The organism is Nonomuraea purpurea (genome assembly GCF_042650645.1).
GTDB lineage: Bacteria > Actinomycetota > Actinomycetes > Streptosporangiales > Streptosporangiaceae > Nonomuraea > Nonomuraea purpurea.
Genome location: NZ_JBHSBI010000018.1, coordinates 1 through 55,603, shown reverse-complemented (window position 1 = coordinate 55,603; position 55,603 = coordinate 1). Strand labels below are relative to the sequence as shown.

The window sequence follows — 55,603 nt, the reverse complement described above, 5'->3', positions numbered from 1 at the left end:
TTGACATGCTCCGTTATATATGACGTACTCGCGATATGCCGGACGCTCCCCGCGCGCTTCGAGCGATCGCTTCGATCCATCGGACACTCCGGAATCACCGGTAATGAGCCCGGCCGGCGTTCTGGGTTTTGATCCATCAAAGCCGGATTTTCTGCGTGATCAATACGTCCGGGATCGCGACACGGACGCGCGGCCCAAGCTTCCTTACGCGCGCGGACCCGCTCGTGGCGACCGTCTACGACGCCACTGCGCGACCCGCGCTCCGGCCGCTCTTCAGGGCAACGCCCCAGGCAGCGGCCCTGCGACCAGGTCCGGCAGGACGTAGGGCCTGCCTCTGCCCCGCACGCCTCCGCCCTGGATCGCGGCGATCGCCTTCGCGTTGATCGCGCCGCCCCGGAGGGATGCTGACCTGATTTCCGGTTCGCCCGCCCTCGGCTGTCATGGTGATGGCGACGGCGCCACCAGAGGATCGCGAACGCCTCCGCGAATTGAGCAGACGCTTGCTCGCGGCCTTGACCCGAGGCTTACAGATGACCTCGCATCGGAAACCGGGCGGGCCAGAAGCGAATTTCGCGACCGCCGCCGCGGGCTCGTGGCGATCAGGCGGACGCGGCGCACACCCGTCCGCGGCGGCTCCCGGAGCTCGAACCGGCCGAGCGGAAGCCGCCGCACAGGCGAACACGGACAGAAATGACGAAACCATCAGTGAGTGGGCTTGACCAGCGGGAACAGGATCGTCTCCCGGATGTTCTTGCCGGTGAAGGCCATGACCATCCGGTCGATCCCGGCCCCCATGCCCCCGGTCGGCGGCATGGCGTACTCAAGCGACTGCAGGAAGTCCTCGTCGAGCTGCATGGCCTCAAGGTCGCCCCCGGCGGCCAGCAACGACTGCTCCACCAGCCGCCGCCGCTGCTCGATCGGGTCGTTCAGCTCGGAGTAGGCCGTGCCGAGCTCCGTGCCGAACCCGATCAGGTCCCACTTCTCCGTCACCAGCGGATCGTCGCGGTGATTGCGGGCCAGCGGCGAGGTCTCCAGCGGGTAGTCCATCACGAACGTCGGCTGCACCAGCGTGTGCTCCACGAGCTCCTCGAAGAGCTCCTGGACGAGCTTGCCCTGACCCCACTTCGGGTCCCAGTGGATCTCGCGCCGCTCGGCGATCTTGCGGACCTCCTCCAGCGACGTCGCCGTGGTGATCTCCTCCCCGACGGCCTGCGACACGGCCCCGTACAGCGTGATGCGCGGCCACTCGGCGAGGCCGAGATCGACCTCGACCCCGTCGTGCACGACCACGGTGGTGTCCAGGGCGGCCACGACGGCCTTCTGGTACATCCGCTGCGTCAGATCGGCCATGTCGTTGTAGTCGAGGTAGGTGCCGTAGGCCTCGACCATCGTGAACTCGGGGTTGTGGGTGGAGTCGGCGCCCTCGTTGCGGAAGTTGCGGTTGACCTCGAAGACCTTCTCGATGCCCCCGACCACGAGCCGCTTGAGATAGAGCTCGATCGCGATGCGGAGGTAAAGGTCCATGTCGTAGGCGTTGATGTGGGTCTTGAACGGCCTGGCCGCGGCACCGCCGTGGATGGGCTGCAGCATCGGCGTCTCGACCTCGAGGTAGCCCTCCTCGTGCCAGAAGTCGCGCACCGCGCGCACCGTGGCGCTGCGGACGCGGGCCATCGTCCTGGCCTCGTCGTTGACGATGAGGTCGACGTAGCGCTGGCGCACCCGCGCCTCGGGGTCGGTGAGGCCGACGTGCTTCTCCGGCAGCGGGCGCAGGCACTTGGCCGTGATCTGCCAACTGTCGGCCAGGATGGACAGCTCGCCGCGCCTGGAGGTGATGACCTCGCCGGTCACCCCGACGTGGTCACCCAGGTCGACGTCGCGCTTCCACGCGGCCAGCGACTCTTCTCCCACCTTGTCGAGGGAGATCATGACCTGCAGGTCGGCGCCGCCGTCGCGGAGCGTGGCGAAGCAGAGCTTGCCGCCCACGCGGTTGAGCATGACGCGCCCCGCCACGCCCACCGTGTCGCCGGTGGCGGTGTCGGGCTCCAGCCCCTGGTATTTCTCCCTGACCTCGACGTTGGTGGTCGTACGGGGGAAATTCACCGGGTAAGGATCGACGCCCTCGCTGCGAAGGCGGTCGAGCTTCTCCCTCCGGATGCGCATCTGCTCGGGAAGTTCGTCGCTCACACCAACAAAGAGTAGGGGATATGGCGAACTGCAAGGACTCGTCGGTCCGCCGAAGGGGCGATGCGAGAGCGCCAAACACCGCCTCGCCAGGGCGCAGGGCTGGGTGGACGTCAACTGGGACGGCGACGGCGAGTCCAACGAGATCACGGTCAAGGGCCGGCCGGACCTACCTCTACACCGCCGAGAACGAGTGAACCTCAAAACCACCCGAGCGGGGGCCGCTGCGTTTTATGGCCTCACTTCGTGAAGCGGGCTCGGTCGCCCGATGCCGGCTGCGCTCCCGCCGCTCCTCCAGACGACGGCGCTCCCTCGTCAGTTCATGAGGTGTTCCGTTTGTAGATCAGGCGGAGGCCGAGGAGGGTCAGCCACGGCTCGTGGACGTCGATCGAGCGCGACTCCCCCACCACCAGCCCCGCGTGACCGCCGGTGGCCACCACGGTCACCTCGTCGGGGTCGTCGGCCAGTTCGGCCGCCATGCGTTCGACGATCCCGTCCACCTGGCCGGCGAAGCCGTAGATGATGCCGGCCTGCAGGGCCTCGACGGTGTTCTTGGCGATCACCGAACGCGGCCTGACCAGCTCGACCTTGTGCAGCTGGGCACCGGCGGCGGCCAAGGCGTCCACGGAGATCTCGATGCCGGGGGCGGTGACCGCCCCGACGTACTCGCCCTTGGCCGACACCGCGTCGAACGAGGTCGCGGTGCCGAAGTCGACGATGACGCAGGGGCCGCCGTACTGGTCGATGGCCGCCAGCGCGTTCACGATGCGGTCGGCGCCGACCTCTTTGGGGTTGTCCATGCGCACGGGCACGCCGGTACGGATGCCCGGCTCCACGATCACCGCCGTCACGTCGCCGTAGTAGCGGCGGCACATCTCACGCATCTCGTTGAGCACGCTCGGGACGGTGGAGCAGATGGCGATGCCGTCGATGTCGGCCCCTTTGAGCAGCGGTGACTGAGCCAGCAGCCCTTGGAGCACGACCGCGATCTCGTCGGCGGTGCGGCGGGCGTCGGTCGCCAGCCGCCAATGCTCGATGACGTCCTCGCCCTCGAACAACCCCAGCACCGTGTGCGTGTTGCCGACGTCGATCGTGAGCAGCATTCATTACCCCCGCAGATCCAGTGCGATGTCCAGGGCCGGCGCCGAGTGCGTTAGCGCGCCCACCGCAAGGTAGTCAACGCCAGTTTCGGCCACATCACGGGCCGATTCCAAGGTCAATCCCCCGCTGGCTTCGAGCGCAACCCCCTTTTTGGCCCGATTTTTCATGATTTGTACGGCGCGGGCGGTGTCCTCAATCGTGAAGTTGTCCAACAGGATCTCGGACGCCCCCTCGTCCAGCACCGCCTCCAACTGGTCAAGCCGGTCGATCTCCACCTCGATCGGCAGATCGGGATAACGCTCCCTGACCGCCCTGAACGCCTCGGCCACGCCCCCGGCCGCCACCACGTGATTGTCCTTGATCAGGGCGGCGTCCGACAGCGACATGCGGTGGTTGACGCCACCGCCGCAGCGCACCGCGTACTTCTCCAGCGCCCGCAGCCCCGGCAGCGTCTTGCGGCTGTCGCGCACCCGCGCCGCCGTCCCTCTGACCGCCTCGACCCACCTGCCGGTCAGCGTGGCCACCCCCGACAGGTGCGTGAGCAGGTTGAGCGCCGTGCGCTCGGCGGTCAGCAGGTCCCGGGTGGGCCCCTCGACGGACATCAGCACCTCGCCCGCCCTGACGCGCTCACCGTCCTTGACCCTTCTCTCGGTACGCGCGGCGCCCAGCCGGACGAACACCGCCTCCGCCACCGCCAGCCCGGCCACGACGCCGTCCTTGCGCGCCACCACGTCGGCGACGGAACGCTGCCCGGCCGGGATGGTGGCCAGGCTCGTCACGTCGCCCGCCTCCCGCAGGTCCTCGGCCAGCGCCCGGTCGATCACCGCGTCCACCTCGGCCGGGTCGAGCCCGGCGGCCGTCAGCTCCTGCGCCAGGCGCGGCGGCATGGCGTCCCCGTGCGGCGTGTACGTCATTTGCGGGCCCTCCTCGGTCAGGGTCACGTCCAGGTGGCCCAGCCATTCGTTGTCGTCGCGGGTGTCGTAGTCCTCGCGCCAGTGCGAGCCGCGGGTCTCCAGCCTGGCCTGCGCCGCGCCGGTGAGGACGGTGGCGACGGTGAGCAGGTTCGCCGCCTCCCAGGACTCGGTGCGGGGCGGCACCGCCACCGGCGTCCAGCGGGCCTCGCGCAGCGCCTTGGCGGTGGCCCGCAGCGACTCGCGGCTGCGCAGCACGCTCGCCCCCATGCTCATGTGGGCCTGGATCCTGGGCCTGACCCGTGGGTCCACCAGGCCCGAGCCGTCGGGGCCCGCGACGGGGTCGCCGGGAGAGGGGCGCAGTTCGTGGATGTCCTCGGCGATGCGCTCGGCGAACACGAGCCCTTCGAGCAGAGAGTTGGAGGCCAGCCGGTTCGCGCCGTGCACGCCGGTGCAGGCGACCTCGCCGCAGGCGTACAGGCCCTCGATCGTGGTGCGCCCGCGCAGGTCCGTACGGACGCCGCCGCTGGCATAGTGGGCCGCGGGCGAGACCGGGATCGGCTCGGTCGCCGGGTCGATGCCGTGCTCGCGGCAGACGGCGTAGATCGTGGGGAAGCGGGTCTGCCATTTCTCGCGGCCGAAGTGGCGGCCGTCGAGGTAGACGTGGTCGCGCCCGGTCTCGCGCATCGTCCGCATGATCGCCTTGGCCACGACGTCGCGCGGCGCCAGGTCGGCCAGTTCGTGCACGTCCGCCATGAACCGGTTGCGGTCGTGGTCGATGAGGAAGGCGCCCTCGCCCCTGACGGCCTCGGAGATCAGCGGCTGCTGGCCGGTCGAGCCCTCGCCGAGCCAGAGCACGGTGGGGTGGAACTGCACGAACTCGATGTCGCGCACCACGGCCCCCGCGCGCAGCGCCAGTGCGACCCCGTCGCCGGTGGAGACGACCGGGTTGGTGGTGGCGGCGTAGACCTGGCCCATGCCGCCGGTGGCCAGCACGACCGCCCTGGCGTGCACGGCGCCGACCCCGTCGCGCGCGCCCTCGCCCATGACGTGCAGCGTCACGCCCCTGGCCCGGCCCTTGGCGTCCTTGAGCAGGTCGAGCACCAGCGCGTGCTCGATCACCTGCACAGAGCCCGCGCGTACCGCCTCGATGAGGGCGCGCTGGACCTCGGCGCCCGTGGCGTCGCCGCCCGCGTGCACGATCCTGCGCCGCCGGTGCCCGCCTTCCCTGGTGAGCTGGAGCTCCCCTTCGGGCGTGCGGTCGAAGCGGGCGCCGCGCCGCATGAGCCGCCGCAGCGCCCCCGGGCCCTCGGTGACCATCGTGCGCACGGCCCGGACGTCGCACAGCCCGACGCCGGCCACCACCGTGTCGTTCAGGTGCTCCTCGGGCGTGTCGCGGGGGTCGAGCACGGCCGCGATGCCGCCCTGGGCCCACCGGGTGGAGCCCGACGACAGCACGTCCTTGGTGACGACCAGGACCTTGGCCGCAGGCTCCAGCTCGGCGTAGCGCAGCGCCACGGTCAGGCCCGCGATGCCCGAGCCCACGACCACCACGTCCGCCTCGACGGTCCAGCCGGGCGCGGGCGCGGTCAGCTGCAGGGGAAGGGCCGGTGCGCTCATGGGGGTCTCCTCACTGAGACTATTTCGTCAATATGACGATAACGCTTGGCGAGGCGTTCATATGCCCCGGGGCCTCAGTGGGGATTCAAGGTCAGGGTGACGTTGTCGATCAATCTGGTGTCGCCCACCCTGGCGGCCACCGCGAGCACGGCCGTGCCCTCGTGCGACTCGCCGACTTCCCTGAATGTGGCGGGATCGACCAGGGCCAGATAGTCCAGGTCGAGCTCGGGGCCCGCCGCGTCGAGCACGTCCTGCGCGGTGGCGCGGATCTGGGACGGGTCGAACTGGGCCGCGCCGGCCCGCAGCGCCCGCGACAGGGTCAGGGCCACCCGGCGATCACTCTCGGACAGGTAGCGGTTGCGGCTCGACAGGGCCAGGCCGTCGGGCTCGCGCACGGTGGGGCCGCCCAGGATCTCGATCGGCAGGTCGAGGTCGGCGACCATGCGGCGGATCAGGGCGAGCTGCTGGGCGTCCTTCTGGCCGAAGACCGCCAGGTCGGGCCTGACCAGGTTGAACAGCTTGAGCACGACCGTGAGCACCCCGTCGAAGTGCCCCGGCCTGAAGGCGCCCTCGACGATCGTGCCCATCTCGCCCGCCGAGACGCTCACCTGGCGGCCGGGCGGGTACATGTCCTCGACGGCGGGGTTGAAGACGACGTCGACGCCCTCGGCCCGGCACGCGTCCAGGTCGGCATCAAATGTACGGGGATAGCGGGAAAAATCCTCGTTTGGGGAAAATTGCAGAGGGTTGACGAAAACACTGACCACGACCTGATCGGCCCGGACGCGGGCCTGCCTGATCAGCGACCTGTGGCCCTCGTGCAGCGCACCCATGGTCGGCACCAGCGCCACATCGCCACCACGACGCGCCTTGACCAGGTCTTCCCTGTTCCTGGCGACGATCAGCTCCATAACTGCCCTCCAAACGCGACTTTCAGGTCCATATATTGCCCCCCAGCGCGTCGAGCAGCCGCTCCGCCTCCTCGGGTTTGAGCAGCCCCGCCGCCAGCGCCCGATCTGCCGTGAGCCTGGCCAGCGCGATGTAGGCGTCGGCCGCCTCGGGGGCCGCCAGGATCAGCGCGTCCACGTGCTTGCGCACGGTGCCGGCGTCGCCGCGTACGACGGGGCCGGTGAGACCGGTGATGCCCAGCCGCAGCACGTTGTCGAGCGCGGCCCCGAGCAGCGGGCCCAGCATCCGGCCCGGATGCTCCACACCGATGCGGCCCAGCAGCTCCTGTGACTCGGCGATGAGCGTGACCATGTGGTTGGCGGCCCCGGCCAGCGCCGCGTGGTAGAGCGCGCGGTCGGCGTCGGCGATCCAGACGGGCTCGCCGCCCATCTCGATCACCAGGGCCTCGGCGATGGGCCGCAACATCTCGGGCGAGGTCACGCCATAGGAGATACCGGTCAGCTTGTTGATGTCGTCGTCCCTGCCCGTGAACGTCATCACCGGATGCAGCGCGAGCGGCAGCGCGCCCATCTTGGCGGCCGGGTCGAGCACCGACAGCCCGTACGCCCCGCTGGTGTGGACCAGCAGCTTGCTCTGCAGATCGGCCCCGGTGGCGGCCAGCCCGCCGACGAGATCGGGCAGCGCGTCGTCGGGCACGGTGAGCAGGATCAGCTCGGCGCCGGCGACCACCTCGTCGGGCCGGGAAGTCTTCACCCCCAGCCGGTCGGCGGCCCAGCGCTGCGAGTCGTCCGACACGCCGCTCGCGGCCACGATGCGATGCCCGGCCTGCGCCAATGCGGCGCCCAGAGCCGAGCCGACCTTGCCCGCCCCGAGCACGCCGACAGTCAGCCGTGCCGGGCGATCACCTGCGTCCATGACGTCTCACCCCTGTCGACCGTGATGGCACTGCCGACCAGCGTAACGGCCTCTCAGGATTGCGGACGTGACCGCTGTTTTGCCGCACGTTGAGTTAACGACAAAACCGACAAGGGCATACAAAAAGCGCACCCCCTGTCGGAAGAGATGAGGAGAGGGGTTCACCGCATGGCAGCGGGCGCCGAGTCCTCCGCCAGGGACCCGACGCCCGCATTGTGTGACCTCTTGGAGGTGCGCCGGCCGGTCAGCCGCCGACTGATCGGCCGGAGACCGAGCCCGGGCCGGCCTGCGTCGGCCCGGGCTCCTGTCCGGTCAGTGGTGGCTGGGCACGTAGGAGCTGGCGCCGCCCTTGCAGCCGGCGATGGCGAGGCCGATCACGGCCACCGCGTTGCCGCAGACGTTGACCGGGATGGAGATCGGTGCGTGGATCTGGTTGCCGCCGAGGATGCTGCCGTTGCCGCTGGTGATATCGGCGTGCGCGGGGGCGGCCAGCGCCAGCACGGCGAGCGCTCCGGTAAGGACCATGGCCTTCTTCAGCATGAGGGTTTCCTTCTGTTGTGGCGGCAGGAAGCCGCAGGTACTTGTTCGGGGTGACCGGCTGCGTCAATTGGGGGTTGGCGCAACGCAATCATCCGGTGACAATGGGTAAACGTTACCGCAAGCTTGCAACCTTGAGTAGCTATTCGATGACGATCCGTCGCCGTCGAAAATCATGAGATAGTCCAGGGCATGTGGCTCACCTGGCGCGCCGCGACAGAGCGCGCGCTGTACGGAGAGGCCGGCTTCTACCTGCGCGAACGCCCGTCAGGCCACTTCAGGACCTCGGTGAGCGCCTCGACCGCCTTCGCGGAGGCGATTGTGGCGCTGCTGGCGCAAGTGGACGCCGAACTCGGCGGTCCCGAGGTGCTCGACCTGGTCGACATCGGCGCGGGCGAGGGCGTGCTGGTCACGCAGGTGCTGGCCGCGGCCGACCCCACGCTGCGCGACCGGCTGCGGATCACGGCCGTGGACCTGTCGCCGAGGCCGCGAGAGCTGCCCAAGGAGATCGGCTGGCGCGACCGCCTGCCCGCCGGCGTCTCGGGGCTGGCCATCGCCAACGAATGGCTCGACAACGTGCCGCTCGACGTGGTGGAGCAGACGGCCGACGGACCCCGGCTGGTCATGGTGAACACCCGTACGGGCGAGGAGCGTCTCGGAGGGCCGCCGAGCCCGGCCGACCTGGCCTGGCTCGACCGGTGGTGGCCGCTGACCCGGGTCGGCTCGCGAGCGGAGATCGGCCGGCCGCGCGACGAGGCGTGGGCGTCGGTCCTCATGCGCCTCACCAGGGGACGGGCGATCGCCATCGATTATGCACACCCTGTGGATAACCGCCCGCCCTGCGGGACGCTGACCGGCTACCGCGACGGGGCGGTCGTGTTGCCCGTACCCGACGGCACCTGCGACATCACCGCCCATGTCGCCCTCGACGCGTGCGCCGAGGCCGGGCGGCGGGCCGGCGCGATATCCACAACCTTGTCCACACAGCGCGAGGCGCTGCGCGAGTTGGGCGTCCTCGGGGCGCGCCCGCCCGTCGAGCTGGCCCGCGCCAATCCACGGGGCTATCTGCGGGCCCTGGCCAGAGCTTCGGAGGAGGCCGAGCTGATCGATCCCACCGGGCTCGGCGGCTTCGGCTGGCTCACCCAGCGAAAGTGAGCTCAAGTGAGCGCAGGCCGCGAATGACGTAGCCGGGCTTCCACGTGGGCTCCTGCCGCAGCTCCAGCTTGGGCGCGCGGTCCAGGAGCGCGCCGAACGACTCGATCAGCTCGATGCGGGCCAGCGGCGCGCCCAGGCAGAAGTGGATACCGGCCCCGAACGAGATGTGCGGGTTGTCGGCGCGGCCCACGTCGAGCCGGTCCGGGTCGTCGAAGACCGCCGGGTCGCGGTTGGCCGAGCCGAACAGCAGGGCCACCTCCGACCCGCGCGGGATCCGCACGCCGTGGACCTCGATGTCCTCCAGCACCCAGCGCTCGAACATCTGCAGCGGCGTGTCCCAGCGCATCAGCTCCTCGACGGCCGTGGGCAGCAGCGAACGGTCCTCGCGCAACCGTTGGAGCTCGCCGGGGTTCCTGAACAGGGCCCACCAGCCGTTGCCCGTCACGTTCACGGTGGCCTCGTGGCCGGCGTTGAGCAGCAGGACGCACGTGCCGACCAGCTCGTCCTCGGTGAGCTCCGGGATCTGGGTGAGCGCGCTGATCAGGTCGTCGCCGGGGGCGCGGCGGCGCCGCGCCGCCAGGGACTTGAGGTATCCGGCGAACTCCTCCGCAGCGCGTGCCGCGGTGTGCTGGGCCTGGCTGCCGGGGTTGAGTTCGTACATCAGGCAGATGTCGGCCGACCAGGGGCGCAGCAGGTGGCGGTCCTGGTCGGGGACGCCGAGCATCTCCGCGATCACGGTGACGGGGAGCGGCTCGGCGACCTCGGCGATCAGGTCTCCGCCGCCCTTGTCCGCGTACGCGGCCACCAGCCTCTCGGCGATGGCGCGTACGCGGGGGCGCAACGACTCGACCATGCGCGGCGTGAACGCCCTGGAGACCAACCGGCGCAGCCTGGTGTGCACCGGCGGCTCCACGTCCAGCATGCCCGCCCTGATCACCCGCCAGAACGGCTCCTGGAAGTCCGGCTCCTGCGGCCTGCCGAACTCCTCGTGCGTGGCCACGTGCAGGTAGGACCGCCCCAGGCGGCGGTCTCTGAGCAGGGCGTTGACGTCGGCGTGCCGGGAGACGAGCCACTGGCCCGTCGGCTCGAAGTAGCTGACGGGCGCCTGGCGCCTCAGCTCGTCATAGACCCGGTACGGATGAGCGACGAAATCAGGATCCCAGGGGTCGAAGGGCACTATTTCATCTTAAGGAGTGGCCTTCTCCTCCGTCTCCTCCGGAACCTTCTTGTTGTTCCTGCTGCGCACCCGGATGTTCAGCAGTTCCACGATGACCGAGAACGCCATCGCGAAGTAGATGTAGCCCTTGGGGATGTGCTGGTCCAGGCCCTCGGCGACGAGCACCACGCCGATCAGCACCAGGAACGCCAGCGCCAGCATCTTGATGCTCGGATGCGTGTCGACGAACCTGCTGATCGGCCCGGAGGCGAACAACATCACCAGCACGGCCACCACGACGGCCGCGATCATCACGCCCAGCTCGTCGACCATGCCCACGGCGGTGATGACCGAGTCGAGCGAGAACACGATGTCCAGCACCATGATCTGCGCGATCACGGAGGCGAAGGACGCGGCGGCGGCCTTCTTGTCCTTGCCGTGCGGGGTGTCCATGCTGTGGCCGATCTCCGTGACGCTCTTGGCCAGCAGGAACAGGCCGCCGAGCAACAGGATCAGGTCGCGTCCCGATATCTCGTGGCCGAAGACCGTGAACAGCGGCGCGGTGAGCTGCACCACCCACGACAGGGCGAGCAGCAGGAGCAGCCTGCTGATCAGCGCCGCCGCCAGGCCCAGCACGCGCGCTCTGTCCCGCTGCTCAGGAGGTAGCTTGCCCGCCAGGATCGAGATGAAGATGATGTTGTCTATCCCTAGAACGATCTCCAAGGCGACCAGGGTGAAGAAACCGATCCAGATCTGCGGGTCGGTCACCCAGTCCAGCATGTGTGTACCTCCATGACGCGGGGGTGGCGGGTTTCCGGGTGCAACGAGTCAGGAGTCACATAAGTTCGCGGACTTGCGTTTTAGGGCCTGGCGTCGGTTATAGTGCGGTTCGTAGGTCATGAGTGCCAGCGTCAAGCCCCGGCTAGCTGGCCGGCAACCCTCGCGTCCGCGGCGGGGTGCCCCGGGTGAAGACCTGGTCCGCCACGGAGGGTGGCGGGCAAGCGCGGGCTCCGTGGCTGCTCCGGGGGTCCGATGACCCTGAGGAGATGTGCCGTGTCCACGCTGACGATCTTCAACGCCGCCACCGAACCCATCGACGAAGCCCCCGCCGCCGTCACGAGCCGGTCGATCCCCGCCGTGCTCGGCGCCGACCTCGAAGTGCCGGTCAAGGGCGGCAAGCTGGTGTCCTACGCCAACCTCGACTACGCCGCCAGCGCCCCCTGTCTTGAGCCGGTCAGCGCCGCCGTCACCGCCGCGCTCCCGGCCTACTCCAGCGTTCACCGCGGCGCGGGCTACGCCTCCCAGCTCACCACCGCCAGGTACGAGCAGTCCCGCCACACGGTCAGGGCCTTCGTCGGCGCGCGTCCCGACGACGCCGTGATCTTCACCCGCAACACCACCGACGCCACGAACCTGCTGGCCCGCTGTCTGCCCGCCGGCACCACCGCCGTGGTCTTCGACACCGAGCACCACGCCTCGCTCCTGCCCTGGGCCAGGTCCGTACGGCTCGCGCCCCCCGCCTTCCCCGGCGCGGCCGTCCGCGCCGCCGACGAGGCGCTGGCCGGGATCGAGGGGCCGAAGCTGCTCGTGGTCACCGCCGCCTCCAACGTCACCGGCGAACTGTGGCCCATCGCCGCGCTGGCCCACATCGCGCACCGGCACGGGGCCAGGATCCTGGTGGACGCGGCGCAGCTCGTACCGCACCGGCGGCTCAACCTGACCGCGCTCGACCTGGACTACGTGGTCTTCTCAGGACACAAGCTGTACGCGCCCTTCGGCGCCGGCGCTCTGGTCGGGCGCAGGGACTGGCTGGCCGAGGGCGAGCCGTACCTCAAGGGCGGCGGCGCGGTGCGCTCGGTGGAGGAGACCATCGAGTGGCACGACGACCCCGAGCCGCGCCACGAGGCCGGAACCCCGAACGTGCTGGGCGCCATCGCGCTGGCCGCGGCCTGCGACGCCCTCAGCGCCACGGGGTGGACCGCGCTGGTGCGCGAGGAGGAGGAGCTGATCGCCCGGCTGCGTTCCGGGCTGGCCTCGATCGAGGGTGTTCGGGAGCTGTCGCTGTGGGGGGATGACCATCCTCGGGTCGGCATCGTGTCGTTCACCGTGGCCGGTTACTCGGCGCGCGAGGTGGCCGAGGCGCTCTCCGGCGAGTACGGCATCGGCGTGCGCGACGGCAAGTTCTGCGCGCACCCGTTCGTCCGGCATCTTCTGGATGTGAGCGACGGGGGCTGTGAGGACGACACGGCCTCTGCGGTTCGGGCCTCGATCGGCATCGGGACCACGCGGGAGCACGTGGACCGGCTCATCAAGGCGCTGCGCGACCTCGTCGCCCGCTGACTCAGCGGTTCGGCGGCTTGGGATGCTGGTGCGGCTCGTCGGCCACCAAGGCGTCGATGTCGCGCATGTCGTCGTCGTTGAGCCTGCTCGATCTGGGCGGCGCCTGCTGTTTGGGCTGTTTGCTCGCGCCGGGCGGGTCCTGCGGTCTCGTGGGGCCCGTCGCGAAGTTCCCGTTCCTGGACGCATGGGCGGCCAGCTCCGCCTCGGCCGCGTGCCGCTCCGAATGTCTGCGGAACAACGCGCCGATGATGCCGTCGAGCCCGATCCGCCCGCCTCCGAGCGCCGCGAACATCAGGCCGAGCGCGCCGAGCGCGCCGGGCAGCTCCCAGCCGTCGTTACCGGCCAGCACGCCCTGCGAGGCGTGCACGAACGCGATCGCGCCGAGCATGTTGATCAGCAGTAGCACCCCCATCAGCCGCACCAGCAGGCCGATGATCAGGAAGAGGCCCCCGACGGTCTCCACGATGGTCGCGTACACGGCGGAGAGTTCGGGCACCGGGATCCCCATGTCCGTGAACCCCCGCGAGGTCGGGCCGAGGCCGCCCTGCCACTTCTCCAGCCCGTGCGCCAGGAAGATCACGCCAGTCACCACCCGCGCGATCAGGGCCGCGATATCGAAGAGAACTCTCTTCATGGTGCTTTTCTCCCCCCGTTCCCGCTATTCCTCCCCATGTCCGTCTTAAGGATGCGTTTCAATGCCATTCCTTGACCCTCCCCCGCGCTGGATCGCCGACCACGGCGGTGGCAGCATGGGGCCTATGACGGAACGTGTGGTCGGAATCGGAGCCGGCGCGAAGGAGCTGGCCACCGAGGACATGATCCTCAACATCGGCCCGCAGCACCCGTCGACGCATGGGGTGCTCAGGCTGCGCCTGACACTCGACGGCGAGCGCATCGCCACCGCCGAGCCGATCATCGGCTACATGCACCGGGGCGCGGAGAAGCTCTTCGAGGTCCGCGACTACCGCCAGATCATCATGCTGGCCAACAGGCACGACTGGCTGTCGGGGTTCGCGAACGAGCTGGGCGTGGTGCTGGCCGCCGAACGCCTGCTCGGCATGGAGCCGCCGGTCAGGGCCGTGTGGGCGCGTACACTCCTGGCCGAGCTCAACCGGGCGCTCAACCACCTGATGTTCCTCGGCTCCTACCCCCTGGAGCTGGGCGCGATGACGCCGCTGTTCTACTCCTTCAACGAACGCGAACGCATCCAGGCCGTCATGGAGGAGATCTCCGGCGGACGCATGCACTACATGTTCAACCGGGTCGGCGGGCTGAAGGAGGACCTGCCGCTGGGCTGGCTCGACCGGGTGTCGCAGACCGTCGCCGAGACCCGCCGCCGCGTGCCCGACATCGAGAACCTCATCCTGCACAACGAGATCTTCATGGCCCGCACCAGGGGCGTCGGTGTGCTCTCCGCCGAGCAGATCACCCAGTACGGCGTCAGCGGCCCCATCGCCCGCGCCTCGGGCGTCGATTTCGACCTGCGCCGCGACGAGCCGTACCTGGCCTACTCCGAGCTGCCCGTCAAGGTCGTCACCCGCGGCGCCGGCGACTGCCACGCCCGCTTCGAGGTACTGCTCAACCAGCTCAAGGTCTCGCTCGACCTGGCCGACGCCTGCGTCGACCGCCTGCGCTCGCTGCCTCCAGGGCCGATCAACCAGCGGCTGCCCAAAGTGCTGAAGGTGCCCGAGGGGCACACCTACGCCTGGACCGAGAACCCGCTCGGCATCAACGGCTACTACCTGGTCTCCAAGGGAGACAAGACCCCGTGGCGGCTCAAGCTGCGCTCCGCGTCGTACAGCAACGTCCAGGTGCTGCGCGAGATGCTGCCCGGCCACCTGGTCGCCGACATGGTCGCCATTCTCGGCTCGATGTTCTTCGTCGTGGGTGACATCGACAAGTGACCACCACCCCATCCGACCAGCAAGCAAGCGTCGAACGCGACAAGTACGTCGACTGGCTGCGCGCCCTGAGCCTGATCGTCGTGGTCGTCTGGCACTGGGCGTTCACGATCCTGGAATGGAAGCCGCACGGCCCCGAGCCGACCAGCCCGCTCGGCTTCACCTCCGGGCTGTGGATCCTCACCTGGCTGCTGCAGGTGCTGCCGCTGTTCTTCTATGTCGGCGGCCACGTGCACCTGCTGTCCTGGCACCGGGCCAAGCAGCGCGGCGTCGGCATCGGCGCGTTCGTCTGGCGGCGCATCCGCGCCCTGGCCTCGCCGGCGTTGTTCCTGTCCGGCGTGTGGATCGCCATCGGGGCCTTCGTCACGCTCACCTTCCACGTCGACTGGATGTGGCGGGTGGTGCTGCTGGTGCTCAGCCCGCTGTGGTTCCTCGGCGTCTACCTGGTGCTGATCGCGCTGCTGCCCGTGGCCCTGTGGCTGCACCGCCGCTACGACGTGCTGGCCCTGATCTGGCTCGGCGGCGCCGTCCTGGTCGTCGACGTGTTCCGCTTCCGGTACGGGATCGAGTGGGCCGGCTGGCTCAACATGCTCCTGGTCTGGGGCCTGGCCCACCAGGCCGGGTTCTTCTACGACCGCGTCGTCATCCTGCCCAGACGCTACGACATCGCCGTGCTCTGGACCGGCCTGTTCGCCCTGTTCGGCCTGGTCTACTCGGGCATCTACCCGGGCTCGATGGTGGGCGTGCCCGGCGACAAGTGGTCCAACATGGCGCCGCCCACGTTCGTCATCGTCGCGCTGCTGCTGTTCCAGATCGGGCTGGTCGAGGTGTTGCGGCCGTCGATGGAGCGCGTCCTGGAGCGCCCCGGCTGGCGCCGGGTCAACGGCTTCATCAACCGGTACGCGCTGCCGCTGTTCCTGTTCCACACCACCGGGATGGCCATCGCCCTGGGGTTGTCGTGGTGGCTGTTCGGCACGCTGGGCACGAAGATCCCGCCTGACCTCAAATGGTGGCTGGAGCGGCCCATCGCCATCATCGGCCCGCTCATCTGCACCCTTCCCGTCATCTACCTCTTCGGCCGCCGCAAGCCTCCTGTCAGGCAAAAGCAGGACAGGAAGGTGGGCGGCTCCGTAGGCTCCTAGCCATGGCCAACATCGACTTCCCCGCCAACGCCGAAGACGAGCGGATCATCCGCCGCGCCCTTCGGGAAGGCGAACGGCCGAGTGACGTGATCCGCCGCTCGCTGCGCCTGCTGCAGCGCGAGATGTGGCGCGAGCGCCTCAGCACGGGGACGCGTCCCGCCGCGGAAGACCTGTCAGGCGAGCGTTAGTCGCGCTTGCGCTCGTCAGGTTCCTTCGGGATGCGGCAGGCGTGCTCCAGGTAGAGGGCGGCGCAGATGAGCACCACGCAGGCCACGAACGAGCCCGTCGCGAGGAAGAACTCACGCCGCGGGGTCTCCCGGTCGAGGAGCTGCATCGTGTAGAGGGCGAACCCGGCGAACAGCCCGGCGAAGGCAGCCCCCGCGTACGCCGACGCCTTGCCCAGGGCCGCCAGCCGGGCCACCGACAGCGGCTCGACCGGCTTGGTGTCGGGCTTCCTGGCGATCCTGGCCTTGGTCGCCCAGGCGCTGTAGCCCTCGCCGATGGCCAGCAGCAGCACCGTCGGGATCGCGGTCCACGGCAGGAGGGGCAGCTCCGAGTACATGGGCCTGATCACCGCCCACGTGAGCAGGGCGACCGCGATGACGATGCCGACCAGCCGGCCGGGGTGGGTGGGCTTCAACTTCAATCCGGCCTCTGCAGTTTCAGATCGTCGCGGCGGCGCACCCCCTGCGTGTCGAGCCCCTTGAGGAGCTCGGACACCGGGCCGTGCCCCGGCACCTTGGCCTGCGCGTCGACGTCGGACCATGGCACCAGCACGAACGCCCGCTCGTGCGCCATCGGATGCGGCAGTCTCAGATCGGGGTCGTCGCAAACGGTCTCGCCCACCACGATCAGGTCGATGTCGAGCGTACGCGGCCCCCAGCGCTCGTCGCGAACCCGGCCGAAGGCGTCCTCGACGCTCAGCGCCCGTTCGAGCAGCGCGCGCGGCTCCAGGTCGGTCTCGGCGATCACGATCGCGTTCAGGTAGGGCCTCTGGCCCGGCGGGCCGCCGACGGGATCGGTCTCGTAGACGGGCGACGCCTTGACGAACTCCAGCCCCGGCGCGTCGAACAGGACGTCGAGGGCGCCCTGCAAGGTCTGGAACCGACGCCCCAGGTTACTGCCCAGAGCGAGGACGAGCTTCATGTGCGGCTCCGCTCGATAGTCACGACCACGTCGTCGAACGGCAGCGGGATCGGCGCCGCCGGTTTGTGCACGCTCACCTCGACCCTGCCCACCAGCTCGCTGGCCAGGCAGACGTCGGCCAGGCGCTGCGCGAGCGTCTCGATCAGCGCCACGGGCTCGCCCGCCACGACCTCGGCCAGCGCCTGCGCCAGCTCCCCGTAGTGGACGGTCTTGGTGAGATCGTCGCCGGCCGCGGCCGGTGACGTGTCGAGGAACAGCGTCGCGTCGATCACGAACTCCTGGCCGAGCTCCCGCTCGGCGGCGAGCACGCCGTGTCTGCCCCTGACCCGCAGACCCTTGAGAGCGATGCGATCAGCGCTCAAGCTCGCCTTCCTCCTCCTCGTCGTCATCCCCCTGCAGCACCGGCGAACCGTGGTGCATCCACAACCGCCAGCCCTGCGAGGTGCGGATGTAGACGTTGCTGGCCACCACCTTGCCCGCGGCGAAGCTGGACTCGCCCTCCTCGCCGGCGGTGAGGATGTTCTCCACACAGGTGAGAACGGCCACGTCACCCAGCACCGTCGTGTTGACGTCGGTCAGCACGAACTGGATGTAGGTGGTGTTGGCCATGATCAGGGCCCAGGACCGCAACACCTCGGAGCGGCCCGTCAGCAGGGTCCAGCCCGGGTGGACACAGCTCACCTGCTCGTCCGCGGTGTCTTCTGCCCAGATCTCGGTCATCTTGTCGAGATTGGCGTTCTCGATCGAGGTGTAGAACTCCTGGTTGACCGTCTCGATCGCGGCGGTGTCGACGCTCATGTGCCTGCTCTCTTCCATGCGGCCGCCACGCGCACGGCATCGGCGTTGGGACCTACCTCGTGGACGCGGACGCACCAGGCGCCGGCCCGCGCGGCCAGCGCCGTGACGGCCAGCGTGGCGGCGTCGCTGCGGCTGAACGGCCGTGGCGTGCCGTCGGGGCCGGCCAGCAGCCGCCCCAGGAAGCGCTTGCGCGACGCCCCGATGAGCAGCGGGAAGCCCATCTCGGCCAGGTCGGGGATGCCGGCCAGCAGCGCCCAGTTGTGATCGGCGTTCTTGGCGAAGCCCAGGCCGGGGTCGACCACGATCTGCTTCTCCGTGACGCCCTCCGCCAGCACCAGATCGACCCGCTTGCTCAACTCCTCACGCACCTCGGTGACCACGTCGGCATAGACGGCCCGGGAGTACATGTCATGGCTGTGGCCCCGCCAGTGCATCACCACGTAGGTGACGCCGGTCGCGGCCACCACGCGGGGCATCTCGGGATCGGCCAGGCCGCCGCTGACGTCGTTGACGAGCCGGGCGCCCGCCTCGACCGCCGCCCTGGCCACCTCGGCCCGCATGGTGTCGACGCTGACCGCCACCCCCTCGGCGGCCAGCGCCCTGATCACCGGGACGACCCTGGCCAGCTCTTCCTCCAGCGAGACACGGGCGGCACCGGGGCGGGTGGACTCACCGCCCACGTCGACGAGGTCGGCACCCTCCTCGACCAGCTCCAAGCCGTGCCGGATCGCGGCCGCCTCGTCGAACCACAGGCCGCCGTCGGAGAACGAATCGGGCGTCACATTGACCACACCCATGACGAGGCACCGCTCCGCATCGTGCGGCACATTGATGGGCGCGCTAGTCATGGGCCAAGCCTAGGCGCTCCCCCACACCTGCTGACATCTCGGGTCCCCAGTTGTGGATAACGATCCTTACCTGCCGAGGATGAGCGCCATCGCCTCTGAACGGGTCTTGTCGCTGGTGCGGAAGTCGCCGCGGACGGCCGAGGTCACGGTCTTGGCGCCCGGCTTGCGTACGCCCCGCATCGTCATGCACAGATGCTCCGCCTCGACCACCACGATCGCCCCGCGCGGCTCCAGCACCCGCATGAGCGCGTCGGCGATCTGGGACGTCATGCGCTCCTGGACCTGCGGGCGGCGGGCGAACACGTCCACCAGGCGCGCCAGCTTCGACAAGCCCGTCACCTGGCCCCGGTCGTTGGGGATGTAGCCCACGTGGGCCAGCCCGTGGAAGGGGACCAGGTGGTGCTCGCAGGTCGAGTAGACCTCGATGTCCCTGACCAGCACCATCTCGTCGTGATCGACGTCGAACACCTTGTTGAGCACGTCTTCAGGAGCCTGGCCGAGCCCCGAATACTGCTCGGCCATCGCCCTGGCGACGCGGGCGGGCGTCTCGAGAAGGCCGTCGCGGTCGGGATCCTCGCCGATGGCGCAGAGGATCTCGTGGACGGCCTTCTCGATCCGACCAAGATCAACTTGGTGCTGCGTCACGCGGATTCTCCGGACGGGAGGGCGTCCTGGTGGCCCCCCGGGGTGAGCGAACCGTTGGCCGACTGCTCCTTCGGCGTCAGGATCGGCGGACGGTCGGAGGGAAGCCGCTTGCCGTAGCCCGCGTAGGACGGGCGGTGCGCCTTGACGACCACGGGCGCGAAGATGCCCAGCACCTGGTCGCGGGAGAGGGTCTCCTTCTCCATGAGCTCCAGCACCAGATTGTCGAGCACGTCGCGGTATTCGACCAGGATGTCCCAGGCCTGGTCGTGCGCCGTCTCGATCATCCGGCGGACCTCCTCGTCGATCGAGGAGGCGATCTTCTCGGAGTAGTCGCGCTCGTGGCCCATCTCGCGGCCGAGGAAGACCTCCGCCTGGCCGCTGCCGAACTTACGGGCGCCGAGCTGCTCGCTCATGCCGTACTCGGTGACCATGCGGCGGGCGACGGCCGTGGCCTTCTCGATGTCGTTGGAGGCGCCGGTGGTGGGCTCGTGGAAGACGAGCTCCTCCGCCGCGCGGCCGCCGAGCAGCATCGCGAGCTGGTCCATCATCTCCGACCTGGTGGCCAGGAACTTGTCCTCCATCGGCAGCGTCATCGTGTAACCGAGGGCGCGTCCGCGTGACAGGATCGTGATCTTGTGGACCGGGTCGGAGTTGGGTAGCGCGTGCGCCACCAGCGCGTGACCGCCCTCGTGATAGGCGATCATCTTCTTCTCCTTGTCGGACATGACCCGCGTCTTGCGCTCGGGCCCTGCCATGACACGGTCGATCGACTCCTCAAGGGTGTCCATCGTGATCAGCTTCTGGTCGGCCCGCGCGGTGAGCAGGGCCGCCTCGTTGATCACGTTGGCCAGGTCGGCGCCGGTGAACCCGGGGGTGCGGCGCGCGATCACGTCGAGGTCGACGTCGGGGGAGAACGGCTTGCCGCGGCCGTGGACCTTGAGGATGCCCTTACGGCCCTCGAGGTCGGGCCTGTCGACGGTGACCTGCCGGTCGAAACGGCCCGGGCGCAGCAGCGCCGGGTCGAGGATGTCGGGCCGGTTGGTCGCGGCGATGAGGATCACGCCGCCCTTGACGTCGAAGCCGTCCATCTCGACGAGCAGCTGGTTGAGGGTCTGCTCGCGCTCGTCGTGACCGCCGCCCAGGCCGGCGCCGCGGTGGCGGCCGACGGCGTCGATCTCGTCGATGAAGATGATCGCCGGGGCGTTCGCCTTCGCCTGCTCGAACAGGTCGCGCACACGCGAGGCGCCGACGCCGACGAACATCTCGACGAAGTCGGAACCGGAGATCGAGTAGAACGGCACACCGGCCTCGCCGGCGACCGCGCGGGCGAGCAGCGTCTTGCCGGTACCGGGCGGGCCGTACAGGAGCACGCCCTTGGGAATCTTGGCGCCGATCGCCTGGAACTTGGCCGGGGCCTGCAGGAACTCCTTGATCTCCTGGAGCTCCTCGATGGCCTCGTCGGCGCCCGCGACGTCGGCGAAGGTGGTCTTGGGGGTGTCTTTGGTGATGAGCTTGGCCTTGGACTTGCCGAAGTTCATCACCCGCGAGCCGCCGCCCTGCATCTGGTTCATGATGAACAGGAAAAGCAGCACGATGAGAACGATCGGCAGGAAGCTGATCAGGATGCTGACCAGCAGGTTTTCCTGCGGCACCTCGGTGGCGAAGCTCTTGGTCTTGCCCGCCTGGACCTGAGCCTGGAGTTCGTCGGTCAGCTTGCCGCCGTAACCGGTGACCCAGTCGGACTGGATGAGCTTCGCCGGGGCGTCGCCCGGCTTGACCACGACCGGGTTGGTCAGGGTCAGCTCGATCCTGTTGTCCTTGTCAATGATCTTGGCGCTGCTGACGTTTCCGGTCCGAATCTGCTGGAGAACCGTGGACGTGTCGGCCTGCTTGAAATTTCCCCCGCCGCTCCATAGCTGGGTGACGAGAAGGAGCAGCACGACGATGCCCAGGATCCACAGCAGTGGCCCACGTGTAAATCGCTTGAGATCCATCCGATGCGGAACCCCTTGCGGGCCCGTCCCTTCCTGCCCATGGCCTGGAACCCCGGGCTGGCCCGGGGCCGCGGCATCCGACACCGCGACTTCTGACTACCCGAAGGGGACGCGAGGTCACCCTCCCGGAGTCCGAAGGTACACCGGTAGCGCGCACGGAGGGACCGCCCGCTACAACCGGCCTTGCCTTATCAACGTACGTCACCATGCGCGATGTTCCCGGCGACAGCCGGGATTGCTACTTATAAACGTGCGGCGCGAGAGTGCCGATGAACGGGAGGTTCCTGTATCTCTCCGCGTAGTCAAGACCGTAACCGATCACGAACTCGTTGGGAATGTCGAAGCCCACGTATTTGACGTCGATCGGCACCTTCACCGCGTCGGGTTTGCGCAGCGCCGTGCAGATCTCCAGCGAGGCCGGATCGCGCGACTTCAGGTTTTCCAGCAGCCAGTGCAGGGTCAGGCCGGAATCGATGATGTCCTCGACGATCAGCACATGGCGGTTCATGATGTCGGTGTCCAGGTCTTTCAGCACGCGTACGACCCCGGACGACCTGGTGCCCGCGCCGTACGACGACACCGCCATCCAGTCCATCTGCACGGGCACGTGCAACGCCCTGGCCAGGTCGGCCATCACCATGACCGCGCCCTTCAACACCCCCACGAGCAGCAGGGACTTGCCCGCGTAATCCTCGTCAATCCGCCCGGCAAGCTCTTTGATCTTGGCCTGGAGCTCGTCCTCGGGAATGAGCACGTTCTCAAGGTCCTTGCCCATGTCGGCAGCGTCCACCTGTGGTTCCTTACGGGATGGGACTGATGGCGAGTATCAGGGTGCCATACCGCCGGAAGGCGGTCAGACCCCCTGGCAGGTCGATCGCCTTCTGCCCGTGCCACCGCGTGACCAGCCGGTCCACAGCCAGTACATGAGCGGCCGACAAAACGCCGGAAGGGGCGCCGGCGGTAATGGCCGCGCGCCTGATAACCCGCCGCCTGACGGCGTCGGGGAGCTTTTCGAGCTCCGGAACGGCGAGGGTCACATGGGTCACCGAGTCGCCGATATCGCTTAGAGCGCAATTCTGGAACGCCGATTCCGCCCATTGGTCGAGGGCGTCGGCGTCCTCCCGGGCCAGCCCCGCGGTCCTCGCCAGCGCCTCCGCCACCCCCGGGCCGAGCTCCTCCTCCAGAACGGGCAGAACCCTCGTCCTCACCCTGACCCTCCTGAAGCGGGGGTCGTCGTTGTGAGGGTCGTTCCAGGGGTCGAGGCCCAGCGCTTCGCAGGCGCGCACCGTGGTGGACCTCGGGATCTCCAGGAACGGACGACGGTAACGACCTGCCCTGGCGGCCATGCCCGACAACGAACGGGGGCCACTGCCCCTCGCCAGGCCCAGCAGGACCGTCTCGGCCTGGTCGTCCCTGGTGTGGCCCAGCAACACCGTCGCCGCCCCCAGCCTGTCGGCCGCCTCGGCCAGCGCCGCATACCTGGCGTCCCTGGCAGCCGCCTCCGGGCCGCCCCGCGTCCCCACCGTGACGGTGAGCACCTCCACCGGGGCCAGCTTCAGCCCTTCCGCCAGGGCCTTGACCGTCTGGGCCCGTTCGGCCGAACCGGGCTGGAGCTGGTGATCCACGGTCAGCAGGCCCGCCCTCAGGCCCATCCGGGGGGCCACGAACGCCAGCGCCGCCGCCAGGGCCAGCGAATCGGCTCCCCCGCTGCACGCCGCCACCACCAGGGCGTCCCGATCCAGGTCCGCCAGGGCTTCCCGCACTGCCCTGCGAACGTCGGCTACGGCTGGATGTGGACCCACGCCTGCCATTCTCCCGGCTCCCACCACCACCGCACGCACCTGAGCCACCCTCGAGCGACCCCTTGGACCGAGTCGCACCGCGATAGGACCCACCAGTGAGCCGGGGGTGGCCGGAGTGCCTCCAGGGCAGGGTGGGCAACGGCCCGGCCGAAGCGGTTGGCGGCTCCCCGGGGTGGGGAGCCGGTGGTGGGGTCAGGCGGGCAGGGCCGGGGTGCCGATGACGCGGTTGATCCAGGAGTCAGGGTCGGAGATCTCCGGGGTGGTCGGCAGCGTCTCCGGCGACGTCCAGACCTTGTTGAATCCGTCCATCCCTACTCGATCCACCACAGCGTGCACGAAGGCCGACCCCTCCGCGTACTGCTTCATCTTGATCTCGATCCCCAGCAGCTTCCGCACCGTGCGGTCGAGCCGGGAGCCGCCCTCGCGCCGCTGCGCGAACTTGCCGCGGATCTCGGCCACCGTGGGCACCACCGACGGCCCCACCGCGTCCATGACGTAGTCGCCGTGGCCCTCCACGAGGGTCATGACGGCCGTCAGGCGGTCGAGGATCTCCTTCTGCCCTGGCGACTGGATGGCGTCGATCAGGTTGCCTTCGCCGCCGCGCACCACGTCGGCCACCGTGTCGGCGGCGTTGCGGAGGCGTTCGAGGAGGGTGGGCAGGTCGAGGTCGGAGGCGAGCAGGAACTCGGTCATCTGCGCGCGGACGTACTCGCGCAGCCACGGCACCCCCGTGAACTGCACCCGGTGGGTCTCCTCGTGCAGGCACACCCACAGGCGGAAGTCGTGGGGATCGACGCCCATCTCGCGTTCCGCGTGGACGATGTTGGGGGCGACGAGCGTCAGGCGGCCGACCGCCTCCTGGCCCGTGGGGTCGGGCGGGAGGAACAGCTCGTACTGGCCGAGGACTCGCGAGGCGAGGAAGGCGAGCACGGCGCCGACCTCCACGCCCGTGATGCGGGAGCCCACCGCGGAGACGATGGCGGGCGGCACGTTGGGGCCGCTGCTCATGCGCTGTGTCAGCGGTTCGAGCACCACGCGGAAGCCCTCGACGTTCGCCTTGATCCAGCCCGGCCTGTCGACGATGGTCGCGGGCTGCGGCGCGGTCTCTGTGTGGATCTTGGTGAACTCGCGCACGTGGCCCTCGGCCTCACGTGACAGGGTGCGGAGCTCGGTGACGGCCTGTCTGGCCTCCTCCCGGCTCACCTGAGGACCGGGGCGCACCAGGCGCGTGCCGGTCGTGACGGCCAGATCCCAGTCGATCACCTGCATAACGTCCACCGTACGTGGTTCTCGTCATGGCTGCGAAGAAGCCGTCAGGGGGAATCCCGGGAAGCCGCCGCATGAGGGCGGCAGGCCCGGTCAGGAGCGGGCGACGATGGCGGCGAGCCGGTCGAGCACGGGCTCGGCGTTGACCGGCACCTGGTCGGCCATGAACGCGAACGTGACCAGCCGCCCGTCCTTGGTGGTGGCCAGCCCGGCCAGCGTGTTGACGTTGTTGAGCGTGCCCGTCTTGGCGCGGACCAGCCCCACCTGCCCCTTGCTGTCGCTGGCGACGAACCGCCGTCCGTTGCCCAGCGTGCCGGAGAAGCCCGCGATCGGCATGCCGGAGGCGATGGCGTGCAGGTCGGGGTAGTTGGGGGAGCCGGCCATGGCGATGATCTTGGCGAGCGCGTACGGGCTGATGCGGTTGCGGATGGACAGGCCGCTGCCGTCCGACAGGGAGGAGACGCCCTGGGCGGCGCCCAGCCTCTGCAGGACGGCGATCACGGCCTTTTCGCCTCCCGCGAACGACGCCTCCTGGCCCTCCTTGATGGCCACGTGCCGCATCAGGGCCTCGGCGTAGTCGTTGTCGCTCTGCGTCAGCGTGTGCTCGACCAGGGAGTAGAGCGGCGCGGAGTCCACCTTCGCCAGCTCGGGTGCGCCCGCGGCGGCCTTGCCCGCGCGTACGGACTTCGACACGGCGATGCCCTCCTTGTCCAGCAGCCTGGCGAAGGCGGCGGCGGCGTACTGGGGCGGGTCGGGGACGCGCGGCGCGTTGTAGCGGGGGTTCTGGCGGCCCTCGTCCATGGCGAGCGCGTGGACGGTGGCGACGTTGCCGTCGGGGATGTAGCTGGACTTCCAGCCCTGCGGAGTGGACGGTCCCGCGAAGAGCGAGGTGTCGTACGAGAGCGTGACCTTCTTCACGCCCTGCGACTTCAGCGTGGCCGCCGTACGCGCGGCCAGCGTGGCGAGGCCGGCCTGTTTGGGGTAGGTCGCCTTGGCAGAAGGGCCGGCGAGAAGCGGGTCGCCGCCGCCGACCAGGATGACGGTGCCGGGCCGCGCACCCTGCACGACCTTGGTGGACAGGCGGGTGTCGGGCCCCAGGGCGGCCAGCGCTGCGGCGCAGATGACGATCTTCGTGGTGGAGGCGGGGGTGACGGCGGTGTCGGCGCCGGAGGCGAAGATCCGCTCGCCGGTCGCGGCGTCGAGTACGACCGCACCGACCCGGTCGCCGATGGCTTTGTCACCCAGGGCACGGGTGAGCTGCTGCGTCAAAGTACCCTTAGTCGGGAGAGGTCCGTCCCCTGACCTCACCGGGAGCTGGGCCAGCACAGGCCCCGAGGTGATCACGGGGATGGAAGGAGACCCATCCGGCGGAGACGCCGTCGGCTCGGTCGGTGAAGGCCCGCCCGTCAACGCGCCCAGGCTGAAGCCGGTGGTCATCGCGTACACGCCGATGACGATCGTCAGCACCTGCAGCATGGCGAGAGTGACCAGCATCACCAACCGGTCGTGCCGAGCCACGTCGCCTGCCCTCTCTTGCTGTGTTCGCTTACGAGACATTAACGCCACCGGGGGCGCCCGGGGGCCTGAGCGGAGGAACCGCGGTGGAGTTCGACGTTGTCGTTGAGATTCCCAAGGGGCAACGGAACAAATATGAAGTGGACCACGAGACCGGGAAGATCAGGCTTGACCGGCTCCTGTTCACCTCCACGCAGTACCCCGCCGACTACGGCTTCATCGAGCACACCCTCGGCGAGGACGGCGACCCGTTGGACGCGCTGGTGCTGCTGCAGGAGCCGACGTTCCCCGGCTGCTACATCACGTGCCGGGCGGTCGGCATGTTCAGGATGACCGACGAGAAGGGCGGCGACGACAAGGTCCTGTGCGTGCCGTCCACCGACCCGCGGATGCACCACATCCAGGACATCCACCACGTGTCGGAGTTCGACCGGCTGGAGATCCAGCACTTCTTCGAGGTCTACAAGGACCTGGAGCCCGGCAAGTCCGTCGAGGGCGCCAACTGGGTGGGCCGCATCGAGGCGGAGGCCGAGATCGAGCGTTCCTTCCGCCGGGCCAAGGAAGAGGGGCACCACGGGCACTGACCCGTCATTGGGGCCTGGTGGCGCCCACCAGGTCCCCCCTCCAGATCGAGGCGACCCGCACCACGTCGCCGGTCTGCGGCGCGTGCACCATCTGGCCTCGGCCGACGTAGATGCCGACGTGGTGGATGGTGCCGGGGTCGTCGCTGATGTGGCCGAAGAAGAGCAGGTCGCCGCGGCGGAGCTGGTCGAGCGGCACGTGCGGTCCTGACGTCCACTGGGTGCCCGTCCAGTGGTCGATCCGTACGCCGACCCTCTCCCAGGCCCGCATCGTCAGCCCCGAGCAGTCGTAGGTCTCGGGGCCGTCGGCGGCCCACACATACGGCTTGCCGAGCTGGGTGAGCGCCCAGTTGGCCGCCACGTCCCCCATGGCCGAGCCGCCGGAGACCAGCCCGGCCAGTGACAGCGCCTGGGCCCGCCGCCTGGCCATGAGCTGGGCGCGGGTGCGGGCCGCGTCCACCCGGCGCTGGAGGGTCTCCGTCTGGGCCCGCAGCTGCGTGGTGTCGCGCTGCTGCCTGGCCACGGCGGCCTCGGCGGCGGCCTTGGCCAGCCCGGCGCGTTCCGAGGCGGCCTGCTGGGCCGCGTACGCGTTGACGGCCTGCGTCCGCAGGATGGCCGCGACCTGCTGGGCGTCGCGCATCCCTGACAGGACCGCCGCCCGTTCCCCGCCGAGCTGCCCGAGCACGCCCATCCGGTGGAGGAAGCCCTCTTTGTCGCCCCGGTCGAACATGAGGCCGATGACCGGGTCCATCATCGTCAGCGTGCTGTAGCTCTCGGCCGCCAGCAGCACGACGCCCTGGCGGACCCGTTCCACCTCGGCGTCGGCGGCCGCGAGCCGCGCCCTGGCCTGCTCGTGGACCTCCTGGGCCTGGCGCAGCCGGACGAGTTCGCCGTTGTACGCCTCCACCAGCCGCTCGACCTGGGCCGCCAGCTCATCGAGCCGCGACTGCGCCGTGACCAGCTCGGCGGTCGCCCCGGCCAGCGCCTTCGAACGATCCCGCACGGCCTGGCGGGCCCGCTTCACCTCGCGTGAAGACGGGTGGTGCGGGTCGGCCTCGACCGGCGGGCACAAGGCGACGATCAGGCAGCACGCGAGCAGCCCGGCCCGAAATGTGCGCATTGATCCCCCCGGCAACGCTGGTGACTCTATGCACACAGTTCCCGGTGATTCACTCACGTAACGTAATTGAGCGAGGTTTGGAGATCAGCAGCCCGAGTCGCAGGGATCAGCGGGCCGCCGGCGAGGCGGTGGGCTCCTCGCTCGGCGCGGGGGTGGGCGTCTGCGTCGGGGTGGTGGGCGTCTGCGTCGGGGTCTGCGTCGGAGTGGGCGTGGGAGTCGGCCTCGGCGTGGGGCAGGGCGTGCGGGTGCGGGTGGGGGTGGGATCGGGCGGGCCCGGCTCGCCCCCCGGCGTCGGGTCGGCGGGCTTGGGCTCCCCAGACGGCCCGGACGGCCTCGGCGGCTGCTGCGACGGCGTGGGGCCGCCCGCGGGCGTGCTGCGTCCCGGCCCGGGAGACGGTACGACCTGCGGTGGCGCGAGCGTGGTGGCACCCGTCACGCCGATCGGCCGGGTGCCCCTGCTGTCGAGAGAGGGATCCGCGGTCACCGGCACGTCAGGGGGCTCGGACTGCCAGGGGAGCCGGATGCCGGGCGGCTCCCCTGTCGCCGGGAACGCGGCCGTCGCCACCGCCGACGCACCGCCGCCTTCCCTGCCGATCTGCTGGAAGATCATCGCTATCGCCACCACGGCCGCGACCGCCGCCAGCGCGCCCGCCACCGCCTGAGGCCACTTGCGAACGCTCTTGCCGGCGGGAACGGGAAACCCGGCCGCGCCCAAAACCCCCGTACGCCTGGCGACGTAACGGCGGTACGGCAGCAACTCGGGGTCGACGAAGCAGCTCATCACCCTGATCCGCAACGCCTCGGGCAGCACGGCCTTCGGCAGCAGCTCGAAGACCTTGGCGACCGACACCTCGCGGACGCGGTGGGGCGCGCAGACCTCGCACCTCGGCAGGTGTTTGACCAGGTGCTCGCGCATGTCCTGGGTCAGCTCGCCGGAGAAGCCGCTCAGGATGCGGGCCCTGCGCGGACAGTCGTAGGGGCCCTTCCTGGCCAGGATCTCGGCGGTGATCGCGTCGCGCAGCCGTTCGCGGGCCTCGTCCTGGGCCTGCTCGACCTGGCGCGCGGGGAGGCCGAGCACCTGGGAGAGCTCGTGGGCGGGCAGGTCGTGCCGGTAGGTGAGCTCCAGCACCTCGCGGTCGGCGAGCGGCAGACCGAGGACGGCGTTCCAGGCCATGATCCGCAGGTCGGCGTCGGCGGGGTCGTCCAGCGGCGGCGCCTGCGCCAGTGCCTCGGCGGCGCCGGGCGGGTCGGCGGACCTGCGGCGCAGGCATTCGATCCTGGCCAGCGCGTACAGCCAGGCGCCGAGGCGGCCGGGGTCGGACAGGGCGCCCACGTGCGCCTCGGCGGCGATCAGCGTGTCGCGCAGGGCCACCTGGGCGCTTTCCGCGCTCAGCAGGAGGGACCAGCAGTATCGGTAGACACTCTCCGCGTAGGCGTCGTAGAGCGCGGGCATGGCGCCCGGATCATGGGCGCGGAGTGCTTCGACCAGAACGCGGTCATTCATGTGACCGAGGGTAATGGATTAGTAACTAGTAGTTCTACCGATTCCCGGCCGATGGTGTCTCTTGTCGGTAACAAGGCCGGGAATCCTCGTCCAATTTTTATGGATTTAGCGTAGTGAATTACTCTTTGTGCTCAGAAACGATCTGCGTACTCCGGTCCACCTCGAACGGCGCGCCCGTCGGCTTGACCGTGTGCACCGGAACCGCCCCGCTGAGCGCGAGGTCATCGAAGGGCCGCCCCGTGGACCCCCAGGTCCTCGCCGTGACCTCGGTCTTGGCCACCACGGACCCGGCGGGCAGCCCGGCCACGGTGAGAATGAACCGGGGCGGGCTGCCCGCCTTCACGTCGTCCACGAAGGTGCTGCCGCCCCCGAGCAGTTTGCCCGCCTTGTCGCGTAGCAGCGCGTTCACGACCAGGCTGCTGGCCGCCACTTGATAAGGATTCCCGACATAGCCGGTAATAAGGTACGAGCCATCTTTTTGGCGCAATGTCTGGACTCGGGTGATCGGAAAACGCTGAAAGGCCGACGGAATACGCGCCGCGGGCCGCCACTGCGCCGGGCGGTACTGGATGGTCACCTTGGCCGGCTTCTCCACGGCGGCCGCCTGGCCGGTGAAGGCCAGCGAGCCGCCCGGCGGCACGGCGTCGAGCGGCTGGTCCATCCTGACCACCTCGGTGCCCTTGGCGTCGCGGCCCACGATCGTGGCCACCACGTGCTCGCCGAAATGCCACGGGTTGGCGTTGCTGAGCACGCCGGCCCAGCTCACGGCGTACCCGTCGGCGGACTTGACGATGGTGGAGACCTGCTCCTTCAGTGCGAGCGGCTTGAGCTCCTGAGCGGGCTGCTCCTCAGGCGTGCACCCAGTGAGGCAGATCGCCCCGAGTGCCCCTAGTGCGAGGACGCTGACAATTCGACTGTGCGGGATCACTTTGCCGTGATAACCCGTGCATGGGCACGGATGGCAGAGGACACGCGCCAGCCGTACCAAGTCTTTAACGGGGACGGACGACCCTGGCCTCGTCCCAAACGGGCTCCGGTGACTCGTAGACCGTGCCATCGGAGCCGAAGACCAGGTAGCGGTCGAAGTCGGCGGCGAACCAGCGGTCGTGGGTGACCGCCACGACCGTGCCGTCGAACGCGTCGAGCCCCGACTGGAGCGCCTCGGCGCTGGCCAGGTCGAGGTTGTCGGTCGGCTCGTCGAGCAGCAGCAGCGTGGCCCCCGACAGCTCCAGCAGCAGGATCTGCAGACGCGCCTGCTGCCCGCCGGAGAGCGTGTCGAAGCGCTGCTCGGCGATCAGCCCCGCCAGCTCGTAGCGGGCCAGCGCCTTCATGGCCTCGTTCTTGAGCTTGGCGTGCTCGGCCATGACGATCTCGACCGGCGTGCGGCCGAACAGGTCGGGCCGGGCGTGGGTCTGGGCGAAGTGGCCCGGCACGACGCGGGCACCCAGCCTGGCGACGCCCTCGCAGGCGATCGGCTCGCCGGCCAGCAGGCGCAGGAAGTGGGATTTGCCCGAGCCGTTGGAGCCGAGCACCGCGACGCGCTCGCCGTACCAGACCTCCAGGTCGAACGGCCTCATCAGGCCGGTGAGCTCCAGTTCCTCGCAGATGACCGCGCGCTTGCCGGTGCGCCCGCCCTTGAGGCGCATCGTGATGTTCTGCTCGCTCGGGGCCACCTCGGGCGGCCCCGCCTCCACGAACTTGCGCAGCCGCGTCTGGGCGGCGTGGTAGGCGGCGGCCATGCCGTCGTTGTACCTGGCCTTGTTCTTGAGCATGTTGACCAGGGCCTTGAGCTTGGCGTGCTCTTCGTCCCAGCGCCTGCGCAGCTCGTCGAGCCGCTCGTTGCGGGCCTTGCGGGCCTCACCGTACGTGGCGAACCCGCCGCCGTGGATCCAGATGTTGCCCGACTCGACGGTGACGATCCGGTCGGCGGCGTTCGCCAGGAGCTGGCGGTCGTGGCTGACCAGCAGGACGGTCTTGGGCGTCTCGTTGAGCTGCTGCTCCAGCCACTCCTTGCCGGGCACGTCGAGGTAGTTGTCGGGCTCGTCGAGCAGCAGCGTCTGGTCGGGGCCGCGCAGCAGCGCCTCAAGGACGAGCCGTTTCTGCTCGCCGCCCGACAGCGTGGCCACGTCACGATATTTCACCCGGTCGTACGGCACGCCGAGCGCGGCCACCGTACAGGTGTCCCAGAGCACCTCGATGTCGTAGCCGCCGGCGTCGGTGTAGTCGCTGATGGCCTGCGCGTAGCGGAGCTGCGTGCGCTCGTCGTCGCGCTCCATCATCGCCAGCTCGCAGTCATCCAGCCGCTCGGCCGCCTGCCGCACGGCCGGAGGGGCGACGCCGAGCAGCAGGTCGCGCACGCTGCTGCCGTCGCGCACGCTGCCGATGAACTGCCGCATCACGCCCAGCCCGCCCGAGCTGGCCACGCTGCCGTCGACCGGCTGCAGGTCGCCGGCGATCAGGCGCATGAGCGTGGTCTTGCCCGCGCCGTTGGGCCCGACGAGCGCGGCCTTGACGCCCTCGCCGATCCTGAAGGACACGTCGTCGAGCAGCGGCCGCCCGTCAGGCAGCACGTACGTGAGATGTCCTATTTCGACGTGACCCATGTCCGCAGGGTAGCGGCAGGCTCTCAGCCGGGTCACCCGGATTTCCGGCTCAGGTGTTTCACCCCGCGCCCTCAACAGCGGTGAGGCGATCGGCGGGAAACCCTGGACAGTAAGTGATCTAATGACTAGAACTGTAGGGAGCCCCCTCCCCCAAGGAACCGGTGATGACGCGATTCCGCTCCGCCCTCGCCCCCCTCGCCATCGCGTTGATCGGCCTGACCGCCGCACCCCAGCCGTCCTGGGCCGCCCCACCCAAACCGGTCCCGTCGGCGGTGCAGGAGCAGCAGGTCACGACCGCCTCCGAGTGCGCCCCGGCCGTACGGGGCGCGACCACGAACGCCAGGCTCACCAGTCTGTTCACCACCTACGGCAACGACAACAGCCGCCTGGACGACTGGACGGGCGCCGACGGCACCTACTCGCTCAAGCTGCCCGGCGGCAAGGAGTTGTGGGTCTTCTCCGACACCTTCCTCGGCAAGGTCAACCCCGACGGCTCGCGGCCGCCGGTGGTCGAGGAGGGCGGCTCGACCGTGTTCCTGAACAACTCCTTCGCCGTCGAGCGCGACGGCAGGCTGTCCACGATCCACGACGGCACCGCCGCGAAACCGGCCGCCGTGATGCCGCCCCGCGACGAGAACCACTGGTTCTGGGCCGGTGACGCGACGCTGGCCGGGGGCGTCGTGGAGGTCACCTACCAGGAGTACGAGCGCTTCGGCACCGGCGCGTGGGACTGGCGCTGGCACAGGAACGTGGTGGCCAGGTTCGCGCCGGGACGGCTCGAAAAGCCGATCAGCGTGCACGACCTGCCGTCGGGGCACGGCGTCTCGTGGGCGTCCGCGGTGCTCAAGGACGGCGGCTACACCTACGTCTACGGCGTGGAGGACCTGGGCTCGCCCAAGTACATGCACCTGGCCAGGGTCAAGGGCGAGAGCCTGCTGGGCTCCTGGGAGTACCGCAAGGCGGACGGCACCTGGTCGCGGAACGAGGCCGACTCGGCGCGGGTGATGAGCGGGGTGGCGAACGAGTACAGCATCAGCAAGGTCGGATCCGGATATGTCCTGATCACGCATGACACGACCGAGGCCCTGAGCCCCAACATCGTGGCCTACTCCTCGTGCTCGCCGTCCGGCCCGTTCACCGGCAAGCAGCACGTCTACACGACCCCCGAGACCGGTGGGAACATCTTCACCTACAACGCCCACGCCCACCCCGACGTCAAGGGCGACGGGCTGGTCGTCTCGTACAACGTCAACAGCTTCGTCAACACGGACCACTATCGGGACGTGTCCATCTATCGACCGAGATTTCTGGATGTGACCTTCCAGTGAGACGGAACTGGGCGGCCCGCCTGCGGCACGTCACCATCGACGGGCTGCGGGCGGTCGTGCTGGAGAACGAGCGGCTTCGCGTGACCGTCGTGCCAGGCAAGGGCGGCGACGTGGTGGAGTTCCTGCACAAACCCACCGACACGGACTTCGTCTGGCTCTCCCCGCAGGGCCTGCGCGACCCGCGCGACCACCTCCAGGGCGCGGCCGACGACGTCGCCCAGTTCATCGACCACTACGAGGGCGGCTGGCAGGAGATCTTCCCCAGCGGCGGGGCCCCCAGCGAGTACCGGGGCGCGCGCCTGGCCCAGCACGGCGAGGTCTCCGGGCTGCCGTGGGAGTACGACGTCGTGGTCGACTCCGAGCAGGAGGTCGCCGTACGGCTGCGCGTCCGCACGCGGCGGCTGCCGTACCGGCTGGAGAAGACCTTCAGGCTGAGGTCCGGCACGGCCGCCCTGGAGATCGAGGGACGGGCCACGAACGACGCCGACCTGCCGCTGCACGCCATGTGGGGCCAGCACATCGTGTACGGCGCCCCCTTCCTGCGTCCAGGAGCCAGGATCCGGCTGCCGGAGGGCGTTCAGGTGATCCCGCACGAGACGGCGATCAACCCGCCGGCACGCCGGGTCAGGGCGGGCGGGCCGTGGCGGTGGCCGCTGGTGCCCGCCGACGGGGGCGGCCAGAGCGATCTGAGCGTGGTGCAGGAGCCGGGGTCGCCGAGCGACATCGTCTATCTGACCGGTTTCGACGAGGGTTGGTACGAGATCCTGACGGACGTGGGTATGCGTGTCGAGTGGGACGCGACGCTCCTGCCGTACCTGTGGATGTGGCAGGAGCTCGGTGCCTCCACCGGCTACCCCTGGTGGGGGCGGGCGTACACGGTCGGCCTGGAGCCGTTCTCCAGCATGCCGACCGACGGGCTGGCCGCGGCGGTCGCCAATGGCACGGCCCTGGTCCTTGAGCCCCACGAGACGAAGGTGTTGCGGTTGCGTGCGGAGGTACTGGCATGAGTGAGTTTTCCGGGAAGGTGGCGCTGGTCACGGGCGGCTCGATGGGGATCGGGCGGGCGGTCGTCGACCGGCTGGCCGACGGCGGGGCGTCGGTGGTGTTCTGCGGGGCCGACAAGGACGCGGCGCTCGACAGCGAGCACGTCACCGGGGTCGTCGCCGACGTGCGCAGGGCGGGCGACATGCGCGACCTGGTGGACCTGGCCGTGGCCAGGTACGGCGGGCTCGACATCGTCGTGACCTGCGCCGGCGTGCAGCGCTACGGCACGGTCGAGAACACCCCGGAGGACGTCTGGGACGAAGTCCTCGACATCAACCTCAAGGGCGTCTTCCTGACGTGCAAGGCGGCCGTCCCCCGGCTCAGGGCGCGCGGCGGCGGCTCGATCGTGATCATGTCGTCGGTGCAGGCGTTCTCGTCGCAGGCGCAGGTGGCCGCCTACACCGCGAGCAAGGCCGCGCTCAACGGCCTGACCAGGGCCATGGCGCTCGACCACGCGGCCGACGGCATCAGGGTCAACGTGGTCTGCCCCGGCTCTGTGGACACGCCGATGTTGCGCTGGGCGGCCGACCTGTGGCGGGGCGAGCTGTCGCAGGAGGAGCAGGTCAGGCAGTGGGGCCGGTCCCATCCGCTGGGCCGCGTGGGCCGGCCGGAGGAAGTGGCGGAACTGGTGGCGTTCCTGGCGGGGCCGCGCTCGTCGTTCATCACCGGAGCGGAGCACCGCGTGGACGGCGGCCTGCTGGCGCAGAATCCGGCCGCGCTTCCCGAATAGGCCACAAGTTCCTCTGGCCAATTACCAAGACTGGCAACAGTTGCGTCAACGCGACGAACTCCCAGGTCAATAGCCTGATACGTGTGGGTGCGGCGTGCCGGGCACGCGACCCTCACAAGGGCGCGCAGTCCCCTTTCGGGATCGGCGAGTCATGACGACTCGCAGTCGAATCGGCACGCTAAGTTACCGAAGTCGAAAACGACTCACCGATCGAGGAGAGACCTGTGAGGCTATCCAAAAAGGTCGCCGGAATCGCGGCCGCGGCGGCCGCGCTGTTCACCGTGGTCGTCCCCGCAACCGCCGCGGTGGCAAGCCCCCGGTCGACCTGCTACGGCGGTCGCGTCTGCCTGTATGCCGGTTTCGACTACAACCGCGGTCAGGTCGACCACTGGCGTGACTTCGTCGCCGACGACGTCAACCTGGAAGACAACAACTGGCTGAACTGGGACTTCAGCAATTCCTGGCACAGCATGAACAACGAGACCAGCTCCGTCAGGAACCGGGTCGGCTGCAGCGTCACCCTCTGGCAGCACCCGTATTACACGGGCGCGCACAGCACATTCACGCACAACTCGAACGACGGTTTCCTGTCCAACAACGCCGTCGGCAACAACCGCACCAGCTCAATCGACATCTGGTGCCGCTGAGAAATAACGGGAGTGCCGGTTTCCGGGCTTGGCCGCCGGAAACCGGCCGTCGCCGGCTCGTCGCGGGCGCGTTGCTGCTGGTCACCACCTCGGCCTGCGCCGCCGACGAGTCGCCGCGCCAGGCGCCGTCCAGGGGCATCACCTCGGTGTCACAGCTCGTGCTGCCGTTCGACGCGTACAAGACCACTCCCGAGCAGCGGGCCATTCTGGACAACGCCCACAACCATCTCGTCGTGCGATGCATGAGCAAGCAGGGCATCGCCATCAAGCCACCCGCGCAGAACAAGCAGGACCTCGCCGCGCGCGACCCCGGCAACTCCCGCCGTTACGGCGTCGCCGACACCGAGGTCGCCAAGCGCAACGGCTACCACCTGGCCAGTTCGACCGCGCCCGACACGACCACCGCCTGGGCGGAAAAGCTGCCCAAGCCCGCCCGCCACCGCCTGTACGGCACCGCCACCCAGCAGGGCTGTGTGGACCACGCCACGTCCACCATGGACAAGGGCGCGCGCAAGGCCGACTGGCCGTGGTTGTCACTGCAGGACTCGCTCACGCTGGAGCAGGCCGCCAAGCACCCGTCCGTCATCGAGGCCATGAAGCGCTGGCAGTCGTGCATGAGCGGGCAGGGCCACTCCTATCCGGATCCCGAGGCGGCCATCGCCGACAGCCGCTGGAACCTGGAGAAGCCGGACGTGACCGAGGACGAGAAGCAGACCGCGATCACCGACACACGGTGCAAGTGGTCGTCGGGTCTGATCCGCGCCTGGTACGCGGCCGATCTGGAGTTGCAGCGGGCCATCGTCCGCGACAACGCCGACCGTTTCACCGCCCTGCGGGACAACCTCGAACACCGCCTGCGGGAGGCCTCACGGCTGGTGTCCGAGGACGAAGGCGGCCAGGTCCGCTGACTGCCGGAGCCTGCTGGGCTCGTGGACGTACATCATGTGTCCGGCTTCGTAGTAGCTGAACTCGATGTTGGCCGCCAGCTCGGCGGGCACCGGCAGGTGGGCGAAGGTGTGCTCGGCGGCGTAGTACGGGGTGGCGCCGTCGTGGTACCCGCACGCCACGTGCACGCGCAGGTGCGGGTTGGCCCGCATGGCGGCGGCCAGCCGGTCGGCCACCGCGATGTGCGCGTTCTCGAACTCCTTGTACGACCACGGCTTCACCCGCGAGGTGAGCACCTCGTAGGGCAGGTCGTTGGCGTAGCCCAGTTCGGCGCGCAGGTAGTGGTTGAGCGCGGCGCTGTAGGGGCCCATGATCGCGCTCATGCTGGGGTCGGCGGTGAAGTGCTCGCGCCCGGCGTCGGGGTCCCAGCCGGTGAAGCGGCCGTCGAGGCGTCCGACGGTCTGGCGGCGCGGGCGCAGCAGTTCGGTGAAGAAGCGGATGTGCTCGATCCGCAGGTTCACCCGGTCGACGTAGTCCTCGCTCAGGCCGGTCAGCGCGGCGACCCTGGCCGTCGTGGCCGCGCGTTCCTCTTCGGTGAGCCGGCTGCCGCGGGCCAGCGCCCACGGGTAGTCGCGGGCGGCGAACTCCTCGGCTTCGCGCAGCACGTCCTGCAGCGGCCGGTCCCCGTGCAGGCCGTGATAGTGCGCGATCGCCGCATATGTCGGTAGATAAAGGGCGTAGGCCAGGTCGTTGCCCTCGTTGAACTCCCCGGTGATGAAGTCCAGCACCGAGGAGATCAGCATCACGCCGTTGAGGTACATGCCGTAACGCGACTGCAGGTGGTCGGCCAGGCCGGCCGCCCTGACCGTCCCGTACGACTCTCCCGCCAGGAACTTGGGCGACATCCACCGCCCGTTCCTGGTGGTCCACAGCCGGATGAGCTCGCCCACCGACTCCAGGTCGCCGGTGAAGCCGTGGTACGGCTCGGCCTTCTCCCCCTCCGCGGCCCGCGAGAAGCCGGTCGAGACCGGGTCGATGAAGACCAGGTCGCTCACGGCCAGCAGGCTCTCCTCGTTGTCGGCCAGCCCGTACGGGGGAGGCAGGAGCGCGCCCGCGTCCCCCATCACGACCCGGCGCGGCCCGAGGACGCCCAGGTGCAGCCACACGCTCGACGAGCCGGGGCCGCCGTTGAAGGCGAAGGTGACCGGCCTGCTCAGCGGGTCGGCCCCGTCGAGGGTGTAGGAGGTGACGAACATCTCGGCCTTCGGGCGCAGGCCGTCGAACGTGCCGTCGGTGAAGACCTCCTCGCGCAGCACCATCGTTCCGGTGGTGGCGGTGTACGCCTGGCCGGAGGGCAGGGTGTGCGAGGAGGTGACGAGGTTGTCCGCGGGCGCGGCAGGCTGTGAAGTTTCCGACATGTGGCCCAATTATGGAGTGGAGAGATTCGGGTCGGCGAAGCGCTCGTTCGGGACCGTGGCGTACCAGCCGGGCCGCCCGGGATCGCGGTCGTACGGATAGCCGCCCATTTCCCGATAAAGCTCGGCATATTGGGCTACACGCTCCCGGTCGAGGCGCACCCCCAGCCCCGGCCCCGTGGGCACGGCGATGGCGCCGTCCGAGTACGCCATCTTCCCGCCCTCGATCACGTCGTCGCGCAACTGGTGGTAGTGGGCGTCGGCGGCGTAGGTGAGGTTGGGCAGCACCGCGCCGAGATGCAGCATGGTCGCGAGCTGGATCCCCAGCTCCCCCGACGAGTGCACGGCCACCCCGAGCTGGAACGTCTCACACACCCCCGCCGCCTTCACGCACGGCCGGATGCCGCCCCAGAACGTCGTGTCCAGCAGCACCACGTCCGCGCCCCTGCGCAGGACGTTGGAGGCGAGCTGCTCGAAGTTGACCACGACGGTGTTCGTGGCCAGCGGCACCCTGACCTGCTCGCGCACGAGCCGCAGCCCTTCGAGCCCCCAGACGGGGTCCTCCAGGTAGTCGTTGTTCAGGTCCTCGATGGCCCGGCCGAACCGCAGCCCCTCGCCCACCGACAGCACGGCGTTCGGGTCGTACCTGAGCCGATCACCGGGGAACGCCGCCGCCAGCGCCCGGTAGCACTCCAGCTCGTAGTCGGGCGGGAAGACGCCCCCCTTGAGCTTGTGCACGGTGAACCCGTGCGCCTCCTTGAGCCGCCTGGTGTGCTCGACGAGCTGGTCGGGGGTGCGGATCTCGGCGTACCCGTCGGCCGCGTAGCGGAAGAACAGGTAGGACGCGAACGGCACGGCGTCGCGGACGCGCCCGCCCAGCAGGTCGCAGGCGGGCACGCCGAGGTGCTGCCCGATGAGGTCCAGGCAGGCGAACTCGATGGCGGCCAGGAGCTGGGTCCTGTTGTTGTAGAGCGAGGCCGTCGGATTGGCGATCTTGAAGCGCAGCGCCTCCAACTGGAACGGGTCGTGATCCTTCAGGTACGGCACCAGCGCGCGGAACGCGGCCTCGGCGCTCTCACCCCCGCCGCCCATCTCCCCCAGGCCGACCAGCCCGTTGTCGGCCTCGACCTCGACGATCGTCCGGACGAACCGGCCCCAGTGGGCGCCGTTGCTGTGCCGCAGCGGCGCCTCCAGGGGGACGGCGACCGTCGTGGCCCTGATGTCAACGATCTTCACGAGCACGTCCCCCAGACGACGGCGACACCGCAGGCGGGCAGCCGTACCTTGACCGACTCATCGACCACGTCGAGCTCGCGGGCCGCGCGCAGCCCCGGCACCCGGACGACCGCCTCGACCGGCTCGGCCGCCAGCGACTGCAGCCGCACCACGCGCTCGCCGCCCGTCAGGCCGATCGAGGTGATCAGCACGTCGGGGTGGTCGACGGAGGCGTACGACTCGGTGACCTGGGGGCTGTCGCTGATCAGCGCGCCGACGAACGGCTCGGTCAGCCCCGCGGCCACGCAAGCTCCCAGACGCCTGCCGTCGGCATCGGTCTCCGAGCCGACGGCGTACCTGAACGTCGTCTCGCCCTGCTGCTGCGAAGGGAAGTTGGTGTCCCAGATGTTGTTGAGCGCCCACGAGTAGACCGTGCCGTCCTCCTGTTCGAGGGTCGGCGGGAACGGCGCGTACGGCATGTGGATGGTTCCGAGCTGCACCAGCGGCGCCTCCAGGGTGACCCAGGCGATGGTCAGCTCGGGGTCCTCGAAGGCGATCCAGTGCCTGATCGGCAGCATGTACTCGGCCGAGCCCGGCACCCTCGGCACGTCGGGCCCGCCGACGCCGCCGGTCAGCTCCCAGGCCGTGGCCGCGCCCGCGGCGAACGGGAAGGCCAGGAAGACGGCCTCCTTGGCCGGGGTGCCCTGCTTGGCGAGCTGGTAGGTCAGGTCCACCCTGGGCACGCCGTAGTGCACCTCGACGGTGGTGCGCAGCCAGTCGACGCCTTTGCCCTGGAGCTCGACGACCAGCTTCTCGCCGACGGCCGTGCGCTGGGCCTTGACGACGGCGGCGTGCTTGCCGATGGCCCGGTCGCCGAGGAGGGTGCGATCATGCGCCCCCACATGTCCCGACATATGGTTGAAATGCGGGGCAGTGGCGTACTGGTCGTACACGTACTGGCCGAAGCCCGCCGCGGCCTCGCCGTTGACCAGCTCGCGGCCCGCCCGCTTGTCGAAGATCGAGCTGATGTAGCCCTCGCGCACGTCGTAGGTCACGCGGTAGAACTCGTTCTCGATCACCGGGACGGTCTCCAGCTCGACCGGCTCGGGGGCCTGGCTCCGGCCGGGGACCACGTCGAGACGCACGTACCCGAATCCGGGCACGTCCTGGACGACCGCGTGCACGTGCCGCCCGATCGGCCGGGTCGGCCAGTCATCCGGGTGCACGAGCTCCTCGTGGTGCGCGACCGTCTCCCCCGTCCGGGCGTCCACCAGCGCGATCGGCACGTCCACCCCCACCACGTCACGCGGCAGGAACGCCCGCGCGAGGTCCGTCCGCGCCCGCGTGGCCGGGTTGAAGACGGCGAACGAGGCCAGCGCGCCACCCTCGGAACCCGACTCCGACAGCGCGGCGGCGAACCTGCGGACCCCCGCGTGCAGCAGGTCGGACGCGTCGTCCTGGGCGTCGTAGGCGCCGGACGACTTGCGCGTCCACTGCAGGCCGCCCGAGTCGCCCGCCTCCTCGGCGTCCAGCCACGGGTTGGCCGCGCCCCAGGTGTGCTCGTTGAACAGCGCGACCTTGTCGTAGGCGAGATCGACCTGCTCGGTGGCGTCCACCCCGGCGATCGTGTGCAGCGTCTCGGCCACCCGCAACGCCGACTGCGCCCGGCGGACGTACCCGAGCGGGCGCGCGCCCGAGCCGAGCCCGTCGGCCCACCAGTCGGTCCAGTCGCCCTCGTGCACGGCCAGCCGGTCCAAGTAGCGCTCCTCGACGTGCTCGAAGAAGTCGCTGTTGACGGCCGAGCGAAGGCGCGGGAAGGCCCACTGCTCGTTCCACCTGCGGGCGATCGAGGCGGGCACGATCGAAGGGCCCGCGTTGTCGGCGTGCGCGCCCTGCACCCGCAGGTGCAGCGCGTCCAGCTCGTACGGCTCCTTCGGCGCGTCTGGCCCCTGCCAGCCGAACGTCCCCGGCCCGTACGGGTAGCCGCGCGTGGCCAGCGCCGACAGGTAACGCGGCAGCAGGTCGTCGGCCAGCTCGTAGGAGTCGGTCAGCCCGACCGTGTTGCCCTCCATGTACGCCATCCCGTGCGGCGTGTCGGTGAACCACACGATGATCTCGTTGCCGCTCGGCGCCCGCCAGCGGAACGGCCTGGTCAGCTTGTCGCCGCCGTGCAGGTACGGCACCGAGCGCCCGGCCCAGTTGTGGGCCGCGGCCAGGTAACGCACCCCGTTCGCGGTGAGCGCGTCCACCAGGCCGACGACCGCGCCCGGCACGTCGGTGTGCATGGCGGACCTGGTGGCGAAGCCGTACCTGTCCTTGAGCTGACCCGTGAAGCGGAGCTGGCGGTGCAGCTCCTCGGTCGAGCACGCCTCCGTGTGGAGCTGGAACGGCAGCGCGGTCACCTCGATCACGCCCTCGCGGGCGCGCGCGGCGAACGACTCGACCATCTCGGCCGGGCGGGCGTCCAGCCATTTCAGGGCGGGCATCGACGACTCGACCGTCCACCTGAACTTGGCGTCGTCCGGCCAGGACGCCGTCTCCTCCGCCAGCCGCAGCGCCGCGTCGAGGTAGTCGAGGTGGTGGCGCAGCACCGTGCCCTGCGGGTCGGTGTAGCCGATGTCCAGATGGGAGTGGTGCACGACGAACACGCTCCACTTGCGCTGCGGGGTCACCGTGACCTGCGCGGTGCCGACCACCCCCGCGTCGTCGCGGCACTCCAGCGTCAGCACGCGCGGCACGTCCACCTCGGGCACCAGCAGCGTCACGTCCTTGCCCGACGCGCTGTCCACGCCCACCAGCACGTGCGTCAGCGGCTCGGTGCTGGACACCCTGACCGCCTGCCGGCCGTCGTGGGTGAACAGCGGCAGCACCGCGACCCGCACCTCCAGCCCGCGAACGCTGATGACAGGCGTCGAGGTGTCCTCGCGCAGCGCCTGCCGGATCGCGTCGTAGTCGGGGCTCCCCAGGCTTCGCTGGAGCAACCGGCTGGTCATTGAACACTCCCTAGAGAAAGGCCCCTGGCGAACAGGCGCTGGGTTGCGAGGAACAGGATCACGGTCGGCAGCGAGACCACCAGGCCCGCCGCCAGTCCGACCGGGACCGGGGTCCCGGCGTAGACGTCGGTCATGAGCCCGGCGATGGCGGTCATCACCGGCCGGACGTCCTCGGTCTGGGTCAGGGTCAGGCCGAAGATGAGGTCGTTCCAGATGAAGGTGAACTCCAGGATGAACACGGCCGTCAGCGCGCTGAACGAGATCGGCAGGTAGATCCGCCAGAAGATGCGCCAGGTGGTGGCGCCGTCCATCCTGGCGGCCTCGAAGACCGAGAACGCCACGCCGCTGTAGAAGTTGCGCAGCACGAACGCGGCCAGCGGCACGTTGATCGCCGTGTAGAGGAGGATCATGCCGAAGCGGCTGTCGTACAGACCGGCGTCGCTGTAGCCGACGAACAGCGGCACGAGCAGCATCTGCGAGGGGAAGATCGTGCCCCCGAAGATCAGCAAGAACCACCAGAACCCGCCCCGCAACCGCAACACGACAATCGTGTACCCGGCCAGGGCCCCGATGATCACACCGAGCAGCGGGGAAACGACGCTGTAGAGCGCGGTGCTGGCCAGGCTCTGCGACAGGTTGGCGCTCTCCAGCGCCCTGCCGAAGTTCTCCAGCAGCGCGAAGTCACCGGACGGCACCCAGGCGCTGGCCGGATCGTAGGAGCTCGCCGGCCGCGAGGCGTTCACGAGCAGCAGGTACGTCGGCCCGAGCCAGATCAGCCCGAGCACGATCAGCACGGCACGCCTGATCATGTGGCGGTCACCTGCCTCCTGAGGTAGAGGTAGGACGCCAGCCCCGTGACCACGGTCAGCATCACCGCCACGGCCGAGCCGTATCCGTAGTCGCTGGCCACGAACGTGTCCTTGTACATCGTCACCGCCAGCGTCTCGGAGTTGCGCCCAGGCCCGCCCTGCGTCAGCACCCACACGATGTCGAACGTCTTCAGGCTGGCCACCAGCGCGAGCCCGACCACGACGGCCGTCAGCGGCCTCATCAGCGGCCAGATGACGTGCCTGAACAGCCCCCACCCCGAGGCCCCGTCCAGCCGGGCCGCCTCGATGGGCTCCTTCGGGATCGACTGCAGCCCGACCACGAACAGCAGCGTGTTCACGCCGAGCTGCTGCCAGGTCCACACCAGCAGCATGGCCAGCGTGTTGTGCGGCGCCTCCTGCAGGAACGCGGTGTCCACGCCGAGCAGCAGGTTGGCGATCCCGCCATGAGACAGGACCGGGCTCCAGACCATGGCCAGGCCCGCGCCGCTCAGCGCGTACGGCAGCATGAACGGCAGGCGGTACCACGCGCCGCCCTTGAGGTCGTAGGACAGCACCGCCACCAGCAGTCCGAGCCCGACCGGCAGCACCATCGTGCCGACCACCCAGATCAGCGTGTTGCGGGTGGAGGTCAGCAGCGCCGGGTCGTCGAACAGCTTGGCGAAGTTGTCCAGTCCGATCCACGCCGGCGGCTCCAGGCCGTCGTAACGGGTCAGGCTCAGGTAGGCCGTCCACAGGAACGGCGCGTAGAGCAGCCCCGCGACCAGCAGCGCCGCCGGCGCGACGTATCCGTGCCTGAACCGGCCGAGCATGGGCGTGCGCACGCTCACTGGTGCGTGCTCCAGTACTCGTCGGCGGCCTTCTGGATCGTCTCCAGGACCTCCCTGTAGCTGGCGGGCTCGGTGACGAACTTGCTGAACCCGTCGAGCGCGGCCGTCAGCACCGGTGGCGGCGTCGCCTCGAAGTAGCGGTTGACCAGGCGGTACTTGCCGCTGCCCGCGTCCTTGGTGACCGCGCCGAGCGCCTCGTCCTGGATCGTGACCTTGGGGTTGGCGCTGACGTCGCCCCTGCTCTTGGCCCACTTCTCCTGGGCCTCGGCGGTGGTCCACCACTTGAGGTACTTCTGGCTCGCGTCGGGGTCGGCCGCCTTGGTCAGCGAGCAGAGCGGCCCGCTCTCGAAGATCATCGAGGTCTTGGGGAGCGCCGGGTTGACGTTGGGGATGACGAAGAAGCCGTAGTCGGTGCCCGCCTTCATGTCGCGCGTGGTCATGCTGGTGTTGAACCAGCTTCCGAGGGAGACCATCGCGGCCTTGCCGGTCTTCAGCACGTCGCCGGGGTCGGTCTTGTCACCAGGGTTAATGAAATATCCGGCGTCTATGAGCTGCTTCCAGCGCTCCATCACCTGGACCACGCCCGGATCGGTGTACTTGGCCTTGCCGGTGGACAGGCGGTCGTACAGGTCGGGGTCGGTGCCCGCCATGAGCTGCTCGAACCAGACGAAGGAGAACAGCACGCTGGTGTGGTAGAAGGCCTTCACGCCGTTCTTCTTCAGCGTCTCGGCCGCCTGGACGAGCTCGTCCCAGGTCTGCGGGGGCTTGATGTCGTACTTGTCGAAGACCTGCTTGTTGTAGAACATGCCCCAGTACCCGACGTTCATCGGCACGCAGTACTGCTTGCCGCCGATCGTGTAGTAGGGAAGCAGGTCCTGTGGCAGGTCGCCGCTCTTGATCGCCTCCTGCCAGATGTCCGTCGTCTCGGCCACCTGCTTCTGCTTGACGATCTCCTCCAGCATCCCCCCGGTCTGCCAGGTGAACAGGTCAGGCTTGACGTTCGTGCGGAACGAGGCCTTGATGAACGCCTGGTACTGCGCCGAGTCCGTGTACCCCGTCGGCTTCATGCCCAGGCCGATCTGCTGCTTGGACAGGGCGCCCATCTCGTCGAAGTACTTCGACCACGCGCCCTTGTCGTTGTACAGCGTCAGCTCGGTCTTCTTCTCCGGCGCGGCGGCGCCGTTGCCACCGCAGGCGGTCAGGACCAGCGCCGCCACGCCGAGCGTGGCCACACGTGACCGGAACATGGGCCGGCCTCCTTGGTTCTCATCGGGGGGATTGCAACCTGTGCTCTATTACCGTCTTCACGTCGACCAGGTGGGCCCGCATCCGCTCCTCGGCCTGCGCCGCGTCGCGTGCTTCCATGGCCCCCAGGATCGCCAGGTGCTCCTCGTAGTCACGGCGCCGGTCGTCGAAGATCTGCAGGATCTCCCGCTGCTCGGGACCGTGGACGGTGAGCAGCGAGTCGACCACCTCGTGCAGGACGCTGTTGCCCGCCATCCGCGCGGTTGCCCGGTGGAAGGTCATGTTGGCGTCGTGCAGCTCGGCGTCCTCACCACGCAGGTGTCTGCCCGCCTCGTCGAGCACCCGCTTGAGCGCCGTCAGCTCTTCGCGTCCGGCTTGCTCGGCGGCCATCGCGGCCAGCGGCGGCTCGATCACGATCCGCGCGCCGAGCAGCTCAAGGAGCTGGGCGGCGTGCATCTCGCGCATGTTCGGGTTGGGCAGGACCAGCCGCTCGATGGCGGCTCCGACGTAGATGCCGGAGCCGTGCCGCAGCTCGATGGCCCCGGTGGCCTCGAGCCGGCGCAGCGCCTCGCGCAGCGTCGGGGTGGTGACGGCGAAGCGCTGGGAGAGCTCCCTGGTCGAGGGCAGCCTGTCGCCCGGCCGGTGCCCTCCCGTACGGATGAGCTCCAGCATGCGCTCGGTCAGAGCGTCGGAAAGCGTGGGCCGCGTTACCTCGGACATATCAAGTGATCTAATCACTTAATGCCATGGGAGTCTATGATTTCGCGGCATGAAGCGTGTGCTGGCATGTGTCGCCGGGCTTGGGGCGGTATTGGTCGTCGGGGGCGCCGGCTGGTACTACTCGGGCCGGGTCATCGTCCCCTCCCGCAAGGAGAATTCGTACCCGCTGGAAGTGATCGCCTACGACGACTCGCGGGTGACGCTGAAGGGTGAGCCCGACCCGGCCGCGCCCGGCGAATACGGGCTGACCTGGCGCGACGGCAACGCCACGCTGGGGCCCGTGGTCTCGGTCACCGGCGACACCGTGGTACGCGAGGTGACGAAGGTCCGCAGAGGGACCCTGCGGCCGGGCGTGCGGGCCTACCTCGACCGGTGGATGTGGGGGCACGAGGATCCGCGCTCGGCGCTCGGCCTGCCGTACGCGCAGGTCTCGATCAGCGGCGAGTTAGGCGACTTCCCCGCCTGGCTGACCCCGGGATCGGCCAGGACGTGGGTCATCGCCGTGCACGGCCGCAACGCCAACCCCTCCGAGGCCCTGCGCTACATGCCGGTGCTCCGCTCACTGGACCTGCCCGTGCTGGCGATCAGCTACCGCAACGACCCTGGGGCGCCGGCCAGCCCCGACGGCAAGTTCCACCTCGGCGCCAGCGAGTGGCGCGACGTGGCCGCGGCCATCGCCTACGCCCGGGGGCAGGGCGCGACCGGAGTGATCCTGTACGGCTTCTCCATGGGCGGGAGCATCGTCCCGATGGCGGCCCGCCGGCTGCCAGGCGAGCCGATCAAGGGGCTGATCCTGGACAGCCCCGTCCTGGACTGGAACGGCCCCATCGACCAGGCCGCCCGGCAGCAGGGGGTGCCGCTCTGGCTGGCCTCGGTGGGCAAGTTCGTCGTGGAGCGGCGTACCGGGATCTCGCTGGACGAACTGGACCACGTACGGCACGCCAATGAGTTCAAGCAGCCGATCCTTCTGTTCGCCGACGACGCCGACACCGGCGTGCCTCCCGGTGCCGCGCTCCGCTTCGCGCAGCTCAGACCCGATCTGGTGACACTGGTACGCACGCGCGGCGGCGGCCACGTGGGCTCGTGGAACGTCGACAGACCCCGCTACGAACAGGCGCTGCGCGACTTCGTCACCCGGGTCGCCCTTTGAGCAGGTCGGTCATCGTGTCGATCTGCCCCTGACGCGACACCTTCACCTGCCCGGCCCATTCCTTGACCGCCGGAGCGGCCCCTGCGTTCACCTCCGCCGCGGCCATCTGGATGGCGTCGTCCTGGTGCGCGATCAGCATATTGAGCAGATCCCGCTCGAAGTCCTTCGACTTCTCCAGCTTCTTCAGCGCCTGGATCCGCTTGACGTCGGTCTGCGGCATCGGGCCATGATGATCGTGCGCGCCGGTGGCCGCGGTGAGCGGCTGATCCCAGGAGTGCAGCCAGCGCAGCATCATCTCGACCTCACCCTGCTGGGTGTTCGCGATGGCCGAGGTCAACGTCCTGAGCTCCGGCGTGGTGGCCCGCGCCGTACCTGCCTTGGCCATCTCGATGCCCTGCCGGTGGTGCTGCACCATCATCTGCACGAACATCACGTCGTCGGCGTTCACCGGAGGCTGCTCGCTCTGGGCGCATGCGGCGACGCTCAGCAGGACGCCCAGGGCGGCCACGAAGACGCGCACCCGCCTCACCTCTTCTTACTTATAGGAAACCTTCCTAATCGATTTCCCGCGCCCGCGCAATGCCCCGGAGGAATTCCCGCGCGAGCCGCGTGTGCGTCGTGGCGATCGCCCTCATGAACCCCCGGCGCGCAGCGGGAAAGTCCCCGTCCAGCAGCCGCAGCGGCCCCGCGACAAGCGACAGGTGCTGCGCGAGCCGATAGAACCGCATCCGCCCCTCATCCAGCTCCACGGGCCGCAACCGCTCGTAATGCCGCTCCTCGAACCGCAGCCCGAGAAAGACGTACTCCCACTCGACGTCGAAGAACATCGCCCCCTCGATGTCGATGAGCACCGGCTCCCCGTCCTCGTCCACCAGGACGTGATCGGGCCCCAATTCGCCATGGATGAGCCCGTAATCCGTCCGCTCCTCAACGGCATCGGCCATCTCCCGAACGGCCGCCTCGAACTCCCGCCGCACCTCCCTGATCTCACCGACCCGCCGGGCCGCCTCATCGAGATCCCGCAGCGCCCGCCCCCGCACCACCTCGACCGCCGCCCGCGTCGTCGGCTCGGCGACCTTCCCGACACTCGCGGACCGATGCCGCCCCATCGCCTCCAGAGCGACCGCCAGCCGATCCAGCACCCGTTCACCCTTGACCGGATCGTCGCGCAGCAACTCCTCCAGCGTCCCCCCGCGAACATCCTCGATGACCGCCACGTCGCCCGGACAATGCCGCCTGCTCCGGTCGGCGAAATAGAGCGCCGGAACCCGCACACCGATCGAACTCAGGCAGTCCCGGCTCGCCTCGAACAACCTCAACCCGGAAGCGTGCCCGAAAGGATCCGCTGCTTCGGCGTGCGCGTCGGCGGGCCAGTAATCCTCGTCCTCGGCCCAGACATACAGCACCGCACTCGGCCCCTCCTCGAACGAGAGCCGATAAACCCCCTTCTTGCTCCCGCCCTGAAGCCGCTCCAGTCCGGTGAGCCGCCGCCCCGCCCCGAACACCTCACGCGCCAGCCCGGCCGCCTGCTCGCTGTTCACAGTCACGGACGAGATCCTGCCATTCACTTCGTCCGCGAACGTCGGTGGAGAAGTGTAGAACTGGCCGATGTGGATGATCAGCCGACTCTTGACGGCCCGCACCCCGCCCCCGACATCCTCTCCTACATCGACGACCTGATAGCGAACCTGGTCGATGACGACATGCGCACGTGGTCCGACAGCCTCGACTACGGGACGGACTTCACCGTCTGAGACTCTGGCTCGCGCATAGTCCTTGGACGCCTCCATGACAGCCAGGCCGGGGCCCGCGTGTTCGTTTCCGCGGGAATCGGCCCATCGTCACTTCCGTACGTCCCCTTTCAGGAGTGCCAACCTTTTGCCGCGCCCACGGCGTCTGGAGGTTACCGACATGAGGAGAGACGTTGGATCGCGATGCCGGTTTCCTGGCGTTCGTGGATGCTCACCAACGCCCGTTGATGCGCCTGGCCTACCTGCTCACCGGAGAGGTCCACCTCGCCGAGGACCTCCTGCAGAGTGTGCTGGTCCGCATGATCGGGCGGTGGTCGAAGTTACGCCACATCGACAACCTTGACGCCTACGCGCGCAAGACCATGGTGAATCAGTACATCTCGTGGCGGCGGCGGCGCGGTTCCGACGAGGTGCCGAGCGCCGAGCCGCCCGACCGCGCTTACTCGCCCGAGGACTCCGCCGTCCTGCGGATCGTCCTGCGCCAGGCACTCATGCGGCTGACGCCCAAGCAGCGCGCGGTGCTCGTTCTGCGCTTCTACGAGGACCGTACCGAACGTGACGTCGCCGACCTGCTGGGATGTTCCGTCGGCACCGTGAAAAGCCAGGCCCACCACGCCCTGGCCCGCTTGCGTGCGCTGGCGCCCGAACTGGCGCCGAAACTGCCTGTACTGGACGATCCGGCCCGTAGTGAGGGGGCACGCCGATGACCTGGCTCGGAGAACAGCTCGGCCGCATCGCCGATGACATGCCAGAGCGAGACTTGGGCGCCAGGGCGATCGAGATCCATCAGCGGAGGCGGCGCAACGTCATGGCGCTCGCCGCCGCCGCGGTGGTCGTCGTCACGGTGCTCGCCGCCGCCGTCGGAGTACGGACGCTGCCCACGGAGCCGCGCGCCGCCGCCCGCCCGTCCGGCCCGCCCGAGCAGTCCACCATCAAGGTCGGGGTGGTGGCGAGTGTGGAGTCGGTGCCCGTGGTCGTGGCCTTGGACAAGGGCTATTTCGAGGAGGAAGGGCTGATGGTGCAGCCGGTGATCGTCGCCGGCGCGGCGGACGCGGGGGACCAGGTCGAAAGTGGCAAGCTGGACTTGGCGCAGACCGACTACGCCACGGTGTTCAGGTTGAACGAGTCGGGCAGGCAACTCAAGATCGTCTCCGCCTTGTACCAGGCCGCGCAGGGGAGCTTCGCGGTCGTCGTCAGCGCCAAGTCGAAGATCAGGACAGCGACCGATCTCAAGCGCAAGAGGATCGCGACCCCGGAACTCGAAGGGCTCGGGACATTGGCGCTGGCAGTCGTGCTGAAGCGGGCCGGGCTGACGTTGCGCGACGTCGTGCCGGTCGAGACGCCCTATCCCGACATGCTCAACGCGATCGACAAGGGGCAGGTCGACGCCGCCCTGCTGGCCGAGCCGTTCGTCACCGTGGGCCGCGATACCGAGCGCACGCGGATCGTGGCGGACGCGATGACCAGGGAGCTCGCGAACCTGCACACCGCAGGCATGACAACCACTGACCAGTGGATCCGGCGAAACCCCCGCACGCTGGCGGCCTTCCAGCGCGCGCTGGCCAAGGCGCAGCGCCTGATCGCGAGCGATCCTCAGCAGGTGCGCAACACGCTGCCCCGCTACATGAGGATCTCCAAGGCGATGGCCGCAGGCGTCGCGCGCGGCTCCTATCCCGCCAAGCTGGACACGACAGAACTCCAGCGAATCGCCGATCTGGCCCACGCCTACAAGTTCCTCAAACGCCCGGCAGACCTGGGGAGCGCCGTCATGAAGAGCAGGTGAAGCCGGCAGCTTCCAGGGGTTGCGGTCATCGGTTGGATGATCTGGCTCCGTCCGATGGCCCTTTCCTGGGACGGCTCAAGGACCCGGATAAATAGGTCTGGCCATAGCCGCTTGATCACGCGGAGCGCTGCATCGTCAGCGACTGAAACCGGTTTTCGTCAGCTCCCACGGCGTGGAAGTCCACGATCTCGAAGGACTTGCGTGCGTACTTCTGAAGCTGCTCATCGCTACGGAAGGAGAAGAATCGAGGAGGGTCATGGTCGTCCTCTTCGAAGGGCCCTTCTCCCGTCAGGCTGCCCCCGCCGTACACACCGAGAAAGAACAGGCCGCCGGGCCGCATCAGCGCGTGAATCGCGTCCATGACCGCCGGAAGGTCGCTGTTGGGCACATGTAGCAAGCAGTTCAGCGCGTACACCGCGTCGAACGAACCGGGCGCGAAATCGAGGTGCAGAAAGTCCATGGCATGGGCTTCAATGCCCTTCTCCCGGCACAGAGCCACCATGGCAGGCGACAGATCAACGGCCACGACGTCCAGACCATTCTCCTGAAAGTACGCACTGTCCTGGCCCGTTCCGGCGCCGATCTCCAGCAGTCGCCCGCAACCGTGCCCCTTCAGCCGGTCCAGGAACGCCTCGCGCTCTGCCACCTTCCACGGGGCCTTGCCGCTGAGATCACGTTGTTCGGCGCGACCGTCATATGCCGTTCGGAGGGGGCCGATCACATCGTCGTAGCGCACGCTCATCGCGTCATGATGCCCAACGAGAGACCTTCGGCAACAGGCGAGCACTGTCAACCGCATGGCCGGGCGTTGGGCATCAAGCGGTTCGGCGGCTCAGCACTGGGTCGGCGATCAGCCGGGCGGCTGGGCAGAGCGTCTGCCCGTACAGGCGAAACAACTCATCTCGCGAATCGAAGTAGCCCAGATCTACCCGGACGTGGACGGACAGGTCGCAGCTTGGTGAGGACGTGCCGCCCCAGTCCACAGCGGTCCGGGCAACGGCGTCGAAGAGGGTCTCGGTGCTGCTGTTACTGAAGCCGGAAGCGAGACACAGACCGTCGTAGAGCTCCGACACAGGTACCCAGCCTTCTTCGATCCAGAACTCCGGCCAGGCCAAGACGACGTCAGTGGGAACCACGGCACGAAGGCGCGGGAAACGCGGATACCAGAAAGCGCCATCGATCATGCGCCCCCTGACTCGGGTGGCGATGCCGTGGGCACGGGCCAGAGCCTCCAGCACCGCCATGCGCTGGCTACACGAGCCCCGCCCACGGGCAATCGTCACGGAGACAGGTTGCTCCTCGTTCATCGCGTAGACCGGGCGGATGCACTCGCCGATCAGCCGATGTGCGGCTTTCACCCACTCCCGCTGAGGCGAGCGAGCAACCATCTGGTTGGGGAGTTGGAGAGTCATCCCAACGCGCGCTGCCAATTCGACAACGCTCGAATGATGCCGGTCGAGAATCGACGTGGCGGCGGTCCCACCGAGGACCGGTAACAAGGGCCGCACCACGGCACACCACCGGCGCCGGGGGTTGAGCAACCGCGAGGTCATCTGAACAGCCTAAGAAACGTTACCGCTGTTTTGATGAAAAGGGCCCTCGGGATGGGAGAACCGCGGCTTGGTCACGGGAGGATCCCGCATGGGATAACCGATCCTCTTCCAGATCTTGGCGATTCATACTGGTGCACACCCCGTTCTCCCCTCCCGAAGGGCCTCCAGGTGCTGCATTTTTCTCGTGAGCAATTACGCCCGGTCAGTGGCGTCGCGGTCTTCGCCATCGCGGGCGTGGTGTGCGATTCCCTCGTGGGGGTCGCCGCAGCGGGGATCAACCTCTGGTACGCGTCGCTCGTGGATCGTATGATCAGTGATTTCGACTCCATCTCCGGGACGGAGATGCGGACGGGGGAACTGCTCGTCCTATGGTCCGGAACCGCGCGATTCTTCATCTTCCTCGCGGCCGCAGCCGGGTTCCTGGCCTGGCTGTTCCGCGTCAGGACCAACGCCGTGAGTCTCTCACTGACCGGTCACCGGCGCAGCAGGTCCTGGCTGATCGCAGGATGGGTGATACCGATCGGCTGGTTCTGGATTCCCAAACAGATCGTGGACGACATCTGGCGTGCCTCCACACCCCCCGGCTCTGCCAAAGGGCTGATCAACGCGTGGTGGGCGGCCTGGCTGATCGCCTGGGTGACGGCGAAGGCGACCTGGGGCCTGCTCTATCTCTTCTCCATCGACCTGGAGGGAGTCGCCTTCGCCCTGCGCTTGGAGGTGGTCGGCATCGGGCTGATGCTGATCGCAGCCGTACTGGCGATCGGCGTCATCCGCAAGATCACCTCCGCTCAGGAGACACTCCGCTCAACGCCTCCAGCCAACTCCGCGCCAAGCGAACCGCCCCCAGCATCCAGCGCGCCCGAGCCGACCGCAGCGTCGTAGGGCAAAATCCGTGGACTTGCTCATCCTCCCCCACCGAGGAGGTGGTCAGCAGCAGTTGGCCGAGGCACCGATCTGCTCGGTGGCTGGCGTACAGCAGGCTGACTCGGATTCTTTGGCCAGGGTGTCGGCGTCGGCCTTGACCACATACACCTCCCATGGCTCGCCACCAGGGCCGTGCACCCAGACCTTGTCCTGGAGGGCGTAGCAGCAGGAGGTGTCGTTCTCTTCGAAGGTGGCCAGTCCGGCGTCCTTGAGCCGCTGGGTGGCGGCGTTGACCTGCGCGGTGTCCTCGACCTCGACCCCGAGGTGGTCCATGTGGGTGTCCTCCCCCTCCTCCCCTTCGATGAGCACCAGCTTGAGCGGAGGCTCGGCGATGGCGAAGTTGGCGTAGCCGGGGCGGCGCTTGTCCGGTTCGACGCCGAACAGCTTGGAGTAGAAAGTGATCGACCCCTCCAGGTCGGCGACACGCAGAGCGAGTTGGACGCGTGACATCGCGATCTCCCATTCGTTGCTTCGATGGATGTCTAAGCAGTCCCGAGTTTGCGCCTCTGCTTAGGAATCTGTCAAATTAGAGACATGTCGAAACAGGAGTTGCCGGTGTTCGCCTCCGGGTGCTGCGCACCGCTGATTTCGGAGCCGATCACCGAGGACGAGGCCGTCGAGATGGCCCGCGTGTTCAAGGCGCTCGGCGATCCGATCCGGTTGCGGCTGCTGTCCCTGATCGGCGCACACGAGAGTGGCCGCCAGATCGGCGACGGGGTGTGCGTGTGCGAGTTGACCGGCGCCTTCGCGGTGACCGCGCCGACGATCTCGCACCATCTCAAAGTGCTGCGTGAGGCCGGTCTGATCGACAGCGAACGACGGGGCACCTGGGTCTACTACTGGATCGTCCCGGCCACGCTGAAGCGCCTGACGAGCGTTCTGGCCCTGCCCGAGACGCTCGTCGCGGACGCGCGGTGAATCTGGCTCGCAGGGCGCTTGCCGAGTTCGCCGGCACCGCCGCCCTGGTGGCCGTGGTGGTCGGTTCCGGCATCATGGCTGCCGAACTGTCGCGTGACGTCGGCGTACAACTGCTGGCCAACAGTCTGGCCACGGCGGCGGGCCTGGCAGTGCTCATCGTGATCCTCGGACCCGTGTCCGGCGCGCACTTCAATCCGGTCGTCTCCGTGGCGGCCTGGGTCCTCACCCGTCGCGACGCAGCCCCGACCCTGCGCGGCCGAGAGGTCGCGGCATACGTGCCCGCTCAGGTCGCCGGAGCCATCGCCGGGGCACTGCCGGCGAACGCCATGTTCGCGCTCCCGGCCGTTCAGATCTCGGCTCGTGACCGGTCGGCACCTCACCTGCTGCTGGGTGAGGTGGTGGCCACCGCCGGGCTCATCGTGGTGATCTTCGCGCTGGCCCGGCAAGGTCGCGCCACACTGGCCCCGGTCACGGTCGGTGGCTACATCGGCGCCGCATACTGGTTCACCAGCAGCACGAGCTTCGCCAACCCTGCCGTCACCCTGGGCCGGACCTTCACTGACACCTTCACCGGGATCGCCCCCGCTTCGGCGCCCGGCTTCATCGTCGCCCAGCTGGCCGGTGCCGCGCTCGGCGGCCTGCTGCTCGTCATGCTCTACCCGAACAGCCCGCAGCCCGTCCCCGGCTCCGCCTACCAGGCCGCCGCCGATCAGCCTCGATAGGAGAAACCCGTGTCCGATCAGGTGGATGCACCGCCGCAGGTGTTGTTCGTGTGCGTGCACAACGCCGGCCGCTCCCAGATGGCCGCCGCCTTCCTGACCCACCTGGCCGGCGAACGGGTACGTGTGCGTTCGGCCGGTTCCGCGCCCGCGGATCAGGTGAACCCGGCCGTGGTGGAGGCGATGGCAGAGCGTGGCATCGACATCTCCGCCGAGATTCCCAAGGTGCTCACAGCCGATGCCGTCCAGGCCAGCGACGTCGTGATCACCATGGGCTGCGGCGACGCCTGCCCGATCTTCCCCGGCAAGCGCTACGAGGATTGGGTACTGGACGACCCAGCCGGCCAGGGCGTCGAAGCCGTGCGCCCGATCCGCGACGCGATCGAGACCCGCGTTCGCGCGCTGATCTCTGACCTCGCCTCAGCCCCCGCAGACACAGCGATCAAGTGAGCGTTGGACGGGACGGCCCGCGGGCCACTCATCGAGTCCATGCGTCCTGGCGGCATAACACCGAAGCCGCAGGCATCTGGACCAGCGGGTGAACTCACCGGCAGGTCGTTGCAAGCCCTGCACGAGGATCTGCTCTCCATGGACCCTTCGGGCCAAGAGGGCGGGGATCTCTCCGAGTAGAGCATGGCCCCGTTGCTGTACGAAGCTGCTGCACGCCCACGTAAAAGGCCCTCCTGGATCATCCGGAAGGGCCTTTGAACTGGGAGCCGCCTTGGGGATTCGAACCCCAGACCCCTTCATTACGAGTGAAGTGCTCTGACCGACTGAGCTAAGGCGGCGCGCTGTTCAGCGTGGACGAGTCTACAGGAGCTCAAGGGGTCCTCGCTCCCTCCCATACACCCCTCCTCACCCCTATTCACCGACACGCCCCGCGGTAGTACCGTGAACGTGCTGCTGAGGTGGTCGGGGGTCTGTCGCCGGAGACGGCCCGTTTCGAGACCGTGCGGTGAGGTGTTCGCACATGCATGGAAGCCTCTTGACCCGTTTCGTGGTCACGCCCGACGGCAGAAGGCCGGCAGTCGAGGACCGGGGAAGCCTGACGGCGCCCCCGTGTTCCTGCTGCACGGTACCCCCGGCAGCCGGATCGGTCCCTCCCCGCGTGCCCAGGTGCTGTATCGGCTGGGTGTCAGGCTAGCCCCGTTTTCCGCACGTGCGGTTGTTTGAAGATCGCCAGGTTGCTGTGGTGATCGTCATCGCGGTATGACCTGGCTGGTGAGACAGCGTGCG

55 protein-coding genes, 1 tRNA gene and 1 riboswitch are annotated in these 55,603 nt (G+C 68.9%); of the genes, 19 read left to right on the top strand and 37 right to left on the bottom strand.

What is annotated here, in order from left to right; genetic code table 11:
- Positions 1–702 precede the first annotated feature (702 nt).
- The 6 genes from lysX to ACFOY2_RS31760 form a co-directional block, all read right to left on the bottom strand.
- Positions 703–2,184, bottom strand: a complete 1,482-nt coding sequence (gene lysX / locus ACFOY2_RS31785) for a bifunctional lysylphosphatidylglycerol synthetase/lysine--tRNA ligase LysX (protein WP_379531784.1) — start codon at positions 2,182–2,184, stop codon at positions 703–705.
- Between the two features lie 317 nt (positions 2,185–2,501).
- On the bottom strand, positions 2,502–3,284 hold the full coding sequence (locus ACFOY2_RS31780; protein ID WP_379531783.1) for a type III pantothenate kinase: 783 nt from the start codon (positions 3,282–3,284) through the stop codon (positions 2,502–2,504).
- Between the two features lie 3 nt (positions 3,285–3,287).
- Entirely contained in the window at positions 3,288–5,813 is a 2,526-nt protein-coding gene (locus ACFOY2_RS31775; RefSeq protein ID WP_379531782.1) for an L-aspartate oxidase, read from the bottom strand.
- Between the two features lie 74 nt (positions 5,814–5,887).
- Positions 5,888–6,724: a pantoate--beta-alanine ligase gene (gene panC, locus ACFOY2_RS31770; RefSeq protein WP_379531781.1), complete on the bottom strand. Its 837-nt coding sequence runs from the start codon at positions 6,722–6,724 to the stop codon at positions 5,888–5,890.
- A gap of 22 nt (positions 6,725–6,746) precedes the next feature.
- Complete coding sequence (locus ACFOY2_RS31765) at positions 6,747–7,637, bottom strand: Rossmann-like and DUF2520 domain-containing protein (protein ID WP_379531780.1); 891 nt, start codon at positions 7,635–7,637, stop codon at positions 6,747–6,749.
- 312 nt (positions 7,638–7,949) lie between these two features.
- Positions 7,950–8,177, bottom strand: coding sequence for a chaplin family protein (locus tag ACFOY2_RS31760; RefSeq protein ID WP_379531779.1), 228 nt, complete (start codon positions 8,175–8,177; stop codon positions 7,950–7,952).
- A 189-nt stretch (positions 8,178–8,366) separates the two neighbouring features.
- On the opposite strand from ACFOY2_RS31760, the gene ACFOY2_RS31755 reads away from it, so the two are divergent.
- On the top strand, positions 8,367–9,329 hold the full coding sequence (locus ACFOY2_RS31755) for an SAM-dependent methyltransferase (RefSeq protein WP_379531778.1): 963 nt from the start codon (positions 8,367–8,369) through the stop codon (positions 9,327–9,329).
- Here ACFOY2_RS31755 and ACFOY2_RS31750 read toward each other — a convergent pair.
- Entirely contained in the window at positions 9,313–10,506 is a 1,194-nt protein-coding gene (locus tag ACFOY2_RS31750) for a cytochrome P450 (RefSeq protein ID WP_379531777.1), read from the bottom strand. The two genes, ACFOY2_RS31755 and ACFOY2_RS31750, sit on opposite strands and share 17 nt — an antisense overlap.
- Positions 10,507–10,515: 9 nt before the next feature.
- Positions 10,516–11,265 (bottom strand): TerC family protein, encoded by a 750-nt coding sequence (locus ACFOY2_RS31745; RefSeq protein ID WP_379531776.1) that lies wholly within the window; start codon positions 11,263–11,265, stop codon positions 10,516–10,518.
- A 114-nt stretch (positions 11,266–11,379) separates the two neighbouring features.
- Positions 11,380–11,495, top strand: a riboswitch (SAM riboswitch).
- A 43-nt stretch (positions 11,496–11,538) separates the two neighbouring features.
- Here ACFOY2_RS31745 and ACFOY2_RS31740 point away from each other — a divergent pair.
- Positions 11,539–12,825, top strand: a complete 1,287-nt coding sequence (locus tag ACFOY2_RS31740) for an aminotransferase class V-fold PLP-dependent enzyme (protein ID WP_379531775.1) — start codon at positions 11,539–11,541, stop codon at positions 12,823–12,825.
- Between the two features lies 1 nt (position 12,826).
- Here ACFOY2_RS31740 and ACFOY2_RS31735 read toward each other — a convergent pair whose 3' ends face one another.
- The gene (locus ACFOY2_RS31735) at positions 12,827–13,459 is read right to left on the bottom strand and encodes a DoxX family protein (protein WP_379531774.1); all 633 of its coding nucleotides are present in this window, start codon (positions 13,457–13,459) and stop codon (positions 12,827–12,829) included.
- 124 nt (positions 13,460–13,583) lie between these two features.
- Here ACFOY2_RS31735 and ACFOY2_RS31730 point away from each other — a divergent pair, with 124 nt between their 5' ends.
- Genes ACFOY2_RS31730 through ACFOY2_RS31720 form a run of 3 tightly spaced genes read left to right on the top strand, consistent with a single transcriptional unit; the run spans position 13,584 to position 16,056 of the window.
- Positions 13,584–14,729, top strand: coding sequence for an NADH-quinone oxidoreductase subunit D (locus ACFOY2_RS31730; protein WP_379531773.1), 1,146 nt, complete (start codon positions 13,584–13,586; stop codon positions 14,727–14,729).
- Positions 14,726–15,868, top strand: a complete 1,143-nt coding sequence (locus ACFOY2_RS31725) for an acyltransferase family protein (protein WP_379531772.1) — start codon at positions 14,726–14,728, stop codon at positions 15,866–15,868. The genes ACFOY2_RS31730 and ACFOY2_RS31725 overlap by 4 nt, the downstream gene beginning before the upstream one ends.
- 2 nt (positions 15,869–15,870) lie before the next feature.
- Positions 15,871–16,056 carry a hypothetical protein gene (locus ACFOY2_RS31720; protein ID WP_379531771.1) on the top strand — a complete coding sequence of 62 codons (186 nt, stop codon included), beginning with the start codon at positions 15,871–15,873 and terminating at the stop codon, positions 16,054–16,056.
- On the opposite strand, the gene ACFOY2_RS31715 is transcribed toward ACFOY2_RS31720, so the two are convergent.
- The 11 genes from ACFOY2_RS31715 to dacB form a co-directional block, all read right to left on the bottom strand.
- The gene (locus tag ACFOY2_RS31715; protein WP_379531770.1) at positions 16,053–16,514 is read right to left on the bottom strand and encodes a DUF3180 domain-containing protein; all 462 of its coding nucleotides are present in this window, start codon (positions 16,512–16,514) and stop codon (positions 16,053–16,055) included. The genes ACFOY2_RS31720 and ACFOY2_RS31715 overlap by 4 nt on opposite strands.
- Positions 16,511–17,014 (bottom strand): 2-amino-4-hydroxy-6-hydroxymethyldihydropteridine diphosphokinase, encoded by a 504-nt coding sequence (gene folK / locus ACFOY2_RS31710; protein WP_379531769.1) that lies wholly within the window; start codon positions 17,012–17,014, stop codon positions 16,511–16,513. Before folK ends, ACFOY2_RS31715 begins: the two co-directional genes overlap by 4 nt.
- Positions 17,011–17,376 carry a dihydroneopterin aldolase gene (folB, locus tag ACFOY2_RS31705; protein WP_379531768.1) on the bottom strand — a complete coding sequence of 122 codons (366 nt, stop codon included), beginning with the start codon at positions 17,374–17,376 and terminating at the stop codon, positions 17,011–17,013. Before folB ends, folK begins: the two co-directional genes overlap by 4 nt.
- Complete coding sequence (locus tag ACFOY2_RS31700; RefSeq protein ID WP_379531767.1) at positions 17,366–17,812, bottom strand: nuclear transport factor 2 family protein; 447 nt, start codon at positions 17,810–17,812, stop codon at positions 17,366–17,368. Before ACFOY2_RS31700 ends, folB begins: the two co-directional genes overlap by 11 nt.
- Positions 17,809–18,660: a dihydropteroate synthase gene (folP, locus tag ACFOY2_RS31695; protein WP_449290149.1), complete on the bottom strand. Its 852-nt coding sequence runs from the start codon at positions 18,658–18,660 to the stop codon at positions 17,809–17,811. The genes ACFOY2_RS31700 and folP overlap by 4 nt, the downstream gene beginning before the upstream one ends.
- 66 nt (positions 18,661–18,726) lie before the next feature.
- Positions 18,727–19,305 (bottom strand): GTP cyclohydrolase I FolE, encoded by a 579-nt coding sequence (folE, locus tag ACFOY2_RS31690; protein WP_379531766.1) that lies wholly within the window; start codon positions 19,303–19,305, stop codon positions 18,727–18,729.
- Positions 19,302–21,299: an ATP-dependent zinc metalloprotease FtsH gene (gene ftsH, locus ACFOY2_RS31685; RefSeq protein WP_379531765.1), complete on the bottom strand. Its 1,998-nt coding sequence runs from the start codon at positions 21,297–21,299 to the stop codon at positions 19,302–19,304. The genes folE and ftsH overlap by 4 nt, the downstream gene beginning before the upstream one ends.
- Before the next feature lie 238 nt (positions 21,300–21,537).
- The gene (gene hpt / locus ACFOY2_RS31680; protein WP_357806739.1) at positions 21,538–22,089 is read right to left on the bottom strand and encodes a hypoxanthine phosphoribosyltransferase; all 552 of its coding nucleotides are present in this window, start codon (positions 22,087–22,089) and stop codon (positions 21,538–21,540) included.
- Positions 22,090–22,099: 10 nt separating this feature from the next.
- Positions 22,100–23,110 carry a tRNA lysidine(34) synthetase TilS gene (gene tilS / locus ACFOY2_RS31675; RefSeq protein WP_379531764.1) on the bottom strand — a complete coding sequence of 337 codons (1,011 nt, stop codon included), beginning with the start codon at positions 23,108–23,110 and terminating at the stop codon, positions 22,100–22,102.
- Positions 23,111–23,293: 183 nt separating this feature from the next.
- On the bottom strand, positions 23,294–24,370 hold the full coding sequence (locus tag ACFOY2_RS31670; RefSeq protein ID WP_379531763.1) for a zinc-dependent metalloprotease: 1,077 nt from the start codon (positions 24,368–24,370) through the stop codon (positions 23,294–23,296).
- Positions 24,371–24,460: 90 nt separating this feature from the next.
- The gene (gene dacB / locus ACFOY2_RS31665) at positions 24,461–25,885 is read right to left on the bottom strand and encodes a D-alanyl-D-alanine carboxypeptidase/D-alanyl-D-alanine endopeptidase (RefSeq protein ID WP_379531762.1); all 1,425 of its coding nucleotides are present in this window, start codon (positions 25,883–25,885) and stop codon (positions 24,461–24,463) included.
- Between the two features lie 83 nt (positions 25,886–25,968).
- Here dacB and ACFOY2_RS31660 point away from each other — a divergent pair, with 83 nt between their 5' ends.
- Positions 25,969–26,466 carry an inorganic diphosphatase gene (locus tag ACFOY2_RS31660; RefSeq protein WP_379531761.1) on the top strand — a complete coding sequence of 166 codons (498 nt, stop codon included), beginning with the start codon at positions 25,969–25,971 and terminating at the stop codon, positions 26,464–26,466.
- 4 nt (positions 26,467–26,470) lie between these two features.
- Here ACFOY2_RS31660 and ACFOY2_RS31655 read toward each other — a convergent pair whose 3' ends face one another.
- The 4 genes from ACFOY2_RS31655 to ACFOY2_RS31640 form a co-directional block, all read right to left on the bottom strand.
- Positions 26,471–27,583, bottom strand: a complete 1,113-nt coding sequence (locus ACFOY2_RS31655) for a C40 family peptidase (protein WP_379531760.1) — start codon at positions 27,581–27,583, stop codon at positions 26,471–26,473.
- Between the two features lie 106 nt (positions 27,584–27,689).
- Complete coding sequence (locus tag ACFOY2_RS31650) at positions 27,690–29,087, bottom strand: RNA polymerase sigma factor (RefSeq protein ID WP_379531759.1); 1,398 nt, start codon at positions 29,085–29,087, stop codon at positions 27,690–27,692.
- Between the two features lie 118 nt (positions 29,088–29,205).
- Positions 29,206–30,015, bottom strand: coding sequence for a hypothetical protein (locus tag ACFOY2_RS31645; protein WP_379531758.1), 810 nt, complete (start codon positions 30,013–30,015; stop codon positions 29,206–29,208).
- 64 nt (positions 30,016–30,079) lie between these two features.
- Entirely contained in the window at positions 30,080–31,690 is a 1,611-nt protein-coding gene (locus ACFOY2_RS31640; RefSeq protein ID WP_379531757.1) for an ABC-F family ATP-binding cassette domain-containing protein, read from the bottom strand.
- Positions 31,691–31,854: 164 nt separating this feature from the next.
- On the opposite strand from ACFOY2_RS31640, the gene ACFOY2_RS31635 reads away from it, so the two are divergent.
- The 5 genes from ACFOY2_RS31635 (at position 31,855) to ACFOY2_RS31615 (ending at position 36,347) form a co-directional block, all read left to right on the top strand.
- Positions 31,855–33,018: a DUF4185 domain-containing protein gene (locus ACFOY2_RS31635; protein WP_379531756.1), complete on the top strand. Its 1,164-nt coding sequence runs from the start codon at positions 31,855–31,857 to the stop codon at positions 33,016–33,018.
- Positions 33,015–34,025, top strand: coding sequence for a DUF4432 family protein (locus ACFOY2_RS31630; RefSeq protein ID WP_379531755.1), 1,011 nt, complete (start codon positions 33,015–33,017; stop codon positions 34,023–34,025). Before ACFOY2_RS31635 ends, ACFOY2_RS31630 begins: the two co-directional genes overlap by 4 nt.
- Positions 34,022–34,792, top strand: a complete 771-nt coding sequence (locus ACFOY2_RS31625; protein ID WP_379531754.1) for an SDR family NAD(P)-dependent oxidoreductase — start codon at positions 34,022–34,024, stop codon at positions 34,790–34,792. Before ACFOY2_RS31630 ends, ACFOY2_RS31625 begins: the two co-directional genes overlap by 4 nt.
- 224 nt (positions 34,793–35,016) lie before the next feature.
- Positions 35,017–35,439: a peptidase inhibitor family I36 protein gene (locus ACFOY2_RS31620; protein ID WP_379531753.1), complete on the top strand. Its 423-nt coding sequence runs from the start codon at positions 35,017–35,019 to the stop codon at positions 35,437–35,439.
- Positions 35,430–36,347: a hypothetical protein gene (locus ACFOY2_RS31615; protein WP_379531752.1), complete on the top strand. Its 918-nt coding sequence runs from the start codon at positions 35,430–35,432 to the stop codon at positions 36,345–36,347. The genes ACFOY2_RS31620 and ACFOY2_RS31615 overlap by 10 nt, the downstream gene beginning before the upstream one ends.
- On the opposite strand, the gene ACFOY2_RS31610 is transcribed toward ACFOY2_RS31615, so the two are convergent.
- Genes ACFOY2_RS31610 through ACFOY2_RS31580 form a run of 7 tightly spaced genes read right to left on the bottom strand, consistent with a single transcriptional unit; the run spans position 36,306 to position 45,569 of the window.
- Complete coding sequence (locus ACFOY2_RS31610) at positions 36,306–37,742, bottom strand: S10 family peptidase (protein ID WP_379531751.1); 1,437 nt, start codon at positions 37,740–37,742, stop codon at positions 36,306–36,308. The genes ACFOY2_RS31615 and ACFOY2_RS31610 overlap by 42 nt on opposite strands.
- 9 nt (positions 37,743–37,751) lie before the next feature.
- Entirely contained in the window at positions 37,752–38,975 is a 1,224-nt protein-coding gene (locus tag ACFOY2_RS31605) for an enolase C-terminal domain-like protein (RefSeq protein WP_379531750.1), read from the bottom strand.
- A complete protein-coding gene (locus ACFOY2_RS31600) occupies positions 38,972–41,947 on the bottom strand; it encodes a glycoside hydrolase family 38 N-terminal domain-containing protein (RefSeq protein ID WP_379531749.1) in 2,976 nt (991 codons plus the stop codon). The genes ACFOY2_RS31605 and ACFOY2_RS31600 overlap by 4 nt, the downstream gene beginning before the upstream one ends.
- A complete protein-coding gene (locus ACFOY2_RS31595; protein WP_357806697.1) occupies positions 41,944–42,756 on the bottom strand; it encodes a carbohydrate ABC transporter permease in 813 nt (270 codons plus the stop codon). Before ACFOY2_RS31595 ends, ACFOY2_RS31600 begins: the two co-directional genes overlap by 4 nt.
- The gene (locus tag ACFOY2_RS31590; RefSeq protein WP_379531748.1) at positions 42,753–43,604 is read right to left on the bottom strand and encodes a carbohydrate ABC transporter permease; all 852 of its coding nucleotides are present in this window, start codon (positions 43,602–43,604) and stop codon (positions 42,753–42,755) included. Before ACFOY2_RS31590 ends, ACFOY2_RS31595 begins: the two co-directional genes overlap by 4 nt.
- On the bottom strand, positions 43,601–44,851 hold the full coding sequence (locus ACFOY2_RS31585) for an ABC transporter substrate-binding protein (RefSeq protein WP_379531747.1): 1,251 nt from the start codon (positions 44,849–44,851) through the stop codon (positions 43,601–43,603). The genes ACFOY2_RS31590 and ACFOY2_RS31585 overlap by 4 nt, the downstream gene beginning before the upstream one ends.
- A gap of 19 nt (positions 44,852–44,870) precedes the next feature.
- A complete protein-coding gene (locus tag ACFOY2_RS31580; RefSeq protein WP_379531746.1) occupies positions 44,871–45,569 on the bottom strand; it encodes a FadR/GntR family transcriptional regulator in 699 nt (232 codons plus the stop codon).
- A 49-nt stretch (positions 45,570–45,618) separates the two neighbouring features.
- Between ACFOY2_RS31580 and ACFOY2_RS31575 the strand changes: the two genes are divergently transcribed.
- A complete protein-coding gene (locus ACFOY2_RS31575; RefSeq protein WP_379531745.1) occupies positions 45,619–46,719 on the top strand; it encodes an alpha/beta hydrolase in 1,101 nt (366 codons plus the stop codon).
- Here ACFOY2_RS31575 and ACFOY2_RS31570 read toward each other — a convergent pair.
- Both ACFOY2_RS31570 and ACFOY2_RS31565 read right to left on the bottom strand, forming a co-directional pair.
- On the bottom strand, positions 46,700–47,239 hold the full coding sequence (locus tag ACFOY2_RS31570; protein WP_379531744.1) for a DUF305 domain-containing protein: 540 nt from the start codon (positions 47,237–47,239) through the stop codon (positions 46,700–46,702). The genes ACFOY2_RS31575 and ACFOY2_RS31570 overlap by 20 nt on opposite strands.
- 34 nt (positions 47,240–47,273) lie before the next feature.
- A complete protein-coding gene (locus tag ACFOY2_RS31565; RefSeq protein WP_379531743.1) occupies positions 47,274–48,260 on the bottom strand; it encodes a phosphotransferase in 987 nt (328 codons plus the stop codon).
- Positions 48,261–48,329: 69 nt separating this feature from the next.
- Here ACFOY2_RS31565 and ACFOY2_RS31560 point away from each other — a divergent pair, with 69 nt between their 5' ends.
- From ACFOY2_RS31560 to ACFOY2_RS31550, 3 genes are all read left to right on the top strand, one after another.
- A complete protein-coding gene (locus ACFOY2_RS31560; RefSeq protein ID WP_379531742.1) occupies positions 48,330–48,473 on the top strand; it encodes a hypothetical protein in 144 nt (47 codons plus the stop codon).
- A gap of 170 nt (positions 48,474–48,643) precedes the next feature.
- Positions 48,644–49,177, top strand: coding sequence for a SigE family RNA polymerase sigma factor (locus ACFOY2_RS31555; RefSeq protein ID WP_379531741.1), 534 nt, complete (start codon positions 48,644–48,646; stop codon positions 49,175–49,177).
- Complete coding sequence (locus tag ACFOY2_RS31550) at positions 49,174–50,253, top strand: ABC transporter substrate-binding protein (RefSeq protein ID WP_379531740.1); 1,080 nt, start codon at positions 49,174–49,176, stop codon at positions 50,251–50,253. Before ACFOY2_RS31555 ends, ACFOY2_RS31550 begins: the two co-directional genes overlap by 4 nt.
- A gap of 115 nt (positions 50,254–50,368) precedes the next feature.
- Here the strand turns inward: ACFOY2_RS31550 and ACFOY2_RS31545 are convergent, their stop codons facing one another.
- Positions 50,369–50,995 (bottom strand): class I SAM-dependent methyltransferase, encoded by a 627-nt coding sequence (locus tag ACFOY2_RS31545; RefSeq protein WP_379531739.1) that lies wholly within the window; start codon positions 50,993–50,995, stop codon positions 50,369–50,371.
- 73 nt (positions 50,996–51,068) lie between these two features.
- Positions 51,069–51,806, bottom strand: coding sequence for a transglutaminase-like domain-containing protein (locus ACFOY2_RS31540; RefSeq protein ID WP_379531738.1), 738 nt, complete (start codon positions 51,804–51,806; stop codon positions 51,069–51,071).
- 168 nt (positions 51,807–51,974) lie between these two features.
- Here ACFOY2_RS31540 and ACFOY2_RS31535 point away from each other — a divergent pair, with 168 nt between their 5' ends.
- Positions 51,975–52,688 (top strand): DUF4328 domain-containing protein, encoded by a 714-nt coding sequence (locus tag ACFOY2_RS31535; RefSeq protein ID WP_379531737.1) that lies wholly within the window; start codon positions 51,975–51,977, stop codon positions 52,686–52,688.
- 45 nt (positions 52,689–52,733) lie between these two features.
- On the opposite strand, the gene ACFOY2_RS31530 is transcribed toward ACFOY2_RS31535, so the two are convergent.
- Positions 52,734–53,180 carry an ArsI/CadI family heavy metal resistance metalloenzyme gene (locus ACFOY2_RS31530; RefSeq protein ID WP_379531736.1) on the bottom strand — a complete coding sequence of 149 codons (447 nt, stop codon included), beginning with the start codon at positions 53,178–53,180 and terminating at the stop codon, positions 52,734–52,736.
- A gap of 84 nt (positions 53,181–53,264) precedes the next feature.
- Here ACFOY2_RS31530 and ACFOY2_RS31525 point away from each other — a divergent pair, with 84 nt between their 5' ends.
- Genes ACFOY2_RS31525 through ACFOY2_RS31515 form a run of 3 tightly spaced genes read left to right on the top strand, consistent with a single transcriptional unit; the run spans position 53,265 to position 54,817 of the window.
- Positions 53,265–53,648: an ArsR/SmtB family transcription factor gene (locus ACFOY2_RS31525; RefSeq protein ID WP_379531735.1), complete on the top strand. Its 384-nt coding sequence runs from the start codon at positions 53,265–53,267 to the stop codon at positions 53,646–53,648.
- Positions 53,645–54,370, top strand: coding sequence for an aquaporin (locus ACFOY2_RS31520; RefSeq protein ID WP_379531734.1), 726 nt, complete (start codon positions 53,645–53,647; stop codon positions 54,368–54,370). The genes ACFOY2_RS31525 and ACFOY2_RS31520 overlap by 4 nt, the downstream gene beginning before the upstream one ends.
- 9 nt (positions 54,371–54,379) lie before the next feature.
- Positions 54,380–54,817, top strand: a complete 438-nt coding sequence (locus tag ACFOY2_RS31515) for an arsenate reductase ArsC (protein WP_379531733.1) — start codon at positions 54,380–54,382, stop codon at positions 54,815–54,817.
- 264 nt (positions 54,818–55,081) lie between these two features.
- On the opposite strand, the gene ACFOY2_RS31510 is transcribed toward ACFOY2_RS31515, so the two are convergent.
- A tRNA-Thr gene (locus tag ACFOY2_RS31510) sits at positions 55,082–55,155 on the bottom strand.
- Between the last annotated feature and the right edge of the window lie 448 nt (positions 55,156–55,603).

Excerpts from the sequence above, each read along its gene's own strand:
- ACFOY2_RS31780 (WP_379531783.1), bottom strand. The coding sequence starts at position 3,284 with ATGCTGCTCACGATCGACGTCGGCAACACGCACACGGTGCTGGGGTTG.
- ACFOY2_RS31775 (WP_379531782.1), bottom strand. The coding sequence starts at position 5,813 with ATGAGCGCACCGGCCCTTCCCCTGCAGCTGACCGCGCCCGCGCCCGGC.
- panC (WP_379531781.1), bottom strand. The coding sequence starts at position 6,724 with ATGGAGCTGATCGTCGCCAGGAACAGGGAAGACCTGGTCAAGGCGCGT.
- ACFOY2_RS31765 (WP_379531780.1), bottom strand. The coding sequence starts at position 7,637 with ATGGACGCAGGTGATCGCCCGGCACGGCTGACTGTCGGCGTGCTCGGG.
- ACFOY2_RS31760 (WP_379531779.1), bottom strand. The coding sequence starts at position 8,177 with ATGCTGAAGAAGGCCATGGTCCTTACCGGAGCGCTCGCCGTGCTGGCG.
- ACFOY2_RS31755 (WP_379531778.1), top strand. The coding sequence starts at position 8,367 with ATGTGGCTCACCTGGCGCGCCGCGACAGAGCGCGCGCTGTACGGAGAG.
- ACFOY2_RS31745 (WP_379531776.1), bottom strand. The coding sequence starts at position 11,265 with ATGCTGGACTGGGTGACCGACCCGCAGATCTGGATCGGTTTCTTCACC.
- ACFOY2_RS31735 (WP_379531774.1), bottom strand. The coding sequence starts at position 13,459 with ATGAAGAGAGTTCTCTTCGATATCGCGGCCCTGATCGCGCGGGTGGTG.
- ACFOY2_RS31730 (WP_379531773.1), top strand. The coding sequence starts at position 13,584 with ATGACGGAACGTGTGGTCGGAATCGGAGCCGGCGCGAAGGAGCTGGCC.
- ACFOY2_RS31720 (WP_379531771.1), top strand. The coding sequence starts at position 15,871 with ATGGCCAACATCGACTTCCCCGCCAACGCCGAAGACGAGCGGATCATC.
- folK (WP_379531769.1), bottom strand. The coding sequence starts at position 17,014 with ATGAAGCTCGTCCTCGCTCTGGGCAGTAACCTGGGGCGTCGGTTCCAG.
- ACFOY2_RS31700 (WP_379531767.1), bottom strand. The coding sequence starts at position 17,812 with ATGAGCGTCGACACCGCCGCGATCGAGACGGTCAACCAGGAGTTCTAC.
- folP (WP_449290149.1), bottom strand. The coding sequence starts at position 18,660 with ATGACTAGCGCGCCCATCAATGTGCCGCACGATGCGGAGCGGTGCCTC.
- ftsH (WP_379531765.1), bottom strand. The coding sequence starts at position 21,299 with ATGGATCTCAAGCGATTTACACGTGGGCCACTGCTGTGGATCCTGGGC.
- tilS (WP_379531764.1), bottom strand. The coding sequence starts at position 23,110 with ATGGCAGGCGTGGGTCCACATCCAGCCGTAGCCGACGTTCGCAGGGCA.
- ACFOY2_RS31670 (WP_379531763.1), bottom strand. The coding sequence starts at position 24,370 with ATGCAGGTGATCGACTGGGATCTGGCCGTCACGACCGGCACGCGCCTG.
- ACFOY2_RS31655 (WP_379531760.1), bottom strand. The coding sequence starts at position 27,583 with ATGCGCACATTTCGGGCCGGGCTGCTCGCGTGCTGCCTGATCGTCGCC.
- ACFOY2_RS31650 (WP_379531759.1), bottom strand. The coding sequence starts at position 29,087 with ATGAATGACCGCGTTCTGGTCGAAGCACTCCGCGCCCATGATCCGGGC.
- ACFOY2_RS31640 (WP_379531757.1), bottom strand. The coding sequence starts at position 31,690 with ATGGGTCACGTCGAAATAGGACATCTCACGTACGTGCTGCCTGACGGG.
- ACFOY2_RS31635 (WP_379531756.1), top strand. The coding sequence starts at position 31,855 with ATGACGCGATTCCGCTCCGCCCTCGCCCCCCTCGCCATCGCGTTGATC.
- ACFOY2_RS31625 (WP_379531754.1), top strand. The coding sequence starts at position 34,022 with ATGAGTGAGTTTTCCGGGAAGGTGGCGCTGGTCACGGGCGGCTCGATG.
- ACFOY2_RS31610 (WP_379531751.1), bottom strand. The coding sequence starts at position 37,742 with ATGTCGGAAACTTCACAGCCTGCCGCGCCCGCGGACAACCTCGTCACC.
- ACFOY2_RS31600 (WP_379531749.1), bottom strand. The coding sequence starts at position 41,947 with ATGACCAGCCGGTTGCTCCAGCGAAGCCTGGGGAGCCCCGACTACGAC.
- ACFOY2_RS31595 (WP_357806697.1), bottom strand. The coding sequence starts at position 42,756 with ATGATCAGGCGTGCCGTGCTGATCGTGCTCGGGCTGATCTGGCTCGGG.
- ACFOY2_RS31585 (WP_379531747.1), bottom strand. The coding sequence starts at position 44,851 with ATGTTCCGGTCACGTGTGGCCACGCTCGGCGTGGCGGCGCTGGTCCTG.
- ACFOY2_RS31580 (WP_379531746.1), bottom strand. The coding sequence starts at position 45,569 with ATGTCCGAGGTAACGCGGCCCACGCTTTCCGACGCTCTGACCGAGCGC.
- ACFOY2_RS31575 (WP_379531745.1), top strand. The coding sequence starts at position 45,619 with ATGAAGCGTGTGCTGGCATGTGTCGCCGGGCTTGGGGCGGTATTGGTC.
- ACFOY2_RS31550 (WP_379531740.1), top strand. The coding sequence starts at position 49,174 with ATGACCTGGCTCGGAGAACAGCTCGGCCGCATCGCCGATGACATGCCA.
- ACFOY2_RS31545 (WP_379531739.1), bottom strand. The coding sequence starts at position 50,995 with ATGAGCGTGCGCTACGACGATGTGATCGGCCCCCTCCGAACGGCATAT.
- ACFOY2_RS31540 (WP_379531738.1), bottom strand. The coding sequence starts at position 51,806 with ATGACCTCGCGGTTGCTCAACCCCCGGCGCCGGTGGTGTGCCGTGGTG.
- ACFOY2_RS31530 (WP_379531736.1), bottom strand. The coding sequence starts at position 53,180 with ATGTCACGCGTCCAACTCGCTCTGCGTGTCGCCGACCTGGAGGGGTCG.
- ACFOY2_RS31525 (WP_379531735.1), top strand. The coding sequence starts at position 53,265 with ATGTCGAAACAGGAGTTGCCGGTGTTCGCCTCCGGGTGCTGCGCACCG.